This window comes from Exiguobacterium sp. s11 (genome assembly GCF_018619015.1).
GTDB lineage: Bacteria > Bacillota > Bacilli > Exiguobacteriales > Exiguobacteriaceae > Exiguobacterium_A > Exiguobacterium_A indicum.
Map to the genome: position 1 here is coordinate 496,812 of NZ_JACSNF010000001.1, position 57,671 is coordinate 554,482.

The following is a 57,671-nucleotide window of genomic DNA, read 5'->3' on the forward strand; positions in this document are numbered from 1 at the left end:
ACACCTGTTACCCGACCAAGCTCTAATCCATGTGAAGAGACTTCCATGATGACATCTTGGACATCTTCTTCATGCATCTGATGCAGAAAGGCTTGTAACTCGGAGCTTTGTGGTGTCGTATTGCGACTTGGCACGACGCGGTCACCAATCTTGACTTCGACCGTACCGATGATCCCCGTCTTCCGACCGAGGTGCGCTAATATATCACGAACGATCGTCGTCGTCGTCGTTTTCCCATTCGTTCCCGTAATACCAATCATCCGCATCTTTTCAGAAGGATAATCATAGAATTTGCCAGCCAACTCGGCAATGGCACGTGATGTACTACGAACAAGAATGACAGGAATCGACACGTCGACCGGTTGTTCCGCGACGATTGCGACCGCTCCTTGTGCTTCCGCCTGTTTAGCATAGTCGTGTCCATCAACAGTATATCCTTTGATGGCGACGAACAATGTTCCCGGTTTAACATCCCGTGAATCGGTCGTGATGGACGTAACGTCCACCTCTACCATTCGTTCGATTTTTTGCGTCTGTATGACTTGAATCAATTCAGCTAAATTCAACGGTATTCCTTCTTTCTCGACATCGTCATTTCATATGTTTCATCTATTCCGTTCTGCTATCATGCTTCCTCTTCTTCGTCTGCCGGAAGAATATAGGCCTTTGCCGGTTCCTCCGAAAAGATGTGCTCAATCAGTCCTTCGATATCCGATGGACGAATCCGTTCGACATCCGCTAACACTTCTTCAAGTGATGGGTGACGATGCAGATGCAACTCATTTCGGGCGTTTCGATTCATGTGACTCGATGTGCCTTCGTTCCCTAGAATTAGAGAACCTTTCAGCTGTTCAATCCCATCTTCGAGTTCCTTCGTCGATAATCCATCTCGCTTCAAGCGATTGATTTCAGCAGCGAGGACCTGTTCGACCTCTTCGACTGATTCCGGAGACGTGCCGACATAGATCGTGAACGTTCCATGATCGTCAAACGTCGTGTAATAGGAAAAGACTGAATAGGCAAGACCGCGTTCCTCTCGGATGGATTGGAACAAGCGACTCGACATCGTCGCACCGAATGCATTATTGAGTAAGGCGAGGGCAGGCAAACGTGGGTCAGCAGAAGGAATCGCACGGAAATTATAACAAATATGAGCCTGCTCCGTATCCTTTTCCTTACGAATCACACCATTTTGTAACCTTGGCTCTGTCGTCTCGCGTGTCTTCGATCGTGATTCGAGAATCGACATCCGCTCTTGAATCTGCGCAATCAGCTCGTCTGAGACGTTTCCGGCAACGGAAATGACGATTTGATCCGGAGCGTACGCTTCTTCGAGATACCGCCCGATCATCGTTCGATCAATCCGAAGCACACTCTCTTCCGTTCCAAGAATCGGTCGAGCCATGACATCTTCTCCGTAAGCCGCAACAGCTAATAACTCATGGACGAGATCATCCGGTGTATCATCATACATTTTAATCTCTTCAATGACGACTTTTTTCTCTTTTTCCAGTTCATCCGCGTCAAACGTCGATTCGAGGAACATGTCCGCCAATACGTGAAAGGCTTCGCCTGCATGTTCATCTAGTGTCTTGACGTAATAACACGTTTGATCCTTACTCGTGAACGCATTAATATTTCCACCAAGTCGGTCAAAGTAAACCGCAATCTCTTTTGCCGTATGGCGTTTTGTTCCTTTAAACATCATATGCTCGATGAGATGACTGATCCCATGCTCCTCGATCTGTTCCGTCCGGCTTCCTGCTTGAATGAAGATTCCGGTCGCGACGCTGCGTGCTTCTGGCATTCGTTCAACGATCAGTCGAACTCCGTTTTCTAATTGTATCCGTTCGATCATAGTAATTCCTCCAAATATAGGAAACAAGGTGGCTCTCGTTGCATTCTCTGCACCGTCGAGCCACCTTGGATTCATTAGTTACGACGTGGTGGACGTTGTCCGTCACGTGGTGGGCGTGAACCCTGATCCCGGCGTGGCGGGCGGTTCTCACGCTCTGTCTTTTTCTTTTCTTCGTATGCAGCACGATCTTCTTCACTTAAGCCTTCGACGAGCAGGACTTTGTGTGAAGCGTTGACGCGTCCCTTGTCATCGATTTCCGTGACACGGACTTTTAGCTTATCTCCAAGTTTGACGACATCTTCCGTTTGACCGACACGGTTAAGTGCGAGTTCCGAAATGTGGACGAGTGCGTCTTTTCCTTTGAACAATTCGACGAATGCACCGAATTTCTCAACACGACGAACTGTTCCATCGAACTCTTCCCCGACGACGACTTCACGGACGATATCTTCGACCAATTGACGGGCACGATCGATGCCAGCTTGATCCGTCGATGCGATGAAGACGGTTCCGTCTTGATCGATATCGATCTTGACGCCTGTCTCATCGATGATACCGTTGATGACTTTACCACCAGGTCCGATGACATCACGGATTTTATCTGGATTGATTTTGAGTGTGACGATTTTTGGTGCGTATTGTGACAATTCGACACGTGGTTCAGCGATGACCGTTTGCATATGCTCAAGAATGTGCAGACGACCAAGACGTGCTTGTTCGAGTGCTTCTTCGAGGATTTGACGCGTGATCCCGCCAATTTTCATATCCATTTGCAGAGCTGTAACACCTTCGTGAGTTCCAGCGACTTTGAAGTCCATATCTCCGAGATGATCTTCCATCCCTTGGATATCTGTCAAGATCGAGTAATTGTCGCCTTCCATGATCAAGCCCATCGCAATACCAGCGACAGGTGCTTTGAGTGGAACACCCGCATCCATCATGGCAAGGATCGAACCACAGATTGAAGCCTGTGATGAAGAACCGTTCGATTCAAGGACTTCCGACACGAGACGAATCGTGTACGGGAAATCGACTTCATTCGGAAGAACTGGTAAGAGTGCGCGTTCTCCAAGTGCCCCGTGACCGATTTCACGACGACCTGGTGCACGCATCGGACGTGCTTCCCCGACTGAGAATGGCGGGAAGTTATAGTGGTGCATGAAACGTTTCTCTTCCTTCAGACCAAGACCATCGATGATTTGAGCGTCAGCTGCAACACCGAGTGTCGCAACAGACAAGACTTGTGTCTGACCGCGAGTGAACAAACCTGAACCGTGTGCACGTGGTAAGAGACCGACTTCTGAATCAAGTGGACGGATCTCAGCAAGGCCACGACCATCTGGACGGACTTTGTCTTCCGTGATGAGACGACGGACTTCGTCTTTGACGAACTTGTTGAGAACGCCTGATACTTCTGCCAATTGTTCTGCTGTGACTGACTCGTCAGCTGCATACAACTCGATGTATTTTGCGATGACTTCGTTGATGGCAACGTCACGCGCTTGTTTTTCTTCGACTTGAACCGCTTGTGTGACTTCTGCCAATGCTTCTGCTTTCAGGCGATTGACGATTGTCTCATCGAAGCTTGATACCGTATATTCGAACTTCTCTTTACCGACTTGTGCGACGATTTCTTCTTGGAACGCGATCATTTCCTTGATGACATCGTGTCCAAGCAAGATCGCTTCAAGCATTGCTTGTTCCGATACTTCCTTCGCACCTGCTTCAACCATGTTGACGGCATGTTTTGTTCCGGCAACTTGAAGGTCGATGTCGCTGACTTCCATTTGCGCTGAAGTCGGGTTCACGACGAATTCTCCGTCGACGCGACCGATCGTCACGCCTGCGATTGGACCGTCGAATGGAATATCCGAGATCGAAAGCGCAATCGAAGCCCCGATCATCGCAGCGACTTCTGGTGAATTGTCAGTATCTGACGAAAGGACCGTCGTCGCCACTTGAACGTCGTGACGGAAACCATCCGGGAATAATGGACGGATCGGACGGTCGATCAGACGCGAAGTCAAGATCGCGCTCTCTCCAGGGCGTCCTTCACGTTTGAGGAATCCACCTGGGATTTTCCCTGCTGCATATAATTTTTCTTCATAGTTCACTGTTAATGGGAAGAAATCTAAGTCCTTCGGTTGTTTTGATGCAACGACCGTAGCAAGAACGGCTGTATCGCCGTAGCGAATCAATGCTGCTCCGTTCGCTTGTTTTGCTAATTGACCGATTTCAATCGTTAATGGACGTCCACCGAGTTCGGTCGAAAACGTCTGTTTTGTTTGTGACATGCACAAATCTCCTCTCACTGCTATCCGTTTTTTCATTCAAATCTAATTATGTAGGTTCTTGCGCAAAAAGTCCATGAATCGGCAAAAAAAAGAAACAGGAGACGATGCTCCTGCTTCCCTACCTCGTTCTCGTCGGGATTAGCGACGGAGACCAAGACGCTCGATCAACGAACGGTAACGTGCAACATCCTTGTTACGAAGGTATGTGAGCAAGTTACGGCGACGACCGACCATTTTCAAGAGACCACGACGTGAGTGGTGATCCTTTTTGTGTGTACGTAAGTGATCGTTCAAAGTTGTGATCTGTTCAGTTAAAACAGCAACTTGTACTTCCGGCGAACCAGTATCGCCTTGTTTCGTAGCATATGCTTCGATGATTTCGTTTTTACGTTCTTTTGTGAGTGCCATTGTCACTCCACCTCCATCTTATGAATGACCGTATTCCCGAGCATCGGATGGTGAGACCAGATGCCAAGTGAATCGGCTGTACGTGATCGTACTGACCTATCATAACGAACCCTGTCCGTACTGTCAAACGCTTAATCGTGTATTTGCCTCTTCGCGGTCACGCGCCAATTGTTCTTTCAATTGATCGATACCGTTGAAGGCTTTTTCATCGCGTAGATAAGCGATCCATTCAAGCGTCAATTCTTGACCATAAAGATCTTCATCAAAGTCAAGAAGATGTGTCTCGATACTGACCTCTCCCGTCTCATAGAACGTCGGGCGTCTTCCAACGTTCGTCATCGCTTTGAATCGACGACCGTCCGCTAAGCGAACGAATGTCGCATACACACCAAGTTTCGGTATGACGTAAGCGAATTCTGGACGCATGTTAGCTGTCGGGAAGCCAATTTGTCGACCGCGTGCGTCACCGTGAATGATCGTGCCTTTGATTTGGTAAGGTTCTCCAAGCAAACGTGCAGCCGGTTCGACTTCTCCTGCAGCAAGTAAACGACGAATCCGGGTTGAGCTGATTTTTTCTGCTTCTTCCTGAAATTCTGCTACAACGGTGTGCGTGAACGTGCTCCGACTATGAAAATCAAGCGTCGTCATTTTTCCGGCTCCGAAGCGACCGTAGGAATAATCAAATCCAGCGACGACGTGCTCTGCTCCAGACGCAATCAGATATTCATCGACGAAAGCTTGCGGTGACAATTCCGAAAAAGGAATCGTGAACTCAATGACGTAAACACGATCGACACCAAGGCGTTCGATTTTCTCTAATTTGCGTTCCAGCGGCGTGATGTAGCGGACCGGTTCATCCCCTTTACCAAGTACTTGTTTCGGATGTGGATCAAAGGTCATTACAGCCAAAGGCAGGCGACGAGCCTCCGCTTCTTTCCGTGCTGCTGCGATGACTTGCTGATGTCCGAGATGTACACCGTCAAAAAAGCCGAGCGCGATGACAGCAGGGTCTTTTTGAGGCTGTTCCGGATATGTCAAATGTATGATGTCCATGATGCTCTCTCCGATCTTAATCGATTTGTAGCATGACCTCGACGCGTGCTACCTGTTCTTCTGGAAGACGTCGATATAGTGCTAAAGGTACGTCTTCTTCATTATAGACAGTAAACAGCTCGAATTCGACTGGAATGCTTGTCAGCTTAGCTCCATTTAAGACACGCTGCGCTGTTGCTGCATCAACCGTCAATCGTGGCCATTTTTGAATGACGTGTTCGATCGGTAGGACGTGCTGCATTCGCTCTTCGACCGTCTCATACGATTCGAGTGTCTCAAGTGTGACGGTGTCCGTCTCAGCAATCGCACCAGAACCTGTCCGGCGTAAGTCGCTCATATGTGCGGCATAGCCGAGTCGTTCTCCGATTTCGACTGCTAGTGTCCGGATATACGTCCCTTTTCCACATGCGATATCGAGGCGGAAGCGACAAAGACCATCTTCGAACACAAGTTCCGATGTCCGTTCCAATCGATCGATACGGACGATCCGTGTCGGTCGCTCGACTTCAATCCCTTTTCGTGCATATTCGTATAATTTTTTCCCGTTCACTTTAACTGCTGAGTAGTAGGGTGGCGTCTGCTCGATCTCTCCTGTCAAGGCGCTCAGGATATCAGCGATTGCCGCTTCGGTAATACTTCCGGGTTCGACCGGCGTTTCACGAACCGTCTCTCCGTGTGCATCTTCCGTCGTCGTCGCGAAGCCGATCGTCACCTCCGCCGCGTAACGTTTTCCTTCATCCGTGATGAACCGAGCAAGCTTCGTCGCTCGACCGAGACAGATCGGTAAGACACCTGTTACTTCTGGGTCAAGCGTCCCTGTATGTCCGACCTTTTTCGTCTGAAACAAACGACGTAGACGAAAGACACAATCATGACTCGTCATGCCGGCTGGTTTATCTAGTGGTAATACTCCAATGGGTTCCACGTGATGTCCTCCTTGAAAAAAGGCAACCACACGCGTGGTTGCCTTAAGTGTTAATCTTTGTTCAAATTCCGAAGCAACTCATCAATGCGTGATCCGTATTCGACAGAAGAATCGACCTCGAACAATAGTTCCGGTGTTTTCCGTAGACGAATCCGCGATCCGATTTCCTTACGCATGAAGCCTTTTGATTTTTCAAGACCGATGCGCGCATCCTCACGTGCTTTTTCGTCACCGAGGACCGAATAGAAGATCGTCGCTTGTTGCAAGTCTCCTGTCACTTCGACACCTGTGACGGTAATCGGCTTGACGCGTGGATCCTTGACATCTTTGATGAGCAGTTGCGTAATTTCCTTACGCACCTGTTCGGCGACACGATTCGAGCGTAAACTCATGTTTGTTCCCTCCAGTTCGGAAGAATGGATTCCGTTCTGTTACTTCCGTTTGACTTCTTCCATGATGAACGCTTCGATGACATCATCAACTTTTACGTCATCATATTTTTCAATCTTAATACCACACTCGTAACCAGCAGCGACTTCTTTGACGTCATCTTTGAAGCGGCGAAGTGTATCGAGTTTTCCTTCGTAGATGACGATGCTATCACGAACGACACGGACACCTGCATCACGCGTCAACTTACCTTCCGTGACATATCCACCTGCGATCGTACCGACTTTCGATACTTTGATGACATCGCGGACTTCAGCTTGACCGATGATTTTCTCGACGAATTCAGGATCAAGGAGACCTTTCATCGCTTGCTCGATTTCTTCAATCGCATTGTAGATGATCCGGTGAAGACGAATTTCGACTTTCTCCTGATCTGCCATTGATTTTGCGTTACCATCCGGACGAACGTTGAATCCGATGATGATCGCATTTGCTGCCGAGGCGAGGATGACGTCACCTTCTGTGATCGCACCAACACCTGAGTGTACGATGTTAATTTTAACACCTTCGACATCAATTTTCTTCAATGAACCGGCTAAGGCTTCAACTGAACCTTGAACGTCACCTTTGATGATGATGTTGAGGTCCTTGACTTCGCCTTCTTTGATGCGGTCGAAGAGATCTTCTAAGCTAACTTTCGCTGAATCGCGACGTTGTGCTTCGATTTCACGTTGGTAACGTGCTTCACCGATTTGGCGTGCTTTTTTCTCATCTTCGAATGCGAAGAATTGATCGCCCGCTTTCGGGACATCGTTTAAACCTGTGATTTCGATTGGCGTCGATGGTCCGACTTCTTTGACACGACGACCGATATCGTTGACCATTGCCCGGATACGACCGAACGTGTGACCGACGACGATCGGGTCACCAACGCGAAGTGTTCCGTGTTGAACGAGAAGTGTAGCGACGGGACCGCGTCCTTTATCGAGTTTCGCCTCGATAACTGTTCCGCGACCGTTCATGTCTGGTGTTGATTTGTATTCTTGAACTTCTGAGACGAGAAGGATCATCTCGAGCAATTCGTCGATGCCGTCTCCTTTAAGAGCTGAAACCGGTACGAAGATTGTATCGCCGCCCCAGTCCTCTGCAACGAGTTCGAACTCTGTCAATTCTTGTTTGACACGGTCAGGGTTTGCGCCCTCTTTATCCATCTTGTTGACCGCGACGATGATTGGGACGCCAGCTGCTTTCGCGTGGCTGATTGCTTCTTCCGTCTGCGGCATGACACCGTCATCGGCTGCAACGACGATGATCGCGATATCCGTGACATCTGCTCCACGTGCACGCATCGTCGTGAACGCCGCGTGACCTGGTGTATCGAGGAACGTGATCTTCTTGCCGTCGATCTCAACTTGGTAAGCACCGATGTGCTGCGTGATCCCGCCGGCTTCGCCTGCAGTGACCTTCGTGTTACGGATCGAGTCGAGCAATGTCGTTTTACCGTGGTCGACGTGTCCCATGATCGTAACGACCGGTGGACGCTCAGACAATTCGTACTGGTCAAGGTTCAATTCGTATTGATCAAAGTCCGTCTCATCGACTTGGACTGTCTTTTCGACTTCAAAACCAAACTCTGTCGCGAGCAGTTCGACTGTCTCGTCATCAAGATCTTGGTTGATTGTCGCCATGACACCGAGACCCATCAATTTCATGATCAGTTCATTCGGCTTTTTCGCCATTTTTTCAGCGAGTTCACCGACTGTCAAGTTATCAGAGTATTGAACGACGTTTGCCATCGCCTCTTCTTGCGCCCGGCGAGCTGCTTTCCGTTGACTCGACTTCGAGTTCGGATCCGCTACTTCGAGTTTACGCGGTTCTGCTTTCTTTTGGTTCGGACGACGTTTGCCGCCACGGTTGTTACGGTTGCCGAATTCTGGGCGTCCGCCTTTGCTGTTACGTGATTGGTTACCTGCTGGTTTGTTTGTACTTCCTGGTCGGTTCGGTTTATTATCTGATTTCACTTGTTTTGGAGCCTCCGTCTTTTGAGCCCGATATTTTTCGGGATTAAATACTTGATCGAGTTGCTGTACTGTCTGTTCATCTAATACTGCCATATGATTCTTGACTGGTTTCTCCAGCTTTTCGAGCTGGGTGATGACCTGCTTACTTGTTACGTTTTGTTCCTTGGCGAATTCGTATACACGTTTACCCAAAGGATCCACCTCCAATTAGTCGTTCGAGAGGAGTTCAGTTAGCTTTTTCGCAAATCCGGCTTCATTGACTGACACGACAACACGCGCATCCTTTCCTAATGCTTGACCGAGAATCGTCCGGTCGGCGACTTCTAGGTAAGGAACCTGATAACTCGTACATTTATCTGTGACTTTCTTACGCGTGGCAGCCCCCGCATCTGCTGCTAAAAGAACAAGCTTCGCTTGTCCTCCTCGTACTTCTTTCAGTACGAGTTCTTCTCCCGTCGTCACTTTTCTAGCTCGATTCGCGAGACCGAGAAGGGATTCCCATTTACTCATTTGTACCTCCCGCGATTTCAAGCAATTCATCGTATAAGGCATCTGTCGTCTTGACCTTCAAATGATGATCAAGCGTCCGTTTTTTCTTCGCCGTCGCAATGACTGCCGCATCTTTTGATAAATAGGCACCCCGCCCATTCATCTTACCATTTAAATCGATGACGACCTCTTGTTCAGGTGTCCGGACGACACGAATTAATTCTTTTTTCGGTTTCATTTCTTGTGTGATGACACACTTACGTAATGGTACCTTTTTTTGCACGAATTATTCCTCGCCTTCGACTTGGACCGCTTCTACTGCCGGCTCTTCCGTTGCGAAGACATCTTCGAGATCCATCGCTTCCGCTTCAGACTCGCTCTTGATGTCGATTTTCCATCCTGTCAGTTTCGCTGCGAGACGCGCGTTTTGACCACGTTTCCCGATGGCAAGCGACAATTGGAAATCCGGAACGACGACGATTGTCGCTTTCGCTGGTTCATTGACATAGACCGCAACGACTTGAGCTGGGCTGAGTGCGTTCGCGACATATTCTTTCGGATCATCCGAGTAACGGACGATATCGATTTTTTCCCCGTTTAAATCATTGACGATGCGTTGAACACGCGCCCCTTTTTGTCCGACACATGCACCGACTGGATCGATGTCGTCCGCCGCGACTGCGATTTTTGAACGGTCGCCCGCTTCACGCGCAACAGACTTGACTTCGACTTCGCCACTTGAAATCTCTGGTACTTCGATTTCGAAGAGACGTTTTAAGAGACCTGGATGTGTCCGTGATACGAGAATCGACGCCCCTGATCCTTTGACCATTGGATCAACTTTCGTGACGTACACCTTGATGCGATCACGAATCCCGAAACGCTCATTCGGCATTTGTTCGTGTGTCGTCAAGACAGCTTCGATCCCTTCTAGGTTGACGTACAAGTTGCGTGCATCTTGACGCTCGACGATACCTGTCATGATCTCGTCTTCACGATCCGCGAAGTGATTGTAGATGCGTTCGCGTTCTGCTTCACGCATTTTTTGTGTGACGATCTGTTTCGCCGTTTGTGCTGCAACACGACCGAAGTCGCCTGGCGTCACTTCGACTTTATGGAAATCGCCGAGTTCATATGTCGGATCGATCTCGTGCGCTTCTTCAAGCGAAAGTTGCTCTTCTGGTTGTGTCAATCGTTCGACGACTTCCTTAAGCGCGAAGACACGGATGTCTCCTGTCTGCTGGTCGAATTCGACTTTTACAGCCTCCGATTCTTTTCCGAAGTTGCGTCGGTACGCTGAAATCAATGCCTGTTCGAGCGCATCGATGATGATGTTCTTGTCAATTTCCTTCTCTTTCGCGATTTGATTGATCGCCTCGAGTAACTGTGGTCCCATCGTTCTCTTCCTTTCCGTCAGAACATTACCGCAAGTCGCGCAAGTGAAATCTTGTCGACCGGTATCTCAATTTTCAATTTTCTTGTTTTGACACGCACTTCGATTTCAAGCATCTCAGGTGTGTACGCGAGCAACGTTCCTTCGAATTCAACTGCATTCTTTACTGGATCGTGCGTTTTAATGTACACATGTTTCCCAATCGCCTTTTCGAAATCCTCGTCTTTCTTCAGTGGACGTTCCGCTCCTGGACTAGCGACGTCGAGGTAATACGGCTCGTCAATCGGATCATTGTCATTCAATGCTTCCGATAGCTGTTCATTGATTTTGACGCAGTCTTCAAGATCCACGCCACCCTCTTTGTCGATGGAGACACGTAGGAACCAATCCGCCCCTTCTTTGACGAATTCAACGTCGACTAGCTCCATCCCCTCTCGTTCGACGATTGGTTTTGCGAGCGCTTCGACCTTTTCCGTTACGTTCGTCATCTTCATCCTCCTTCAAAAAACAAACAAGAAAGGAGCAGGTCCCCCTACTCCTTCCAAGTCGTAGTATAAAAAACATTTCCTCACTCAATATAGCATAGGAAAGCGCTCAAAGCAAGTGTTCCTAAGGGCTTACAAGTCGAACAAGGAGAGCTGATTCTCGTCTGGTAACCCTTCGAGACAGCCTAGGTTATCGAGCGTCTCGATGATCGATTTCGACAATTTGGCGCGTTTTTGGAGGTCTTCCTTCGAGAGGAATTCGCCGCCTTTACGTGCTTCGACGATTTGCTTCGCAGCATTCGTCCCGAGACCTGTCACGGCATTAAACGGTGGTAACAACGTATCCCCATCAATGAGGAATTCCGTTGCACTTGAGCGATAGAGATCGACTTTTTGGAACGTAAAGCCGCGTTCGATCATCTCAAGCGCGATTTCAAGAACCGTGTACAATCCCTTATCCTTCGCTGTCGCTTCGAAACCTTTGTCCTTGATGTCTTGCAAGACTTTCCGAACGGCAGCAGATCCCTTATTCATCGCGCCGATATCAAAGTCACCCGCACGTACCGTAAAGTACGAAGCGTAGTAATACATCGGATGATGGACTTTATAATAGGCAATCCGAACAGCCATCAAGACGTAGGCAGCAGCATGGGCTTTTGGGAACATGTACTTGATTTTTTTACAAGAATCGATATACCAAAGCGGTACATCGTTCTCGATCATCGCCTCTTCCATGTCAATCGAGAGTCCTTTCCCTTTTCGGACCGACTCCATGATTTTAAAGGCAAGCGACGGTTCAAGACCGGCGTAGATCAAGTAGACCATGATGTCATCTCGACAACCGATGACGTCTTTTAGTTCACATGTTCCGTTGTAAATCAATTCGCTGGCGTTTCCGAGCCAGACATCCGTTCCGTGCGAGAGTCCTGAAATCTGGACGAGTTCCGAGAACGTCGTCGGTTTCGTCTCTTCTAACATTTGGCGGACGAACTTCGTTCCAAACTCCGGAATACCGAGCGTTCCTGTTTTCGAATCAATCTGTTCCGGCGTCACACCGATCGATTCCGTCGAACTGAAGATTTTCATGACTTCTGGGTCATCGACAGGAATCGTCTTTGGATCTCGTCCTGATAAATCCTGTAGCATCCGGATCATCGTCGGATCATCGTGACCGAGGATATCGAGTTTGAGTAAGTTATCGTGAATCGAGTGGAAGTCGAAGTGTGTCGTCTTCCATTCAGAACCCATATCGTCTGCCGGATACTGAATCGGACTAATATCGTAAATATCCATATAGTCCGGTACGACGATGATCCCACCCGGGTGTTGTCCGGTCGTCCGTTTGACACCGGTGACACCACTGACGAGACGATCGACTTCCGCATTCCGATACGTCAACTCATTCTCCGACTGATACCCTTTGACGTAGCCATACGCTGTCTTCTCAGCGATCGTACCAATCGTTCCGGCACGGTAGACGTAATCGTCACCGAACAGGACTTTCGTATAGGCGTGTGCTTGTGGCTGGTATTCTCCACTGAAGTTCAAATCGATATCCGGTACTTTATCCCCTTTAAATCCGAGGAACGTCTCGAACGGAATATCATGACCATCCTTAAACAATGGGACATCACATTTCGAACAAGACTTATCCGGTAAATCGAATCCCGAACCGACAGACCCGTCATCGAAGAACTCCGATTCCTTACAATTCGGACAGACGTAATGCGGTGGCAATGGATTGACTTCCGTGATTTCGGTCATCGTCGCAACGAGACTTGATCCGACCGATCCTCGTGAACCGACCAAATAGCCGTCGTCAAGCGACTTTTTAACGAGTTTATGGGAAATCAGATAGATGACGGCGAATCCGTGACCAATGATCGACTTCAACTCTTTTTCGAGTCGGGCTTCGACGATTTCCGGTAACGTGTCGCCATAAATCCGGTGCGCCATATCGTACGACAAGTTCCGAACTTCTTCATCCGCTCCTTCGATCTTCGGTGTATAGAGATCTTTTGGAATGATATCGATGTTCTCGAATTGTTCCGCGACGGCTTGACTGTTCGTGATGACGAGACGTTCCGACACATCCGGTCCGAGAAACTTGAAGTCGTCCATCATTTCCTTCGTCGTCCGGAAGTGTGCCGGTGGCAGTTGCTTTCGCATGTTCAGCATGTTCGCTCCACCTTGCGTCCGAATCAAAATTTCTCGGTACGTGGCGTCATGTTGATCGAGGTAATGCACATTCCCTGTCGCGACTGGTAAGATATCATGTTCTTCCGCGACACGGATGATCTTTTTAATCAGTTCGCGCAGTTCGAGTTCATTCTGAACGATTTCCCGTTCGATCAAATGACCATACATCGCGGGTGGCTGAATTTCGATGAAATCATAGAACTGCATCACTTTTGCTAAATCTTCGTCCGACTTGTTCAAGGCAGCATCAAACACTTCGCCATTATCACATGCTGATCCGATGATCAATCCATCCCGATGCGCGACGAGTTGCGAGCGTGGTGTGCGGACGACACGGTGCACGTGTTTCGTATGAGCAATCGAAATCAATTGATATAGGTTCTTCAGGCCCGTCCGGTTCTTCGCATAGACCGTCGCATGGTATGGTCGTGCCCGCGAGATATCTTTCCCCATCTCCCGGTTGAGCGAGGCGTGTGTCTTCATGTCGAACATCTCATCCGCCATTTGCAGCAATTTGACCATCAAGTAGCCTGTCGCTTCCGCGTCATAGATGGCGCGGTGATGCTGCGTCAATTCGATGTCAAATCGTTTCGCGAGTGTGTTCAATCGGTGGTTTTTTAGCGTCGGCATCAAAACACGGGCTAGCTCAAGCGTATCAATGACCGGCAAGACCGATTCATCGTGTCCACCGGAACGGAGTGTCGCATTCAAGAATCCGATATCGAATGAGGCATTATGGGCAACGAGAATCGAGTCGCCGACCCAGTCCATGAATTCCTTGACGACTTGTTCCGGGTCTGGTTTTCCGCGGACCATATCATCGGTGATCCCTGTCAAATCAATCGTCGTCGCCGACAACAGATGCTTCGGATCCGCGAATGCTTCGAACTTATCGATGATATCACCGTCGTGGATCTTGACGGCTGCAAGTTCGATGATTTTATTGTACATCGCGGATAAACCAGTCGTCTCGACGTCAAAGACAACGAATGTCGCGTCATCTAAGTTACGCTCCACCGGATGATAGGCGACTTGTACCCCGTCATCGACGACGTTCGCTTCGATTCCGTAGAGTACTTTTATATCGTTTTTCTTTCCGGCATAGTAGGCATCCGGGAAACTTTGGGCACCTGCGTGATCCGTGATCGCAACAGCAGGATGTCCCCATTTTGCCGCCCGTTCAACGTATTTCGTCACGTTCATGACAGCGTCCATCTGGCTCATTTGCGAGTGCGCATGTAGCTCAACACGTTTCTCGCCTGCCCAAGGGTCAGCCGGTGCTTCCATCTTCACTTCTGACAGTTGGGCAATCATCATACAAAGATCGCGCAGGAACGTATCGAACTCAACGCGACCTGCCGCTTGAATCCACATCCCTTTTTTGATGGCAGAGAGAATCTTGACGTCTGTTTCGTCACGCGCAAACATCTTGACGACAAGGGAGTCCGTATAATCCGTCATCTTGAACGTAAAGATTGTCTTTCCGCTTCGTAATTCACGACTTTCAGCTGAGAAGACGAGACCTCGGATCGCAATCCGTCGTTCCTCATCTTGGATCGTCTTGATTGGGACAATCTCATCTTGAATCGGTTTCCCGATTCGGATCTCGACTGGTCCTTCATCGTCATCCCGCGATTGTTCCCGTTTGAATTGCAACTCGAGCATCCGCTTTGCTTCTTCCATGTCTTCCTGTTTCACCTGATTGCGCAACGCTTCTTGTTTCGATTCGTTGATTTGAACAATCGGCTCACAGTTGAATTTCGGGAATCCGTAAGCACTGTAGAGTAACTGCAATTCCCCACATAAGCTACTTTTTAAGAATCCTGCTTCCGGTTCACTCCGGACCGGAATGAATAATTTCTGTTCTTTGAACTCCGGTAAGACACGTCCCAGTTGTGTCCGCATCGCCGATGAGACGTCTGCGAGATCTTGCACGACATATGGCCAGTAATCATGATACAGGCGTTCGTCTGGTCGACCATCCGCATATAGGATGACTTTGACTTCGGCGAATTGCTGGTACCGACTTATCAAACGACTCGTAAAGAGTTGATAGACGTTTTGGGGCAAAACGTGTGGCAATCGGATTTCAAATGTCCAGGTTGCTTTTGCTTTATTGACGCGAAGCTTCTCAAGAACTGCTTCGTTAAAGTATTCTTCAATGATACCGTTCGGTAGTTCCAAGTCACTCAGCAACAGTGACATGCGTTGTTGTGTATCCACTCGCAATTGTGCTGTCTGATCGCTTCACACCGTGACAGCAGCTCCTCCTCCTCTTGCGGATTGCCCAAGGGGCGAATGGGTGTGAGACAAGAAAACAGTCACTTTATGAAAAGTGACCGTCTCCATTCTTTATTCTAAACCTTCATAGAGTGAACGAACAGCCTCAACGACTTGTTCTTGTCCAATTTCTTCTGCATCGCCACCACGACGGGCTTTTAATTCGACGATTCCTTCTGTCGCTTTTTTGCCGACGTTCAAACGAACCGGTAGACCGATCAAATCCGCATCGGCGAATTTGACGCCTGCTCGTTCTTTTCGGTCGTCAAGCAAGACACTGAAACCTGCAGCTGTCAACTCCCGGTATAGTGTTTCTCCGAGTTCGAGTTGTTCTGCATTTTTACCATTGACGACGATCAAATGGACATCGTATGGTGCGATCGCTTTTGGCCAAATGATTCCGCGCTCATCATAATGTTGTTCGACGACTGCCGACAATGTCCGCGAGACACCGATGCCGTAACATCCCATGATGAGTGGTTGTGCTTTACCGCCTTCATCGAGGAACGTCGCTCCCATTCCTTCAGAGTAACGTGTTCCGAGTTTAAAGACTTGACCGACTTCGATGCCACGTGCGAATTTAACGTTTCCGTTGCCGTCTGGTGACGCGTCACCTTCTTCGACGAAACGTAAATCCGTGTATTCCGCTTCGAAATCACGGCTTGGGTCAACATGGATGTAGTGCGTTTCTGCTTTGTTTGCACCACAGATAGCGTTCGTCAAGGCACGTACCGCGTAATCGGCGACGATCTTCATGTCTGCCCCGATCGGTCCGAGTGTTCCAGGCGTTGAATGAAGCGCTGCTTCAATCTCTTCGTCGCTCGCCATCGTGATGTCGAGTGCTCCCAGATAGTTTTTCAATTTGATATCGTTGACTTCGTGATCGCCCCGGACGAGAGCCATGACAAGTCCTTGTTCCGTTTTGAAGATGACAGTTTTGATCGATTCGTTTGCTGGTAAATTCAAATGTGCGCTGACCGCTTCGATTGTCTTCGCATCTGCCGTATGCACTTCTTCCAGTGCTTCTGGTGCTTTGTCTTGCTTCGGATAGGCATCGATCGACTCTGCCATTTCTAAGTTCGCTGCATAATCCGATTGGTCCGAGTAGACGATCGTATCTTCACCGATTGCTGCTAACGCATGGAACTCATGTGTTCCACTACCACCGATCGCACCGGAGTCAGCGACGACTGGACGGAACTCAAGACCCACACGTGTGAAGATCCGCGAATACGTATCAAACATGTTTTGATACTCTTCGTCTAAGCTCTCTTGTGAAGAATGGAACGAATAAGCGTCCTTCATGATGAACTCACGACCACGTAATAAACCGAAACGTGGACGACGTTCGTCACGGTACTTCATTTGAATCTGGAAGAGATTGACCGGTAACTTTTTGTACGAGTTCAATTCATCACGAACGATTGAAGTGATCAGTTCCTCGTGCGTCGCTCCGAGCGCGAATCGGCGATCATGACGATCCGTCAAGCGCATTAATTCAGGTCCATAGATATCCCAGCGTCCTGTTTCTTCCCATAGTTCAGCTGGTTGAATTGCTGGCATCAGTAATTCTTGCGCACCCGCTGCCTCTAATTCCTCGCGAATGATTGTCTCGATGTTTGCGAGAACCCGTTTTGCGAGTGGGAGATACGAATAGATCCCAGCGGCATTTTGACGCATGAATCCTGCACGAAGCAAGAGTTGGTGACTGATGGCTTCTGCATCAGATGGTACTTCACGCAACGTTGGCATGAATAGTTTTGATTGTTTCATAATGAGTCACGAACTCCTTTGACTGAGTGATTAATTAAAAGAATTTTTGAATGTCGTTCCAAGTAACGACGAGCATGAGTAGCATCAAAAGCGCAAAACCGACGAAGTGAACCAATCCTTCTTTTTGAGGATCAACTGGTTTTCCGCGTAAGGCTTCAAGGAAGAGGAATAACAAGCGTCCTCCGTCAAGTGCTGGAAGTGGCAATAAGTTGAAGACGGCTAAGTTAACGGACAACAATGCCGTCCATGTCAAGAGCATCGAGAACCCACTATCTGCGACCTGATCCGTCATCTTGACGATCCCGACTGGTCCTGATAACTGATCGACGCCAACGACACCGGTCACGAGATCTCCAACCGCTCCGACGATGAGCGTCGACATGCGCCATGTTTCTGAAACGCCCGTTTGTAGTGCTGTTCCGAATGATTTTTCTGTCTCATTCGTAACACCGATGATGCCGACCTTCTGTTCTCCTTGCTGTTGCACTTTTGGCGTGATCTCAGTTGTCGTCTCTTTCCCATCACGCTCATATTTTACTTCTGTCGCTTTACCAGCACGATCTTGGAATCCAGCACGTAAATCCGTCCATTTGGCTGTATCCTGTCCGTTGACTGAGATAATCCGGTCACCTTCAACAAGTCCTGCTTGATCGGCAGGTGAACCTTTTTGTACTGTTCCGATGACGCTTTCCCCTGTCGGAGAACCATTATATAAGGCAAGACCGAATAAAATGACGAACGCGAGGACAAAGTTCATGAACGGTCCTGCAGCAATCGCAAGGACGCGTTTCCAAACGGATTTCGAACCAAATGTGCGATCATACGGCGCAATTTGTGTCCGTGTCTGACCTTCGACAAGAAATGCTGTCGGGGAGACAGGGTATCGGACCGAGGTCTCATCCTGTAACCCAACGAGTTCGAGTTGACGCAACAAGTCAATCCGCTCGACAGTAACGACTTGGTCGACTTGTGGCTGATCTGCATCGAAATAAATCGTCTCGATGACACCGTCTTTTAACTGTAATCCGACGGTTTGACCTGATTTGATCTCAACGAGTTCAGGTTCTTCACCCGCCATCTTGACATAACCGCCAATCGGCAACAGGCGCACCGTATACAACGTCTCATTTTTAAACACTGAAAAGATCTTCGGTCCAAATCCAATCGCGAATTCCCGACAGAGAATACCTGCCCTCTTCGCCATTACGAGATGACCCCATTCATGGACGGCGACGAGTACACCGAACATCAGTACGATTGAAATAAAGGTCGTCATTACTTATCCCATCCTTAGTTAGCGAATGTAAGAGACGATACGAACTCACGCGCCCATCGATCGGCTTCAAGGATTTGATCCAAGGAAGGCTCGTCGATAAGGGTGTGAGCTTGAAGCGCCGCCTCAACGCTCGCTTCGATTTCTAAAAAGCGAATGTCCCCTTTTAAAAAACGGTCCACTGCTTGTTCGTTCGCAGCATTGAGTACTGATGGCATCGATCCACCGGCTTGACCCGCTTCAAAAGCAAGTCGTAACAACGGATAACGATCAAATGATGCATCAGCAAAGTGTAAGCGTCCGATTTCCTTTAAGTTTAACCGTTCTCCCCCTTGGATTTCAAGGCGGGACGGATATGTAAGAGCGTACTGAATCGGCTCCCGCATGTCGGGCATACCAAGCTGCGCCATGACGGCACCATCGTTGAACTCAACCATCGAGTGGATGATCGATTCACGATGAATGACGACATCGATATCCGCATAGTCGACATCAAATAACCAGTGCGCTTCAATAACTTCGAACCCTTTGTTCATCATCGTCGCCGAATCAATCGTGATTTTTGCTCCCATCGACCAGTTCGGATGCGCCAGTGCTTGTTCGACCGTCACGTCTGCCAGTTCTTCCCGTGATTGATCACGGAAGCTTCCGCCTGATGCCGTTAAGATGATTTGACGCACATCCTCTCGCCGCTCCCCGTTCAAGCATTGGAAAATCGCCGCATGTTCACTATCAACGGGTAAAATCGTCACGTTTTTTTCGCGCGCGAGCTTCATGACAAGGTGCCCTGCCGTGACGAGTGTTTCTTTGTTCGCAAGACCAATCGTTTTACCCGCCTCGATCGCGGCAAGCGTCGGACGTAAGCCGACAGCTCCTACGACCGCTGTAATGACTGTATCGACTTCAGGATTCGTCACGACATCAAGCAATCCTTCTTCACCGATGACGATCGTCGGCTGATAACTCAACTGCTGCTCGAGTTCTTGACGTGTTGTCTCATCTTGAACTCCGACAAGCATCGGTTGCAAACGATTCAACCACGGTACGGCGACCGTCGTGTTGCGACCAAATGCAAAACTCGTCAATTCAAAAAGATCTGGATTAGCCGCAATGACATCAAGCGTCTGCGTACCAATCGATCCCGTTCCACCGATGATACTGATTTTCTTCATAATGAAGCGCCTCCTCAAGCAAAGATATCGAGTACGACGAGGACCGTAAAGACGATCATCATGCTGTCGAACCGATCTAGAATACCACCATGGCCCGGTAGTAACGTTCCAGAATCCTTCACACCATAATGGCGTTTGTAAGCGGACTGGACCAAGTCACCAAGTTGCCCAACGACGGCAACGATGATGGCAAGGACAATGACTTTCCCAAAACCGACTGTCGGTTCGATACTTTCAAACACGACACCGAGTAAGATGGCAAGTAGCACGCCACCGACTGCCCCTTCAATCGTTTTGTTCGGGCTGATTGACGGCCACAGTTTATTCTTACCAAATCGTTTCCCGACGAAGTACGCCCCTGAATCCGTAAACCAGATTAAGAGAATGATCAAGAGCGACCACGTTAATCCATGTTCGAGTAAGCGGATGTAGGCGAACGATGCAAAACCGACACCAACATAAACCGCAGTCAGCAGTAAAAAGGCGACATCATCGAACGTAAAGACATTTTTCGAAAACACGTTCCAAAAGAGACCGATCAATAAAATGATCATTGCCCAAGCGATTGGTGAAAGTCCGATTGGGAGTGTCCGTTCGACTGCCTCTTCATAGATACCGACGAATGGTAATAACGTACCGATCCCGAATAAAATCCGTGGAATGCGCGAGCCGCTCCATTGTCGCATCCGGACGAGCTCGGTATAACCGAGAATCGTTAGTACTGCCATAAACGCTAAAAAGGGAAGTCCACCGATGTACAAAAGCGCCAAAAAGATGGCGCCTGCCCATATCCCTGTGATAATCCGAGTTTTCATAAGCTAGTTCCTCATTTAATCAGACGCCGCCAAATCGGCGTGTCCGTTGATTGTAATCTTCAATTGCTGCCAAGAAAGCATCCCGACGAAACTCTGGCCACAAGACATCTGTAAAATAAAACTCTGCGTACGCCGCTTGCCAAAGTAAGAAGTTCGATAACCGTTGTTCGCCACTCGTTCGAATCACGAAATCGACATCGGTTACGGATCCTGTCATTAGCTCGCGCTCGATCGTCTCCGGTGTAATCGCATCCGGTGACAATGTTCCTGCCTGAACCTGTGCGCCCAGTTTTTGCATGACTTGCACGAGTTCATCGCGTCCTCCATAATTCAGAGCGAAAATCAGACGAAGTCCTGTATTGTGTTGCGTATCCAGTTTCGCTTGTTCGACCGCCTCACGCGTGAAATGAGGGAGGCGAGATACTTCACCTGCTACCTCGACCTTAACATTTTGGGCATCGAGTTCTTTCAAATCTGATTCTAAAAACTGAGCTGGGAGCTTCATCAAAAAATTAACTTCTTCTTCTGGACGCGTCCAGTTTTCAGTTGAAAAGGCATATAGTGTCAAGCTTCTGATACCAAGCTCATTTGCAACTCGAACGACTTCTCGAATCGATTTCATCCCTTCACGATGTCCCATAATTCGCGGAAGCCCACGTTTTTTTGCCCATCGTCCATTTCCATCCATGATGATCGCAACATGTTCTGGCACCCGTTCATAGGTTTCGGTTTCTTTCGTCTGATTCAACCATTGAAACATTCGCACTTCCTCCTCTCTCAATTATGAAGAAAGGGACTCTTCGTGTGACAAAGAGTCCCCCACATGACGATCCGTCGCGTCATACTTCCATGATTTCTTGTTCTTTTTCCGTTGCCGTTTGATCAAGTTGTTTGACGAACTTGTCTGTCAACGTCTGAACATCTTCTGTATAACCACGTAGATCATCTTCTGTCAATGCACCATCTTTTTCTTGTTTCTTCAACTGTTCGTTCGTGTCACGACGAATGTTACGGAGGGCAACCTTGCCTTCTTCCGTATACTTCTTGACGAGTTTAACCAGTTCCTTCCGACGCTCTTCCGTTAATGGTGGAATCGCAAGACGGATGACCGTACCATCAGATGATGGTGCAAGACCAAGATCAGCACGTTGAATCGCTTTTTCAATCTCACTCACCATTGACTTATCCCAAGGAGTGATCAAGATTAGGCGTGCCTCTGGTGTGTTGACATTCGCTACTTGATTCAGCGGTGTTGGTGAACCATAGTATTCGACTTGAACGGGATCCAAAATCGCAACGTTCGCACGACCTGCACGGAGTGTCGCAAGTTCCTTCTTAAGTGAAAGATGTGCTTTTTCCATCCGTTCTTCGGCTTGTTTTAAGATTTCTTTTGACATATTAGTTCCCCCTTACGATTGTCCCGATTTCGTCACCGATGACGACACGTTTGATGTTACCTTCTTCCATCAACGAGAAGACGATGAGCGGGATGTCATTGTCCATACAAAGTGATGTAGCTGTAGAATCCATGACTTGGAGTCCATCTTTTAAGACATCCAAGTAAGAGAGCGTCTCGAATTTTTTCGCTTCTGGATCAACGTTCGGATCCGCTGAGTACACACCATCGACATTGTTTTTCGCCATCAAGATGACTTCTGCTTCGATTTCTGCTGCACGAAGAGCAGCCGTTGTGTCAGTTGAGAAATAAGGATTTCCGGTACCTGCTGCAAAAATAACAACTCGTCCTTTTTCAAGATGACGCATTGCACGGCGACGAATATATGGTTCTGCTACTTGGCGCATCTCGATCGATGTTTGAACACGTGTTTCAACACCTACATCTTCTAAACTGTCTTGAAGCGCAAGCGAGTTCATGACTGTCGCTAGCATCCCCATATAATCGGCATTGGCCCGGTCCATCCCAAGTTCTGCACCTGTTTTACCACGCCAAATATTTCCAGCTCCGACAACGACCGCTACTTCAACATTTAATTCAATCAATTCGCGAATCTGTTCCGAGATGGATTTGACGATGACAGGATTAATCCCAAACCCTTGATCTCCTGCGAGCGCTTCTCCGCTCAATTTTAACACAATCCGGTTATATTTCGGTTGCATGACTATGTCCCCCTTGCTAAATTCCGTAAAAAAGGAACACGAACCACTTCCACACGAAAGTGGATTGAAGCATACGTGTTCCTTCTCTTGTCATCAGGATGATCCCGATTCTTATTTTTTAAGTTGGTTCATAACTTCTTCAGCGAAGTTCTCTTCGCGTTTTTCCATACCTTCTCCAACTTCGAAGCGTACGAATGACACGACTTTACCGCCTTTAGATTCTACATATTTACCAACTTTGAAGTCTGGATCCTTAACGAACGTTTGATCGACGAGGCAGATTTCCTCGAAGAACTTGTTCATACGACCAACGATCATTTTTTCAACGATGTTAGCTGGTTTTCCTTCGTTCAATGCTTGCTCAGTGAGGACTTTTTCTTCACGTGCTTTTTCTTCTTCTGTGACAGAAGTACGGTCAACGTAAAGTGGACGTGCTGCTGCGATGTGCATTGCAACGTCTTTTGCAACTGTTTCGTCTGTTGTACCTTCGATAACGACGACTGAACCGATGCGGCCACCCATGTGGAGGTAAGAACCGAAGACTGCATCATCTGCTTTTGTGAAGAGCGCTACGCGACGGAGTGAGATTTTCTCTCCGATTGTTGAAGCTTCTTCTGAGATGTATGTGTCGATTGTTTTGCCTGCTTCGTATTCAGAAGCAAGAGCAGCTTCTGCTGTCTCAGAACCGTTACGGAGAACAGCGTCTGCGATGTTTTGAACGAGTGTTTGGAAACGTTCGTTTTTCGCAACGAAGTCTGTTTCTGAGTTGATTTCAACGAGTGCCGCTTTGTTGCCGTCAACTGCAACTGCAGTCAACCCTTCAGCTGCGATACGATCGCCTTTTGCTGCTGCTTTAGCGATCCCTTTTTCACGCAAGAAATCTACTGCTGCGTTCATGTCACCGTCAGTTTCAACGAGTGCTTTTTTGCAGTCGAGCATACCTGCACCTGTTTTTTCACGAAGTTCTTTAACCATTGCTGCTGTAATAGCCATTCGATATTCCTCCTTATAACATCCTTAGTTTCAAAAAAAAGGTGATAAAAGGTCGATTCCCTTTATCACCTGGCATCACGAATTACTCAGCGTCTGCTACTACTTCTTCAGTAGTTTCAGGTGCTACGTTATCTTCGCCTTGTTTAACTTCGAGGATTGCGTCAGCCATTTTACCAGTGAGCAATTTGACTGCACGGATCGCATCGTCGTTCGCTGGGATGACGTAGTCGATTTCGTCTGGATCACAGTTCGTATCAACAATCGCAACGATTGGGATGTTGAGTTTGTGTGCTTCTGCAATCGCGATACGCTCTTTGCGTGGGTCAACGATGAAGAGTGCATCCGGAACGCCTGGCATATCTTTGATACCGCCGAGGAATTTCTCAAGACGAGTCATTTCTTTTTTAAGAATGATGACTTCTTTTTTAGGAAGAACTTCGAATGTACCGTTCTCTTCCATTTTTTCGAGTTGTTTCAAACGGTTGATACGTTTTTTGATTGTAGAGAAGTTCGTGAGAGTTCCACCCAACCAACGTTCGTTGATGAAGTATTGACCTGCACGGATCGCTTCTTCTTTCACAGTGTCTTGAGCTTGTTTTTTCGTACCAACGAAAAGAACGTTTCCGCCTTCAGACGCTACTTCACGGATGAAGTTGTATGCTTCGTCTACTTTTTTGACCGTTTTTTGAAGGTCGATGATGTAGATTCCGTTCCGTTCTGTGAAGATGTATTTCGCCATTTTTGGGTTCCAACGGCGTGTTTGGTGACCGAAGTGTACACCAGCTTCTAACAATTGTTTCATCGAGATTACTGCCATGATGAATTCCTCCTTTTGGGTTTTGGATGTCCTCCGCGATGATCGTCTGTCCAGCTAACCTATTAAAGGCACCGCAGCTGGCGATACATGCGTGCGTAATTAACACCGTAGACTAATATAGCATAAAGATTAACGAGGAGCAACCTTCGTTTGACGAGAAAGTTTAGCAATTAAAGCGACCTCACCCGTTCCCCGGTTCAAAGAACGAGCGAGTGTCTCAAGATCTGTTCCTTCGCGTAAAGCCTGCTCCACATCTGTTAAGACCTGTTCTTCGTTCTGTACTTCAGAAGGAACTGGTGTTTCAATATATGATTCAGCTCGTTCATTTTGTACAACATTTTCCTCAGGTAAAACTGATTCTATTGATGGATTCTGATATGTTTCATTTATAGGATTAGATGATACCTCAGATTTTACGTTCTGCTCGGTCATTTCATTTACTTGCTCCATAAAGCTTAATAAAACTTGCTCTGTTTCGCTTTTTTCAAGCTCTAAACGGGATATACGATCTTTTAAATCCGCTTGCTGACGAAACAGCACAAGTAGTGCGTAGCATATAAGAGCTGCTAAGAGTATATACACGACTGTCATGATTGATTTCCTTTCACATTGCGACACGATCTGCTAAGTAGGCACTTCCCAATGCATTTTTTAATTTACGGAGAGCCTTAGAGTGGATTTGAGAAATTCGAGATGTTGACAATTCAAGGATTTCGCCAATCTCAGTCAATGTTAATTCTTCATAGTAGAACAAGGAAACGACGAGTTGTTCTTTTTCTGACAGCTCTTTCACTTCCTCTGCTAATTTAGCAATCAACTCACGCATTAATAACATGTCTTCCGGAGTCGCAGTATCAGGGTCTAGATAGGAAACGGTCATTGCTTTCCCTTCATCTTGTAAAGTGACGGCTTCGTCAATCGATAATACATTTGCAAAATAACTTTCAGCTAACGCACTCTTCACTTCATCTGTAGACATTTCTACAATCGAAGATACTTCTTCAATCGTCGGAGTTCTTTGAAGAGATTGCTCTAGTATTTCAACAGCTGCTTCGACCCGCTTTGCTTTTTCTCGTAAAGAACGTGGTAACCAATCGATTTTTCGCAATCCATCTAAAATTGCTCCTCGAATCCGAAAGGCGGCATACGTGTCGAATTTATTATTATGATTTTGATCGAATTTTTGAAGAGCATCGTACAATCCCATCATCCCTAAACTTTTCAATTCATCCCGATCGACACTTTTAGGTAATGTTGCACTTAGTCGTTGAACATGATACTGAACGAGAGGCTCGTAATTCAAAAGTAATTCATCTGCTACCGTGATATCACGTGTCGATAGCCATCGATCCCAAAGTTGTTGTAATTCCTCACGCATGACCATTCCTCCTCTATATTTCCAACGTCCCGACATTTACTGTCCGGATAACGAGACGTCCTGACTTTGAGTGGAACTCGATCGTCCGCCCATTCGTGCCACCTACATCTTCTGCAACGAGTGGGATTCCTGTCTTTTGTAACATATCTTTGACGGACGCAATGTTTCGTTCTCCAATCCGCATCGATTCATGTTCGTATTTGAATTGGAACATCTGTGCACCACCAGCAATCTTAGCACGTAAGCGTAATGCACCATTTGCTCGTAAGCGTTTTACGATTTCTAAAATAGCAGTATCTGCAAACTTACCGATTTCTGCCTCGCGATTACGACTAATGGCCGAATCTGGCAACATCACATGTGCCATGCTTGATAACCCTCGCTCTTGATCATAGATGACGACCCCAACGCAAGAACCAAGACCAGCAGTGCGAAGAATGACAGGCTGTTTGCTGATTGCGTATTCTGCAATTCCAATACGTATGAGTTCATCCATCAATGTCCACACCCAATCGCTGAAAAACTGTCTGAAACGCATTTGCTTCTGGAAGGAGAAGCAAGTGTCCAGTCAATTCATTCCCGGCACTAGAAAGATGAGTGTCGATATACAAAGCCATATTTCCCGGTGTTGAAGATTCAAGCAATGCCACCTCGAGAAGTGCGCCAACCATATCAAATGCAGAAGCAGGAACACTGACTTGGAGGGACAAATCCAACCAATCTGAAATCGATCGTGCATATGCCCCAATTAGTATATTCCCGATTTCCTCCCAGGCAGAAACCCCCATTTCATGAGAATCAGAGAAGAATTGGAATTCAGATTTCATTAGCTGTCCAATTAATTTTTCTGCATCATGGAGTGGCATCAAAAAAAGCAAGGTCGCTCGAACATCACCTGAGAACCGTAACAATGCGCCAGCCGTGTAAGCTTCTGCACCGCCCACACGATCTATGATCGTTGTAAACGATTCTAATTCGGCAGAAGGCACTTCGATTTCAATTGGTTTCCCTAAAAGTGTAGACAATGCTGTAGCAGCATGACCTGCTCCGATATTTCCAATTTCTCTGAAAATATCTTTTTGATCTGAATTAAGCATGAACGATATCCTCAAATAATCGATTTGGTTCGATTAAAGAAAACAGTTGGTCTTCTCCTTTTGCGACTGCCGTTAGGTAAGATGCATCTTCCTGTTTTTGTTCGCCCAAAGGCTCGATTCTAACTTCAGAAGATTCTACGACTTCATTCGCTCGATCAACGATGAATCCAGCGTCTCCGTGCTCAAGTGTTGCAATGATGATCCGTGTTTCTTCTGTTTCTTCGATTACGTCAAAACCTAAACGTGAACGTAAATCAATCACAGGTGTTACGACTCCACGCAAATTAATTACACCTTTAACGTAAGAAGCAGCATTTGGAATTCGTGTGATGGGAATGAGACGTTCAATTGAACGAACAGATTGTACGTCAATCCCATATGAATTCTCTTCTAGTTGAAAAACAACCCACTTTTGTTCCATCTTCAATTCCCTCACTTTCGTAATAGAGCGTTACTGTCAATGATTAATGCCACTTGCCCATCGCCAAGTATAGTTGCTCCGGAAATAGCCCGAATACCTTCGAGATAACTACCTAGCGGCTTCATGACAATTTCTTGTTGTCCAATCAATTCAGAAACGATTAAACCTGCCAGCTTTTCACCACTACGAACAACAACAACGGAGTAAGCCTCCGCCTCATGTTGCGGCAATCCATAGACTTCATTTAACGAAATCAATGGAACCAATTGTCCACGGAAATCGAATACTTTCTCGCGATGCGCCTGTAAGATCGAAGAGCTTCTTAATGATGTTGTCTCGATGATTGCCGTCAACGGAATAGCATACGTTTCTTTACCAAGTTCAACCAACATTGCTGAAATGATAGATAACGTAAGTGGTAGACTAATTCGGAAAATAGTACCTTCACCACGACGTGTTTCTACAAATACTTCCCCACCAAGAGATTCAATCTTGGATTTCACAACATCGAGTCCTACACCTCGCCCGGACAAATCTGTCACCGTTTCTGCTGTCGAAAAACCTGGAGCGAATAATAACATCGATGCTTCTTCAATTGTTAATAGTGCCGCCTCTTCTTCCGTAATTAGCCCCTTTTCAATCGCGATTCGTGTGACGCGCTCGTGGTTAATTCCAGCACCATCATCTTCGATTTCAATGAAGACTCGATTTCCCGAATGATAGGCGCGTAATGATAAATTCCCTTCAACAGGTTTTCCAGCAAGAATTCGGTCCGCTTTGTTTTCGATTCCATGATCGATTGCATTACGAATCAAGTGAACTAATGGATCTCCGATCTCATCGATGACTGTTCGATCCAACTCTGTCTCAGCACCAGTGATATGAAGTTTTATGTGTTTTCCGACATCTTTCGATACAGAACGTACCATTCGTGGGAAACGATTAAATACTTGTTCAATTGGCATCATACGTAAAGTCAATACGAGAGACTGTAATTCGTTCGTCCCACGCTTAATTCGCTCAACAGTATCCGTCAATTCAGGAGAACCTACTTCTGCCGCAATTCGTTCTAAGCGACCTCGATCGATGATGAACTCCTCAAATAAGTTCATGAGGCGGTCAATCCGTTCAAGATTGACACGGATCGTTTTTGAAGCGACTGGTGCAGTGACATCCATTGGTTCACTCGTCGTAGAAGTCGCCTCTTTTTGAATCTCTTCAGTAACAGGTTCTTGTTGCAACGTAGAAGTGGCAACTTCTGCTTCTGACGTCGTCTCAAAAGGGACGATGGAAACATTCGCCACTTCTGATACGGCTTCAACTGCTTCTCGAATCGTCTCTTTTTCACTTTGTGTTACGAATAAAATCTCAAATGATGTATCAAAATGTTCTTGCTCTAAGTCATCTGAAGTCGGATTTGATAAAATGACGTCCCCCAGTGATTGAAGACGATCAAACACCATATAAACGCGAGCAGCTTTTAAGATGACATCAGCTGATAGTTCGACTGATAACACGTATGCTTGATAGCCTGCTGCAATCGATTGTTGGACAACCGCTTTTGAATAGACATCACATTCAAAATTCTGTTGCGTAGTAGGTAGAACATTCGTTTCAACTTGTACATCATTCGGTTGAATGAATCGCTTCAATCGATTAACCGTCTCCGTTACATCTAACTTTCCTTTTCCGCCTCGACTAATATCTTCAACCATCGTTTCAAGTTGTTCTGCCGCGACGAATAATACATCAATCAGTTCGGAAGTAGCTGGTTGTTTTTTAGAGCGAACTAAATCGAGAGCACTCTCCATTTCATGCGTTAAGTCAGCGATAGCATCATACCCCATCGTTCCTGCCATTCCTTTGAGTGTGTGAGCTGACCGGAAAATTTGATCAATGACAGCTTCGTCATCCATACGTTGTTCGAAATCCAATAAGCTTGTATTGATTGCTTGAAGGTGCTCCATTGATTCATCAAGGAACAATCCTACATATTCATTTAAGTCCATGAATGATTTCCTCCTTTATTTCCAACTTAATGGACATGATCTTTCCCATGCTTTAGCCGACTTAATAATCGATCTAAAAACTTTCGTTCTTTTACGCGAACACCCGTCAATGAAGTAGTAATGTGATCCATTCGCCAACTGACATGACTTTTTCGATCCATGATATAAAATGGCATTTGGGCTTTGACCGCTTTCACTACTGTTTGATCTTCAGGTAGAAAACCAATGAAACGTAGTGATTTTCTTAAAAATTGAGAGCTGACTAATTCGAGCCGATCAAATGTTTCAAGAGCTTCTTCACCATTCGTAGCTCGATTAACAATCACGGAAACAGGCAATTCATTCGCATGATGATGGGCTAATTTTACAAACGCGTACCCATCCATGATGGAAGTAGGTTCTGGTGTAACAACTAGCCATGCTTCATCTGCACTACCAATGAAATCAAACGTTTGATGATTAGCACCGGCACCTAGATCAAGTAATACATAATCATATTCATAGAAGAATCGAAATTCACGTAATAAAAAGGTAATGTCATCACTCGTGAAATTCGTCAATTCAGCAAATCCACTTCCCCCATGAATGAACTGAAGGGTTGGTGAATATTCTACAATTGACTGTTGTAGTGATTCTCTTTTCTTCACACATTCCATCAGTGATAACTTAGAAGATTTACCGAGTAAAATACCAATGTTAGCCATACCGATATCTAAATCGATAATAAGTACCTTCTTGTTTTGAAGAGATAGAGCAACACCTAAGTTGACAGCGACGTTCGTTTTCCCAACGCCACCTTTACCACTAACAATAGCAATCGTTTTAGTTTCATTTACGGATAACTTAGAGCGTAGGACTCGAGCTTGATCTTCTTGCATCATCCCATTCCTCTCTCGACGATCATCTGGGATATCTCTTCTACAGAACTAAACAAGATATCTTCAGGTACTTCTTGACCAGTGGTTATACAATAGATGGGTACATCACTTTCTTCCGCGAGACCAACGATTGACCATAATTCACTTGTCTCGTCCGCTTTTGAGAAAATAATTCCAGATACAGGTACGGATTGAAAGCGATCATACATACGAAGTAGATCTTGATATTTCGCAGTCAGACTGAGTACGAGAAATACATCCGTCTCTTCAAAAGTATGCCGACTTTTTAATTGTTCAACATACCCGACATCAAGGAAATTCCTACCCGCTGTGTCAATCAGAACGATATCGCATGATTGTAATGCTTCTTTCGCTTGTTCAAAGTCATTCAGATCGTATGCAACATGAATCGGGATACCTAGTATATCTGCATATGTGTTTAATTGTTCAATGGCAGATATCCGATATGTATCCGTCGTAATAAGACCGACTCGTTTTTTTTCTGTTAACGTAAAATGTGCTGCTAGTTTTGCAATCGTAGTCGTCTTTCCGACACCTGTAGGACCTGTTAACATAATGAATTTCGAATGCGTCGTTTTCGTCCGAATCTTCGCTTGAACCTCTTCGAGTAATACCGTGTTCAATTCAGCTTGCTGCGTTTGATAATAAGTTGACACAAGTTTCTCGTGTAGGTGTTCTGCCAACTGATTCAACGCTGGCTCCGCAAGTAACTTAGCGTACTGTCTTAGTTCTCTTGGTAATGGTCTTTCCCCTGTCGTAATAATTGTAGGGCGTTCTACGATTGATCGCTGTTCTATTTGGTTTACATGAGGGTTCACTCTATTCGGCTGTTCTACTTTAACAGTCCTTTTATCCTCTACATGTTCATCCACCGAACCGACCAATTCTACTTTTCGTTTTGCAAAAACCCCGAAAATACCACCGACTTTTATATGCCGTGTATTCAAGATGATAGCTTCTTCGCCTAACTCCTGTTTAACTCGCTCCATTGCTTCAGCCACCGTATCTGCTACGATTTTTTTCACTATCATTGCTTATATCACCCCAATACTCTTCACTTCGATCGTCGGCATCAATTCGTTATACGATAAGACCGGAATATCCGGGAAGTATCGTTCCGTCAACTGACGAACGAACATTCGAATACTTGGAGAAGTCAGAATGATTGGATGTGCGCCATAGCGTTCAAACTCCATCGTCCGTTCTTGCAGCGTTTCGATGAAGCGACTCGCTTTTTCGGGATCAAGCGCTAAATAATTACCAAACTCTGTCTTCTGGATCGCCGACTGGATATCGAGTTCCATCTCACTTGAGACTGTTACGACGTGTAACACCTCTCCTTGCATGACTTGTTCAGTGATTTGACGTGATAAGGATTGGCGAACATACTCTGCTAGTAATTCACTATCCTTGGTTACTGCGGCATAATCAGCAAGCGTTTCAAAAATTAAAGGTAAATTTCGAATCGATATTTTCTCTTTTAGTAATTGAACGAACACTTTTTGCAAATCCCCAATCGAAAGTAGTTGCGGCGTAACTTCTTCCACTAAAATCGGATGAGATTCTTTTAAATGATCGACCAATTGTTTCGTTTCTTCTCGACCAAGTAATTCAGCAGCATGTTTCTTTAAGAGTTCTGTTAAGTGCGTAGCAACGACAGATGGTGGATCAACGACCGTATATCCTGACATTTCTGCTCGGCTCCGTGTCTGTTCATCAATCCAGAGTGCCGGCATACCAAAAGCCGGTTCTACAGTCTCGATACCACGGATTTCTGGATCGTCGACACCCGGGCTCATCGCTAAGTAATGATCAAGTAACAGTTCGCCGGTTGCCATCTCACTTCCGCGAATCTTAATCCGGTACTGATTCGGTGATAACTGTAAGTGATCCCGAATTCGAACGGTCGGAAGAACGAATCCGAGTTCAAGAGCTAGTTGCCTACGAATCATGACGACACGATCGAGTAAATCGCCACCTTGCGCTTCATCAGCAAGCGGAATCAAACCATAACCGAACTCGAATTCAATCGTATCAACATTTAGTAAGGAAATAACTGATTCGCTTGATCGTAAATTTTCGCTTGGTGCTTCTTCGACAGCAACTTCTTCTTGCATCGTCTTCGTCGCCTGCTTCATTCGCCAAGCAAAGAATCCAAACAGTGCAGCGATCGGCATCGTGACGTAATCCGGAATCGCCGTGAACAGTCCAAGTAAGAAGATCGCTCCTGCTGCAATTCCAACGAGGAGTGGTGTCCGTGTCAATTGACCGATGACATCCTCTCCAAGATTTCCATCAGACGTTGAACGTGTGACGATAATACCGGTCGCAACCGATATCAAAAGGGCTGGAATCTGACTGACAAGACCGTCACCAACTGTTAGCAACGTATACAAATTGACGGATTCCATCATCGGTAAACCCTGCTGGACAACACCGATGATCATCCCAAAAATCAAGTTGATGATGACGATGATGATGCCTGCGATTGCATCTCCTTTAACGAACTTCGACGCCCCATCCATCGCACCATAAAAATCCGCTTCCGACTGAATTTTTTGGCGACGAGTCCGGGCTTGCAATTCGTCAATCATGCCGGAGTTCAAATCAGCATCGATCGCCATTTGTTTCCCTGGCATCGCATCGAGCGTAAAACGTGCCGAGACTTCCGAGACTCGTTCTGAACCCTTTGTGATGACAAGAAACTGGATTAAGACGAGAATCAAGAAGACGACGAAGCCGACAAGCGCGTTACCTCCGACAACAAAACTACCGAAAGCCTCGATGACTTCGCCACCGTTTCCGTTTGATAAAATCGCCCGTGTCGTTGAGACATTGAGCGCAAGACGAAACAGCGTAACGATCAGTAACAATGTCGGAAATACAGAAAACTCAAGTGCCTCTTTGGCATTCATCGCAACGAGTAGCACCATCAAGGCAATTAAAATATTGATGATGATTAAAAAATCGAGCATGATAGCGGGCAGTGGAATGACGAGCATGAAGACGATCATGATGACGCCTAGCAGAACCGTTAAATCTCGTGTTGATATACTCATGATGCTTCATCCTTTCATTTTGCTTGTTTCAGTTGATAGACAAAGGCGAGTGTTTCAGCGAGCGCCTGATAGAACGTTTCATCCACTGCCATACCAATTTCTGATTGAGCGAACAACGCCCGCGCCAGCGGACGATTTTCAACAATCGGGACATCAGCTGCTGTCGCCTTCTCCCGAATCCGGAACGCGACAGCATCTACGCCTTTAGCAACGACAATCGGTGCCATATGTTTTCCGTCATCGTATTGAATCGCTACCGCATAATGGGTTGGGTTCGTGATGACGACGTCGGCATTTGGTATTTCTTGCATCATCCGTCGCATCGCCATCTCCCGTTGTTGTTGTTTGATTTTCCCTTTGATTTGAGGGTCACCCTCTGTGTTTTTATGCTCATCTTTTAAATCCTGTTTACTCATTCGGATCGACTTCTCGAAATCAAATTTTTGATAAGCGAAGTCCAAAATGGCTAATGCAATCAAAGCGATACTAACAGATAAACCGAGTAAAAATGTTAAATGACCAATGATAGCTAATGCATCACCGATTGGTTCCGAAGTCAACCGTGAAATTTCGACCTTGTTATTCCATAAGACCGTGCCGCTCGTCACACCGATGACAAGCAGTTTAAAGACCGATTTTAAAAATTCGACGAGCGCTTTGACACTAACAATTCGTTTGACGCCTTGTAGTGGATTAATCCGATCTAGTTTCGGTTGGATCGCCTCGCCACTCAAAAGTACACCAATTTGAACAAAATTCCCGAGAACACCGATGACGACCGCTGTTAAAAAGAACGGTGCGACGAGAATTCCCATTTGAATCAGCATCTCGACTAATATCTGTTCAATTCGTCCCTCCTCAACAGCCTGCAACACTTGACTTGCACTTAGACCATCTTGTAGAACGAGGACGAATCGTCGTCCTAGAAATGGACCAAAAAAATAGAGGACGAGGAACATCGCGAATAACATAAAACTACTTGTCAGATCCGCTGATTTTGCGACTTGTCCCTTCTTGCGGGAATCATCCCGCTTTCGAGGTGTCGCCTTCTCCGTCTTCTCACCAGCGAAGTACTGAAGGTCAAGGCGTAATCGATATGAATGCATGTCCTCAACCTCCTAGTAATCGAATGGCATCTGCAAGTACATCTTGTAGTAATGGAACGAATCGACCGATTCCTGTGATCGTCGCTCCTGCTAATAAAAACAGAATCGCGTATCCCATCAATAGTTTGACGGAAAAACCAATCGCAAAAATGTTGAATTGGGGAGCCGTTTTCGCTAGGAAACCGAGCGCGAGATCCACTAAAAAGAGTGAGACGACAAGTGGCATCGCCATTTGTAAGGCAGTCAACATCGCAAGCCCAACGACACGGATGACAAGGCTCATTCCTGCGTCGCCCGATACCGCAATCAGGCTACCTGGTGGAAAGATTTGGAAACTCGTGTAAATGCCGTCAAGTAAAATCAGGTGCATATCAGAAGCGAGCAAGACGAGTAATGTCAGCATGTAATAAAAACGACCAACGATGGGAGACTGTCCACCAAACATCGGGTCATAAGCGGAAGCCATTGCAAGCCCCATTTGCAAATCAATGATGGAACCGGCAATTTGTGGCGCATACAATAAAAAACTGGCAAGTAAACCAAGTGCTATACCGACTAAAACTTCCGTTCCCATTCGAAAGAAAAAATCGAAATCTTCTACGCGGACATCTGTTTTGACGGCATAACTTGCAAAGTAAGCTAGGCCTGCCGCCAATGCTAATTTATGTTGTGCTGGTAGTTGCTTTGAAGAAAACAACGGAGCTGCAACGAGAAATCCGATGATCCGACCAAAGATGAGTAAAAAAACACTCAAGAAAGAAAGTAACGTCATTTGCGGGAAACCTCAGCGATTTGTTTGAATAGATCAATCGTAAATGTCTGTAGCTCCTGCATGATCCAAGGACCAAAAAAGACGAGTGCTAAAAATACGGCAACGATCTTTGGAACGAACGATAACGTCTGTTCCTGAATTTGCGTCGTCGCCTGCAAAATACTAACGAGCAGACCTACGACGAGCGAGACGAGTAGCAAGGGAGCCGATACCTTGAGTAATGTCCAGACGGCAGAACTTGCAAGCTGTATGATCATTTCTTGAGTCATTCGGATCCCTCCCTAACGCATACTGACGAGCAACGATTCAACGATCAGGTGCCAGCCGTCAACTAAAATAAATAACAATAATTTAAACGGTAACGCAATCATGACCGGCGGCAACATCATCATTCCCATCGACATCAGGACACTTGAGACGACCATATCGATGACAAGAAAAGGTATGAAGATCATGAACCCGATTTGAAAGGCCGTTTTTAATTCACTGATCGCATAAGCTGGAACAAGTGCGACAAGTGGAATATCTTCAATTTTTTCTGGTTTTTCATAATTACCGTACTTTAAAAACAACTCTAAATCGTTTGTTCGCGTGTGTTTCGACATGAACCGTTTCATCGTATCTCCCGCTTTATCAAACGCTTCATCTTGACTGATTTTATCTGCCATATATGGTTTTAAGGCCGTCGTGTTTAATTCAGATAAGACAGGCGACATAACGAATAATGTAATGAACAAAGCGAGTCCAACGAGGAGCTGGTTTGGTGGCGTCTGTTGTGTTCCAAGAGCAGAACGGACAAAAGACAACACAACGACAACACGCGTAAAGCAGGTCATCAAAATGAGCAGTGACGGCGCAAGTGATAACAACGTCAGTAACACAAGTAGCTTAATCGATGTCGCTGTTCCTGACGGAGTATCAAGTGATATCAGATTCTCAATCGTATTCATGAGCGACCTCGATTCTTTTGCAGTTGTTCGAGTTGTTGTTTAAACGTCTCAAGAAACGGCGAAGGTGAGGATTTCGGGGAAGACTCTTCAAAATCCGTTGGTTCATATCCTTCCAGATCATCCAATGTATCTAATAATTGTACATTTTCACCGACACCGACGACGTAAATCTTATCTTGTATCTTGACTAACTGAACCGATCGATCTTTCCCGAGTGGTACTCCACCTAAATGGGTCAATCGTCCGGAATGTCTGACACCTCGCGTTCGTTCGTGAATGAATCGTGTCACAAGGATGAATCCGCCGATCAAGACGATAAGAACGACGACTCCTTTAAAAATAGTCAACGCCATGGAAGGACTCTCATCGACTTGCTGAGTCGCCGGTGCATCGTTCTGAGTTGGATTTAATTTTTCTTCGACTGTTTCTGCACTTACGGGAACCGAAAGCAAAAACAGCAGACAAATCAGCAAAGTCACTTTTTTCATGACGAGACAGTTTTCGAAACTGCTTCAAGTACACGATCTGCTTGGAACGGTTTAACGATGAAATCTTTAGCACCTGCTTGAATGGCATCGATAACCATTGACTGTTGTCCCATTGCTGAACACATGATGACTTTGGCAGCCGGATTAATTGCTTTAATTTCCTTTAAAGCAGAGATTCCGTCCATTTCTGGCATCGTGATATCGAGTGTGACGAGATCTGGTGTTAATTCCTTATACTTTGAAACAGCCTCTAATCCATTCTCCGCTTCGCCAACGACATCGTAGCCATTCTTCGATAAAATTTCCTTGATCATCATTCGCATGAAAGCAGCGTCATCTACGATTAATACTTTTGCACTCATTTTATAGTTCCTCCTTAGAACATCCGAAGACGTTCTTTTGTATTTACGATTTCTGTAATGCGTACTCCGAAGTTTTCTTCAATGACTACAACTTCTCCGGTTGCAATCAACGTGTTGTTTACAAATACATCTACTGGTTCACCTGCTAATTTATCAAGTTCAATGATGGAACCTTGCGTCAGTTCTAGGATATCTCTAACCGATCGTCGCGTACGTCCTAGTTCAACCGTGACGTTCAACGGTACGTCATACAACATCCCAATATTAGCCGGCGTACCGTCTACTTGTGCATCACTTAATTGACCGAATTGGACAGGACTGACGGCAACACTTTCTTTCACTACTTGCTCCTGAACTGGAGCAGGTTTTGCTGGTGGTGGAGAAGTTTCAACGGCTGGTGACGGTTTAAGTTGAGTTTGTGCTGCAGGTTGAGCCGGTGAAGGCTCATTTGATACTTCAGTACTCGCTAAGAACAACTTTTGAATGAGTTGTTTAGAAAACTCGAGCGGTGCCAACTGTACGATTTTCGAATCAATCAATGTCCCGATTTTCAAATCGAACTCAATGATGACCATACTGTCCCAAAGAGAGAAACTATCTACGATACTTTTCTCTTGCGAAAAATCAAAAATTTCAACAGCTGGAGGTGAGATATCAATTCTCATGGAGAATACCGTGGACATCGATGTAGCGGCAGCTCCCATCATTTGGTTCATTGCTTCTTGTACAGCTGAAAGCGCAATCGGCTCCATCTCAGCAGTTTCATCAATGACACCATCTCCGCCCATCATTAAGTTCGCAATAACGGAGGCATCCCGTTGTGTTAAGATGAGGACATTTTCACCTTTAAAACCTTCTGTATATCCAACGCGTAAGGCAACATGCGGAATGGGATAACGACTTCTTAATTCATCCATCGTAATCATTCGAACATGTGGCGTCGTAATTTCTACTTTTTGATTCAACAATGCGGATAAAGCGGTAGCTGAATTTCCTAATGAAATATTCCCTACTTCTCCAAGCGCATCGATTTCCATCTCATCTAAAACTTCTTCATCCGATTGGGTATCGCTTGCATCATCAGAATCAGATGGTGTTCCTCTTAATAAAGCATCGATCTCATCTTGCGAAAGCATATCGCTCATGTTATTCCTCCTCAATTCGTTGTATGACTTGTAAAGCGAGATGCTTCCCATTTAGACCTGGTCGCGCCTTGAACATTTTACGATCATCGACGAACAGTTCAACCGGATCAGATGTACGTGTCTTAAGGGATAGACAGTCGCCAACTTCGAGGTGTAACAACTCACCAAACGACAGATCCGTCTGGCCAAGCACTGCTTTCAAATCGACGACAGAACTCATTAATTGAGTCTGCATATGTTCAGACGCTTGATCATTGATTGACTTACGCTTATCTTGTTGCATCCAAAAATGACTGGATAGTTTAGGTAAAATCGGTTCTAATGTGACGAAAGGTAAACATACATTTAATGTGCCACTCACTTCACCGACCGTTACATAAATGGACACAAGAATAACCGTTTCATTTGGAGAGACGAGCTGGAGAAATTGTGGATTGATCTCAAGATCATCATATTCAGCTTCTAATTCTGTAATCGATTCCCAAGCCGCTCCATATTGCACAAATGCTCGTTTAAACAGCTGCGTCAAAATACGTGTTTCAATTTCAGTTAAGTTCTCAATTTTGTTCATTCCTTCGCCCGGTCCACCAAGCAGACGATCTAACATTGCATACGCAATATTTGGGTTCACTTCAAAAATGACTTTCCCGTCTAATGGTTGAAGGTTGACCAAATTGATTAATGTCATATTTGGAATAGAATGAATGAATTCATCATAAGGCAGTTGTTCCACTGTATTCACTGTGAACTGGACATATGTTCTTAACTGAGCTGAAAAATGAGTCGTTAGCACTCGAGCAAATTGCTCATGAATGCGCGTTAAGTTTCGTAATTGGTCTTTAGAGAAACGAAGGGCACGTTTGAAATCATATACCTTAACGCGCCGCTCTTCTTCTTGACTCCTGATTTCCTCAACTTCCATATCTCCACTTGAAATAGCTGATAGCAAGGCGTCAATTTCATGTTGTGATAATACTTCGCTCATGCTGCCACCTCACTGGATGATTTTTTTCGTAGTGTAGACACGTTGGACATCACCCTCTTGGATGAGTTTTTTGAACTGGACACGTAATTTTTCTTCCAGTTTCTCCATGTCGGCTTTCGAATCCAAATCCGATTTTTTCATGGTAGATAAATCCCCAAGAATGATATTGTTAATTTGGAATTTACGTAATTCTAAATCATCCCGTGTTTTTTGGTCATCGGTTACGATTGTAAATTGTACATTCAAGAAACGTTCGTCTGAGATGTTCGTCGTCAAATCATCAGTCTGAAGACTACGTGCATCAAGCTCTTCACCAGTCGGCTGTTCTACTTTTGCTTTCGTTTCATCTGGAGCAATCAAATATTTCATTACCATGTACCCAGCTCCAACCATCATGAGAGCAACGATGACCATGATCAATGGTAATTTAAGCTTACTTTTCTTTTTCTCTTCTTCCGCCATCATCGATCCTCCTTACACTCGTCAAACCGGTCAATCCGATTTGACGATAAAATTGAATTGCTGCCTCCGTCACTTCCTCCATCGATTCTTGTACGACATACGTTTGTCCACCAATGAGGTGAATCGTCGTATCAGGAGTCGAACGAATGGATTCAATCAAGCTGGCATTAATGACTAATGGTGTTTTTCGTAACGTCGTTAACTGAATCATCGTTTCAGATTGACGAGTTCTTCTAACACTTGGTCACTCGTTGTAATGATTCGTGTGTTTGCCTGGAAACCGCGCTGTGCAATGATCATTTCTGTAAATTCTTCTGACAAATCGACGTTTGACATCTCGAGTGTTCCAGATGTCAATTGACCGAGACCGTTTGTACTAGGGGTTCCGGTTGCTGCTGCACCAGAGTTTTGAGAAGAAGCAAATAAATTTACACCAGACTTTTCAAGACCACCTGGGTTAGGGAAGTTTGCTAATGTAATATACCCTACCGTAGTTAGCGCACCCGTATTATTTACATAAGTGACTAATCCATCTTTCCCAATCGATAAGTTTCGTGCATCAGTAGGGATTTTTAATTTTTGATAACCTGGAGTCGGCGCTGCAGGTGGAACAGAACCATTCGGTAAGTTATTAGGAACAGGACCTGTTGGAACAGCAGCTGTTCCAGTACCAACAACGTAGTTTCCATCACCAGTAACGATGTTACCGTCTAAATCCGTATAAAAGTTTCCTGAACGAGAATAGCGAACACCTTCCGCTGTCATGACTTGATAGAATCCTTCTCCTGAAATCCCGACGTCAAGCGTCCGACCGGTATTTTGAAGTGCTCCTTGGTTGTAGACGTTATCGACTGTTGACATCGATGCCCCAAGACCGACTTGTTTCGGGTTTGTTCCCCCGACTCCGCCACCCGCACCAGAAGCAGATCCGACAGATTGGTTAACTAAATCCTTGAACGTAACACGCCCTTTTTTGTAACCGAATGTATTGACGTTTGCGATGTTGTTACCGACGACATCCAATTTCGTTTGGAAGTTTTTCAATCCACTGATTCCTGAATACATTGAACGTAACATTATTTTTCCTCCTTAGATTTGATTTGCGTCAGGTCATACACACTGACCCGTTTACCGTTCGATAATTCAGCGATGACATCCACACCATCTCGTTTGACACTTAGTACAGTTGCTGTCTCTTCCGTTGAAGACGTTTCATCCTCAGCGTTAGCAGACGGTGTATAACTGACATCTTTCCCAATCAGGTTACTGTACGTCATCAACGCACCCGCATGCTGATTTAGGATCATCGTTTCCATTCCTTTTCCAATCGATTGCATCTGTTCTAACGAAGAAAACTGAGCCATTTGGGCAATGAACTCCTTATCTTCCATCGGAGCTGTTGGATCTTGGTTCGATAACTGGGCGATTAAAATCTTCATGAACATATCTTTATCCATCGAATTGTTGGATACGGTTTGCTTTTTTTCAGGTAACTGAAACGAAGAACCGTCATTTTTAATCCCTTCCGTCATCTTCTTCCTCCTCTCGCTCTTCTTCTTGCTGATGTGAAGAAGATTCCTGTTTTTCCTGTTCATGTCGTTCTGAAGAGAATCCTTGTTCAAATTCTCTTGCAGCAGTCGCAATGATACCTGTTTCGATTTTCACAACCGGACTCTGTTGATGTAGTGTCGTATGTAGTTTTCCGAGTTGTTGTTCGATCAATTGCTTCGTTTGCTCATTCGCCATGAAAAGCTTAATCGTAAGTTCATTTCCTTTTCGATCTACTTGAACGACTAGTTCACCTAATTGTTCAGGATATAAACGAATAGAGATTTTTGAAGAACCATCTTTACCGTTTATAAAAGGTGCTTGCTTTAAAGCCGCTTCGATTCGATTCATAATTTGCTCATCGACCGGTAAAAATGGAACTGTGCGATTCACGCTATTGAAAAGGAGCGCATGATTCATTCGATTTACACTTACTGCCGGTGCTGCTGTATTCGCTTTAATATCTTGTTCCAGTGCTGAGGAGGGCTCTTGACTTTGTTTCTGAATAACATTCACTATTTTATTCTGACCCGTTTCCATGAACTTTTCTTTTGACGGCGTCAGTTCATTTTTGACGGGTAAAATCAACTTCTCCATGTTTTCTTCTACTGGAGCCGTTCCAATACTTTGCACGGAATTTACTTCTGACTTCAATTGCTGATTCTGTTTCTGTAATACATTTCCGATCAACGTATTAATTTGAGCGGGAGTGATGGATGATTGATCGAGTAGCTGAACAGCAGATTCGATATTTCCTTCTTGAATCGCCTTTAAAATCTGAACAATCTCTCGATGCTTCACCGAATGAATTGGAAGGCTACTGACCTCAGGTTGCTCCAGCACTTCTAAAATCATTTCTGGATGATCCATAAGCGACTGGATATTTTGAAGCAATACAGCCTTTTCAGATTTTCCATCTACATCTACACGTTCCGAATCTTTTAGTGATACATCCGGTATTCCTTGATTTACAGTCAACTCATTGTTCGTTAGAAATTGTAAAAGTGTCGCAAACTTACCTGTTGCATCTGTTGCGTTCCCCATCTCATCGGTACCTATCGCTGTTCCTTGTACCGGATTCATTTGAAGATCTGAAATATTCATGATCTCACCTCTATTCCGAAGCTAATAATTGAGTTAATGCTGCTGCTTTTTTGGCATCCATTTTGGCAATGATTGCAGCTTGCTGTTCTGCATCGATGTTTTCAATGATCGAAACCACTTCAGTTGGGCTGAGCTCATTAAAGATTAATGCTGCTTCTTTAGGTGACATTTCTGCATATACATCAGATACTGGTGTTTTCTTAGTTTTCTTCTCACTCGTAGAAGTAGTTGAAGCAGCAGGAGCTGATGCTTTTTTTAACTGATCCCGTTCTGAGATTAGTTTCGTGATTTCTTGTTCTTTCACTTGCAACGTTTGCTTTTGTTCTTCTTTTTCATTGCGTAATTTCTTAATTTCGTTGTTTGCTACTTTTAAACGTTTGACCAACTCTTGGTCATTAGAGGTAGCAGTAGATTTTGCTGTTTTTTCTGTATCGAACGGTAAAGATAATAATGGTCTTCCGTTCGCATAATTCAACACGAAGTATGCTGTCAGCAAGATGATGATAAACGGGATGATCACTAATGGTAATATCCACTGCTTTGACGTCTTTTGTTCACTCATATCGTTTGACCTCTTTTAAAATGTAGAAGAGATAGCTCATCTAGTTGATTTTGTTCTACTATTGCAAGTTCTCGTCGTACTTCAATAAAATGATTTTCTTGTAGTTTGGTGAATTTTTTTTCTTCGATCATGGCTTCTTTTAATGCCAATTGCGCTTTTTCATAAACGTTCTTAGCTTGCGTGACGAACAACTGTTGTCTCTCGATTTGTTGCTTCACTACATCCCTGGCTCTTTCACGATATTGTGAATCAACCAACTCAATCCGTCCGATTTGATCCTGTTCTTTCAAAAACGTTTCGTACCGGACCAACAGTTGATACAGCTTCTGCATTTCCTCTTCATAACGCATCTTTTTTTCAGCTGTTTCTTTTGAGACTCGATCCTTTTCCGCTTCAGCGAGCGGAATGATTCGTTCATATATCGTTCGCATGTCCGCTCCCCTTATGGAATAATCTGAAATAGTCTTTCAATTGCGGCATCTAAGTCACTCACTTCATGGACAGACTGTTTTAGAAATTCGATGAGTTGTGGATAGATTTGAATGGCCCGATCGATTTCTGGATTTGTTCCGCTTTTATACGCTCCAATGTTAATCAAATCTTCCGCATCTAAATAAGTAGAGAGAAGCTGACGAAAAACGATGGCCTTTTGTTTATGCTCTTCTGAAGTGATTTGATTCATGACACGACTGATGGAGCGTAATACATGAATCGCAGGATATTGTCCTTTGTTCGCTAAATTCCGATCCAGTACAAAGTGACCATCCAAAATTCCGCGTACAGCATCTGCAATCGGTTCATTCATATCATCCCCATCAACCAAGACGGTATAGAATGCTGTGATCGAGCCTTTTTCAGTCTTACCGCTTCGCTCCAAAAGTTGTGGGAGTAGCGCAAAGACACTTGGTGTATATCCTTTTGAAGCGGGAGGTTCACCTGTCGCTAGTCCGATTTCACGTTGTGCCATTGCAAATCGTGTAACGGAGTCCATCATCAGGACGACATTTTTCCCTTGATCCCGAAAGTACTCAGCAATCGCTGTTGCAGTGTAAGCACCTTTAAGTCGTACAAGGGGCGATTGATCACTCGTTGCTACAACGATGATCGACCGACTCATCCCTTCCTCACCTAACTCCGCTTCGATAAACTCTTTGACTTCACGTCCACGCTCTCCAATTAAAGCAATCACGTTGATATCCGCTGTTGACCGTTTCGCAATCATTCCTAAAAGTGTGGACTTTCCGACGCCTGATCCTGCAAATAACCCAACACGCTGTCCTTCACCTACTGTTAATAACGTATCAATTGCTCGTATCCCAGTTGAGAGTACTTCGCTAATACGTGGGCGACTAAGCGGACTTGGTGGCTTTCTAACAATGGATGTTGTTTTTAAATGCTCTAGGTTTTCACCGTCTAATGGTCTGCCTAGTCCATCTAACACTTGACCTATCAACTCTTCGCCTACAGGAACGTGTAACGGTTTACCTGAAGCAACAACGATGGACCCTGGAGCGATTGCTGTCGTTTCACCATAAGGCATAAGTAGAACATGCCCCTCTTTAAAGCCAACGACCTCTGCTTCAATTTCATGGTGTGCGTTCAATTGAATAAAACAGCGTTCTCCTATTGATACAGCAGTAGGTCCTCTCGATTCGATCATCAAACCAATAACTTGGACCACTTTACCTGAATGTCGCAGCAGATCATCAAATTTAATGTCTTGAATCGCTTCTTGCAAATGTTGAACTTTATACATCCGTCAACACCTCAAAAATCTTTTTCTCAAGATGTTTAAAACTGGAGTGTAACCCACCCGTAATCGCTCCATTTTCAGAATCGATTCTAAAATCACGTGGTGACAATTCTGGATCTAACCGGAGTTGGACACTGACTGTCGCTCCGAGAATAGATTGGATCTTATCTTCCATCATGACTAAGCGTTCAAAATCTTGAGGTGATGCATAGACAAATAATTTCTCGCGATCTCTAAACTGAATCAATAGTTTATGAATCATCTTATACAATGTCTCTTCATCGGAATCTAATAGATTTTCTAGAAATAAATGTGTCGTTTGAAGAGCAGCTACACATAGATCATGTTCCATCATCATAAGTTTCTCTTGAAAACGTTGCTCTAATTTCTCACTTAACGCATTTAAGTCAGACATTGCCTTATCATATGTTGCGAAGCCGCTTGATTGTCCTTCAACAAACCCTGCTTCATACCCTTGCAGCGTTGCCGCCTCGAGCGTTCTTAATTTTTCTTCTTCCAATTGCGCTAGTCTTGATTCGTGTTCTTCCATCAAACGCTTTTCTAAAAGTGTCAATTGATTCTGACGTTCTAACCATTCTTCTTCATAGGAAATCGTAACGAGATTACTGTCATGATCAACGTTTTCAGACGATGCTACTGGCTGATGAATCAAACGCTGCGATTTAGACAAGACACTCTGCCGCTTAATGACGTTAGACAACGATATCATCTCCTCCACCGCGTGCGACGACGATCTCACCCATATCTTCTAAACGACGAATGATACCGACAATTCGACTTTGTGCTTCTTCGACATCGCGTAATCGAACAGGACCCATGAACTCCATATCTTCTTTGAACGACTCGACCATCCGCTGAGACATATTTCGATACACCATGTCTTTGACATCATCAGATGATACTTTCAATGCTAAAAGAAGATCCTCATTTGAAACTTCACGAATGATACGTTGAATTGCACGTGCATCCAATGTGACAATATCCTCAAATACGAACATCCGCTTTTTAATTTCCTCAGCGAGTTCAGGATCTTGAATTTCAAGCGTATCCAAAATCGTTCGTTCTGTCGTTCGGTCAACTCCATTCAACACTTGAACCACTGCTTCAATCCCGCCTGACTGAGCATAGTCTTGCATTCCTGCTTGAGACAGGTTACGTTCTAAAATCAACTCAACTTCACTAATGATTTCCGGATTCATTCGATCCATCGTAGCAATTCGTCTCGCTACATCCGACTGTGCCTCTGCCGGAAGTTCAGAAAGGATTTGTCCTGACTTCGCTGGATCCAAATGAGCAAGGACTAGAGCAATCGTTTGCGGATGTTCATTTTGAATAAAATTCAATAATTGTTTTGAATCTGCTTTTCGTGCAAACTCGAAAGGACGTACTTGAAGTGTTGATGTGAGGCGATGAATCAATTCCATCGCCTTTTCTTCACCAACAGCTTTTTCTAATACGGATTTCGCAAAACCGATACCACCTTGCGTGATATAGTTCTGTGCCATTGCTAAATCATGAAATTCATCCAGAACACCTGCTTTATCTTCAGGGTCAATTCGTTTCATGCTTGAGATTTGTAACGTCAACCATTCCATCTCTTCTTCACTTAGATGCTTATATACGTTCGCCGCGACTTCTGGACCTAATGAAATCATTAGGACGGCAGCCTTTTCACGACTATTCATCTCTAATTTCTTCATAGGATCAATCCTCCGCTAACCAAGTTCTAAGCAGTTTTGCAAATTCGTCTGGATTTGACGCTGCTAATTTTTCTAGTTGTTTTCGTTTTTGTGCTTCATTGCTATTATCTTCAGTCGATAACTCAGGGATTTCTGTTTCGATCGGTGTCCATTCCTCTAAGCTTTCCTCTTCTTCTTTTTTACGTTTACGAACCATGAAGAAAATCATGCCTATGATGACTAAAGCTGCTGCACCTAATGCAAACCAAACCCACATCGGAATTGTTTCTGAAGTAGCGGTCTGTTTAGTTGTCGTGTTAGCAAATGGTCGAGACATGACAACTACTTTATTTGTCAGTTCCGCATCTGTTAACGTCGTTTTAGCATCTTGTTTTGTAATGGACGTACGAATGATAGAATACATCATCGTCTGTAAGTCCGTTTGTAACTGCGGATCAATTTGTGTCTGACCCTTTGGTGGTTCTACTATGATTTGAATACCTAAGTCACGAATTTCATATGGTGCCCCAGAAATCTGTTTCGTGATTCGATTTACTTCATAGTTAATAATATCGTGTGTTTTTTCACTCGTATCTCCAGCTTCACCATTTCCTGTCGGGAAATTGATTGTTTCATTTTCGCCAGTCCCAGCAGTTCCTTGATTCGCTGCACCAGTGTATGCTTCAGCTACTTTTTCAGCAGATGTGACGATTCCTTCGATTTTATCTGGATCTACTGGCTCTACTAATTTTTGTTCTTCCTGACGTTTCGTAACATCTACGTCCGCTGTGACCGATACGAGTGCTTTTTGCGGTCCAAGAACAACAGAAAGCATTTGTTGAATCTGTTTCCGTAAATCGTTCTCTGTTGCTTTTTTAAGTGCCATCGGATCTGTTCCACCTGCTGTTTGCGTCGCATTGCCCGGTTCATAGTACGTGAAGTACTGATCCATGATCGTAATGTTTTCTTCTTTAAGATTTGGAATACTTTTAGCAATCAAATGATACAGACCTTGAACCGTTTGATTATTCAAGTTACTACCTGCGCTAGAGGTCAATACGACCGATACTGTTGAAGATTCTTTCTCATCCGATAAAAAGACACTCTTTTCTGGGAGCGTAATCATGACTTTAGCTGACTCGATTCCATTGACTTGTGTAATCAAGTTTTCGAGTTCCGTCTGCATCGTGTCGCGTTCCAAGATGTTCATTTCTTTATCCGTCGTTCCGAAACCCGCGTTTTCACTAAAGAAGGAATAATCAATTTGACCAGACTTTGGAATACCAGCTGTTGCTAATTCGACTTTCAAATTCTCAACATTCGCCTCTGGAACAAGAATGGTCACGCCATTAGCTTCACTAACAACTTCAGACTGAATACCGTCCTCGTTTAGTTTTTCCGTCACTTGTCCGGCTTCTTGTGGTGATAATTTTGAATAAAGGGGTGTCATCGTTGGTTTAGATAACCAGAGAATAGCGACGATCAACGCTGCTAAAACGACGATAATACTTCCAAGAATCATCGCCTTTTTAGCGAGTGACCATGATTTCCACGTTGTATTAATGGTGTTCCATCTTGCTTTTAATCCTTCGTTCATTCAACATCTCCCACGCTTTCCTTAACATTCACAGTTGCATACGCATCATTTCTTGGTATGCTTCGATGCCCTTATTACGGACCTCAATGGCGAGTTGCATAGAGAGAGATGCTTCTTCTGTTTTAATCATAATATTATGTAAATCTGTTGACTTTCCCGTCGCCAAATCTACTCGTGCTTGAGATGAAGCGCTTTGTGTCGCATTTAATCCATTCATTGCTTGACTTAACACTTCGCTAAAGTCACTTGGTGTTGTTTTAGGAGTCATTTGATTTTGAAGAATGGGTTGTAATCCCTGAATTGCTTGAATTGCCATGGTCATTCATCATCCCTTCATTCTTACTTACCGATCTCCATCGCTTTAACAAGCATTGCTTTCGTCGCGTTAAGAGCTGTCACGTTTGCTTCATAAGATCGTGTCGCGCCCATCATATCGACCATTTCTTTTAAAATGTCGACATTCGGCATTTTGACGTATCCAAGCTCGTCTGCATCCGGATGACTTGGGTTGTATTCTAATTTAAAAGGCTCTTCATCTTTTCGAAGTTCGCTAACCGTTACACCGTTAGCCGTTTCCTTAAGCACTGCTAATTTACGAGCGTAGGGTTGCCATTGACCATCTACAAGTTCTCCCCGTGTCGTTTGAGCATTTGCAATATTTGCTGAAACCGTATCAAGCCGGAGACGTTGTGCAGTTAACCCTGATGCAGAAGTATGAAATCCACCGAACATACTCACTTTTATCTGCCTCCTCTAATTACTGATTGGATTCCTGAAAATTTCCGATTCAGCTGTTCTACTAATGCCTCATACTCGATTTGATTGCGTGATAATTCAGACATCTCAAAATCAATATCGACACCATTTCCATCGTTACGCATAGAAGTCGATTGCTCAACGATCGAACCTTGCGCATCAATTTGAGCATGACGCTTTAGACTCATTTTCATTTGAGAGTCTAGTACATCCGAAAACACTAAACGTTGTGCTTTGTATCCAGGTGTATCAACATTCGCAATATTTTTAGATATTACTTTTTGAGAATCTACAGTACGATTGACTGCTTTAGTGAGTAAAGAATAATCGGAACCTAACCAATCCATTTATCCGCCCTCCATGTATGAATAGTTTGGAATTGAAGAATATTAAAACTAGTAAGTCATTAGTAACATATCTGAAATAATTGAAACAAATAGGTCAATGTTTGAAAAGGATAAATTTTAAAAAAAGGGTAATGAGATGTTCATTTTTCACCTTTAATTAACATTTTGTTCAAAAATGATAAATATTACCTATGCATCTACGAATAGAAAAAAGTTTAATTAATAAAAATGGACTAATTTATGATTTACAGAAAATGTCTAAACTAAGATTTAAAATATTTCATTCATGAGCAACAGAATTGATTATACATCTAATACAGAATGAAAAAAACACCAAATTGTAATTTCTTTGAATAAATATAAAAATAGTTCCTTCTCTTTTAACTTTTTTATCCACCCCTTTTCTTGGTATTTTTCATTGATACTCTACGATAACCATTTAAAGAAGAATGGATCTGCATTGCTTCTTCTATCACCTGATGGATGTTTGTAAGAAATCGTCTTTAACAAAAAAAAGCGATTCTTCTCACATTGAAGAAGAATCGCTTATCTAATACAGACGTTAAAAACGATTAACGAAAAATACGCTGTATCTCATTATTTTTTTAGTTCGATTTAATACGCTCTAACTCATAAAGGAAATTGTCGTTCAAAATTTTAATGTAAGTTCCTTTCATTCCAAGTGAACGCGACTCGATGACGCCTGCACTTTCGAGTTTACGCAGTGCGTTGACAATGACAGAACGCGTGATACCGACGCGATCGGCAATCTTGGAAGCGACGAGTAGTCCTTCATTTCCTTCCAGCTCCTCGAAGATATGTTCAATCGCTTCAAGTTCTGAATAAGACAACGAATTGATCGCCATCTGAACGACCGCTTTCTTCCGTGCTTTATCTTCCGCCTCATGTGCCTTCTCACGAAGGATTTCCATCCCGACGACTGTCGCACCATACTCTGCAAGCACGAGGTCTTCTTCGTTGAAGTCTTCCACCATACGACCGAGAACCAGCGTACCAAGGCGTTCGCCACCACCGATGATCGGTACGATCGTCGTTTTCGACGTTTCGAACGTATCACGGTTGTCGACTGGGAATGCCGTATGTTCACTATCGATGGCAATGTTTGCTGTCGTTTCCGTGACGTTAAATAACTTTTTCGTGTAATCTTCCGGGAATTGACGTTCTTCTAAGAAACCACGGACCCGGTCATTTTCGATTTGTTGCTTGATTGCGATACCTAGTAACTTACCGCGCCGACTTACGATGAATGTGTTCGATTCCATGACTTCGCTGAGTCGATCAGCCATGACCTTGAAATCAACATGTGTGCTCGCTTCTTGTTGTAACATCGTATTCAGCTTCCGCGTTTTCGCCAATAAATTCATTTTTTCTTCCTCCACTTTATAAGATGAACTGACTTAAGTCTCGATCATCTGCTACTTTTCCAACTCGTTCCGTCACGTATTGTGGCGTGATCGTCACATCCGTCTCCGGCATGTCTGCTGCTTCGAAGGATAATTCTTCAAGGACGCGCTCCATGATCGTATACAAGCGTCGTGCTCCAATATTATCCGTCTCATCGTTTACCTGTGCAGCAATCCGCGCGATTTCACGAATGGCTTCTTCTGTAAAGGTGACATGAACGTGCTCTGCCCCTAATAATGCTTTATATTGTTTGAGTAATGCTTGATTCGGTTCAGTTAAAATCTTAACAAAGTCATCTTCTGTCAAACTATCGAGTTCGACACGAATTGGGAAACGACCTTGGAGTTCAGGAATCAGATCAGATGGTTTTGCCATATGGAATGCACCCGCAGCGATGAACAAGATGTGATCCGTCTTGACTGGACCATATTTCGTAACGATCGTCGATCCTTCAACGATCGGTAAGATGTCTCGTTGAACACCCTCTCGTGAAACACCAGCTGAATCATGTCCTTTTGTCGCGATCTTATCGATCTCATCGACGAAGATGATCCCCATCTGTTCTGCGCGACGAACCGCTTCGTCATGGACTTCGTTCAAGTCGAGCAACCGCTCCGCTTCTTCCGCCGTCAGGATTGGTCGTGCTTCCTTGACTGTGAGCTGACGCTTCTTCGTTTTCTTCGGCATGACTTGTCCGAGCATATCCTGAAGATTCGCGAGCCCCTCCATGCCTTGTTGCCCAGAGAATAAATCCACTTGGCGTTCTTCAACATCGACCTCAATCATGCGATCCTCAAGTTGCCCTGTCAGTAATTGCTGACGAAGTAACGAACGGTCGGCTGTCGCTTCCGATGTATCCGGCTCTTGTTGCTTCTGGTTCCCTCCAAACAACATCTCAAACGGATTCGTTCCACCACCGAGACCAGATGACGCTTTTTTACCAGATAACGCATCGACGATTCGTTCGTTCGCCACTGCTTCCGCTCGATCTTTGAGCGCTTCTTTTTTCTCATCTTTGACAAGACGTAGAGACGCTTCCACAAGATCCCGCACCATTGACTCCACATCACGACCGACGTACCCTACTTCCGTGAACTTCGTCGCTTCGATTTTGACGAACGGCGCACGGACGAGTTTCGCGAGGCGTCGCGCAATTTCAGTCTTTCCGACTCCGGTCGGTCCGATCATCAGGATATTCTTCGGTGTGACTTCATCCCGCATCGATGCATCGAGTAATTGTCGACGGTACCGATTACGTAAAGCAATCGCCACCGCACGTTTAGCATCCGCTTGTCCGATGACATGTTCATTTAACTTCTCGACGATTTGTCTTGGCGTCAATTCATGCATGGTCATTGCCTCCGATCGTTTCTAGGATGATTTGATCGTTCGTAAAGACACAGAGTTCACCAGCCGTCTCAAGCGCTGCGCGGGCGATCTCCTCTGCTGTGAGATGACTTGCATGTCGAGCTAACGCGCGACCTGCTGCAAGCGCATAATTACCACCTGAACCGATTGCGAGAATGCCGTCATCCGGTTCGATGACTTCCCCGTTTCCGGATACAAGTAAGAGATGTGTTCCATCCATGACAAGTAAGAGTGCTTCAAGTTGACGCAACATCTTATCGCCTCGCCATTCCTTCGCCAGCTCAACTGCTGCCCGTTGTAAGTTCCCGTTATACATTTCAAGCTTCGCTTCGAATTTTTCAAAGAGTGTGAACGCGTCCGCGACACTTCCAGCAAATCCGGCAATGACTTTGCCACCATAGAGGCGCCGTACTTTTTTCGCACTTTTCTTCATGATGACTTGGTTTCCGAAAGTCACCTGTCCGTCTCCGCTCATCGCGGATTGTCCGTTATGTTGAATCGCAAAAATCGTCGTTGCATGAAACATCAATGTTTCCTCCCTTAGGCACGAGGATGTGCTTGTTGATAAACATGTCGTAATCGTTCCGTCGTTACGTGTGTATACTGACCGGTCGTCGACAGCGATGCGTGTCCAAGTAACTCCTGGACCGCTCGCAAATCGGCGCCTCTTTCCAGTAAATCTGTCGCGAAACTATGACGAAGCGCATGTGGTGTCACATGTTTCCCAACGAGTTGTTCCCCTTTTTTCATGATTTTCCGAATCGCATCCGTCGTCAATCGACGCCCTGAATGAGACAAGAACAACGCTTGCTCATGACCTGCGACTGGATCTCGTGATGGTAAGTACAGTTCTAATGCATCTTTAGCAAAGGTTCCGATCGGTGCGATGCGTTCCTTCCCACCTTTTCCATACACATGGACGTAGGAGTGATCAGTCGCGAGATCACGAAGATCCAGTTGAACGACCTCGCTGACCCGCATACCCGTCGCATATAAAAGTTCTACTAACGCCACATTCCGGTTGCCAAGCGTATCACTCGATCGAAAGACATCGAGGAAACGTTCATATTCCGTTGGGACGAGGAATGTCGGAAGTCCTTGTTGTCGTTTTGGTGCTTTTAATCCATCGAAGGGATTAGGCTCATCGGTGTCACGTGTCAAAAAACGACCAAATTGTTTGAGGCAGGAAACTTTTTGTGCAATCGTCGCCCGCGCCAGCTCCTGATCGTAAAGAGCATACAAATAACGCCGTGCACTTGCCAATTCAATCGATCGTAACTGATGATCGCGGCAAAAAGCGGCGTATTGTCGAAGTGTTTGATCATAAGAGCGACCTGTATTCGGAGATAATTGACGTTCAATATGAACATACCGCATGAAATCTTCTAGCAGTCGCTCAAAAGCAGTGTCTATCCCCATGAATGCGCCCCCTTCTGACCATTTCATTCTCGAATCGCCCTTAGCATAGCACAGACCAAGTAGTCTGACAATAGACCAAAAACCGAAAAATTAACGAAATTATCACGCTTTTATGACAAATTAAGAAATGGGGAGAAAGAGCGCTAAATCACGCCTTTCTCCCCATCAAAAATCACATATCCGTGAAATCTTTGATTGCTTCAAGTGCTCGCTCTGCGTAGAGCGCATACTTCTCAGGTTTTTTCATCCGAACCGGATGACCGACGAGTGCTGGTACCAATCCGAAGTTGGCATTCATTGGCTGGAAGTTCTTCCCTTCCGTCGTCGTGATATAATGCGACATCGCACCCATCATCGTTTCCTGCGGGAACGTAACCGGTTCCGCCTCATTGACGAGACGTGCCGCATTGATTCCTGCCGTCAAACCGGACGCTGCTGACTCGACGTACCCTTCGACACCTGTCATTTGACCAGCAAAGAACAAGTCGTCACGTGTACGTGTCTGATACGTTGGTTTCAATAAATTCGGTGAGTTGACGAACGTGTTACGGTGCATGACACCATAACGGACGATTTCTGCATTCTCAAGACCAGGAATCAAGCGAATGATCCGCTTTTGTTCGCCCCATTTCAAATGTGTCTGGAAGCCGACAAGGTTGAACAATGTTCCAGCTGAGTTATCCTGACGCAATTGAACGACAGCATATGGTCGTTTGCCTGTCTTCGGATCTTCAAGTCCAACTGGCTTCATCGGTCCAAACAAGAGTGTTTTCGGTCCGCGTGAAGCGAGAACTTCAAATGGCATACAGCCCTCGAAGTAAATCTCTTTTTCAAATTCCTTCAATGGAACGACTTCCGCATTGATCAGCTCATCATAGAAGAGCTGGAATTCTTCTTCCGTCATTGGACAATTCAAGTAGGCAGCTTCGCCTTTATCATATCGTGATTTCAGGTAAACCTTCTCACGATCGATCGTGTCTCCATCGAGAATCGGTGCCGCTGCATCGAAGAAGTATAGGTAATCTTCACCTGTGAATTGTTTAAGTGATTCCGATAATGCCGCACTCGTCAACGGACCCGTCGCGACGATCGTCGGACCATCTGGAATCGCTTCGATTTCTTCATGATGGACGGTAACGTTCGGGTGGTTTTTCAACGTTTCCGTCACATATCCTGCGAAGTCGTGCCGATCGACAGCAAGTGCTCCACCTGCTGGAACGCTCGCTAAGTCTGCTGCTTTCATGATCAAGGAATCGAGCTGACGCATCTCTTCCTTTAAGACACCAACTGCGTTCGTTAACTGGTTCGCTCGAAGTGAGTTCGAACAGACGAGTTCAGCGAATTGGTCTGTATGGTGCGCGGGTGTCTGTTTGACAGGCCGCATTTCATATAAATCTACTTGAACGCCGCGTTTTGCAAGTTGCCATGCTGCTTCAGAACCTGCAAGTCCCGCGCCGATTACCGTTACACGTTTCAACGGTCATTCCTCCTCTTGCTCCTGATCGATGCGTGTTTCATGATGTCCACAAGATGTACATTCTACTTTCACACCGTTCTTGATTTTCTTTTGTACCATCATACTACTACATACCGGACATGGTTCTTCGACCGGTTTATCCCATGAGACGAACTCACACTCCGGATAGTTCGAACAACCGTAGAACAAACGTCCTTTTTTACTACGACGTTCGACGATGTCGCCCGTTCCACATGTCGGACACTTCACACCGATCTCGACTTGGATCGGTTTCGTATTACGACACTCTGGGAAGTTCGAGCACGCCATGAACTTGCCATAACGTCCCATCTTGATGACCATCGGGTGACCACAGACTTCACAATCTTCTCCAGCCGGTTCATCTTTGATTTCAATCTTCTCGATTTCTGCTTCTGCTCGTGTCAGACGCTTTGCAAAGGACTTATAGATTGGATCGACGACTTCCGTCCACTGCATGTCACCTTTTTCGATCGCATCGAGTAAAGCTTCCATGTCTGCCGTGAACTGGACAGTGATGAACTCTTGGAAATAGTCGCTGATCATATCGATGACGAGTTCACCGAGTTCCGTTGGTAAGAATTTCTTCTCTTCAAGCGTCACGTAACCCCGTTTTTGAATCGTATCGAGCGTCGGCGCATACGTCGACGGACGACCGATACCGAGCTCTTCCATCGCCCGGACAAGACGTGCTTCCGTATACCGTGGTGGTGGTTGTGTGAAGTGTTGTTTCGGTTCGATTGCTGATTGTTTCAACTCTTCCCCTTCATCGAGTGGAGGAAGTAGTCCTTCCTTGACGTCTGAAACCGCCTCATCGTCCGTATCTTCGATGTAGACCTTCATGAAGCCCGGGAATTTAACGGTCGACCCGTTCGCACGGAATGTGACATCATTTGATACGAGATCAATCTTGACGGTATCGAGAATCGCCGGTGCCATCTGGCTTGCGACGAATCGTTCCCAAATTAGTTTGTATAAGCGGAACTGATCACGCGATAAATACGATTTGACGAGTTGCGGCTCGCGCATCGTTGAAGTCGGACGAACCGCTTCGTGTGCATCTTGTGAGTTCGCTGATTTCTTTTCTTTACGTTTCTCGCTTGCGATGTATTCTTTTCCGTACGCCTGCTCAATGAACCCGTGTGCTTCGAGGTTCGCCGAATCTGACGTCCGTGTCGAATCGGTACGCATATACGTGATTAAACCGACTGTACCTTCTTTTCCAATTTCGATTCCTTCGTATAGCTGTTGTGCAATCATCATCGTCTTCTTCGCTCGGAAGTTCAGCTTACGTGCTGCTTCCTGTTGCAAAGAACTCGTCGTAAACGGTAACGCCGGATTCCGTTTCCGCTCTTTTTTCGTGACGGAATCAACTGTGAAGTCTTCTGAGAGTTGATTCAAGATTTGATCGACTTCTTCTTGCGAATGAAGTTCACGCTTCTTGCCATCGACTCCGTAGAAGTTCGCTTCGAGCTTTTCACCGTTTGCATCGAGTTCGAGTTTGATCGTCCAGTATTCTTCAGGCATGAACGCATTGATTTCTTGTTCACGATCGATGATCATCTTGACGGCAACGGATTGAACGCGTCCCGCAGATAACCCTTTTTTAATCTTCTTCCATAATAACGGACTCATGCTGTAACCGACAAGGCGGTCCAAGATACGACGGGCTTGCTGCGCATCGACAAGATCATAGTTGAGCTTGCGTGGTCGCTTGAACGAATCCTTGATGGCATCTTTCGTGATTTCATTGAAGACGACGCGGCACTCCGTTGATTCATCAACGCCTAATGCTTTAGCTAAATGCCATGCGATCGCTTCCCCTTCACGGTCGGGGTCGGCTGCGAGATAGATTTTTTGTGCTTTTTTCGCAGCTGTCTTGAGTTCTTTTAAGACCGGACCTTTACCACGGATCGTGATATATTTCGGTTCATAGTCATGTTCGACGTCGACTCCCATTTGGCTTTTCGGCAAGTCAATGACGTGCCCCATCGACGCTTTCACGGTATAGTTGGATCCGAGATAACGTTTAATGGTTTTTGCCTTAGCGGGTGACTCGACGATTACTAGATATTTTGCCATTGCAATCGCTCCCTATTAGAGGCGTACTCGTATTTTAATCTCACTTATCATAGTAGTCTCGATTCCCATTTGTCAACGTTCAGCCGAATACTTTTTGAAACTTCTTCCGGATCAAGGAGTGGAATCGCTCCTTCTGCGATCAATTGATTCGTTCCGGAAAAGAACGATTCAGTTGGACAACCCGGCAAACAATAGACATCTTTTCCTTGGTCAAGCGCGTGACTGGCAGTATTCATCGTACCGCTTCGTTTCGCCGCTTCGACGATGATCAATGATGAAGACAATCCAGCAATGATTCGATTCCGTTCTAGAAATTGAAATTTTTGAATAGGAGTTCCGAGTGGATATTCAGAGAGAAGAAGACCGTGTGAGAAGATACGTTCAAAAAGAGTAGCATGGGAAGTAGGATATAGACGATCAAGTCCTCCTGCGAGAACCGCGATCGTTGTCTGCTGATGTTTTAAGGACAAGCGATGGACGAGGGCATCGATACCATAGGCACCTCCGGAAACGGTGGCGAGATCTGGATGAAAGAAGGGTTGCAAGAAACGCATACGGGAAAGATGGTGCGGTGAGGGGGTTCGACTACCGATGATACTGACGCGTGGAAGTGTTAGGCGGGACGG

General features: G+C 45.3%; 60 protein-coding genes (2 of these 60 cut by a window edge). All 60 read right to left on the minus strand.

Annotated elements, in window-relative coordinates:
* Positions 1 to 566 carry the 5' end (the start) of a UDP-N-acetylmuramoyl-L-alanyl-D-glutamate--2,6-diaminopimelate ligase gene (locus tag KNQ12_RS02900; RefSeq protein WP_214746272.1) on the minus strand. Its footprint begins 898 nt before the window's first position, so 566 of the gene's 1,464 nt are visible here — the first part of the coding sequence; its start codon is at positions 564 to 566; its stop codon lies off the left edge, out of view.
* A gap of 59 nt (positions 567 to 625) precedes the next feature.
* Positions 626 to 1,858 (minus strand): M16 family metallopeptidase, encoded by a 1,233-nt coding sequence (locus KNQ12_RS02905; protein ID WP_214746274.1) that lies wholly within the window; start codon positions 1,856 to 1,858, stop codon positions 626 to 628.
* Between the two features lie 74 nt (positions 1,859 to 1,932).
* Positions 1,933 to 4,152, minus strand: a complete 2,220-nt coding sequence (pnp, locus tag KNQ12_RS02910; protein WP_214746277.1) for a polyribonucleotide nucleotidyltransferase — start codon at positions 4,150 to 4,152, stop codon at positions 1,933 to 1,935.
* Positions 4,153 to 4,290: 138 nt separating this feature from the next.
* The gene (gene rpsO, locus KNQ12_RS02915; RefSeq protein ID WP_023468676.1) at positions 4,291 to 4,560 is read right to left on the minus strand and encodes a 30S ribosomal protein S15; all 270 of its coding nucleotides are present in this window, start codon (positions 4,558 to 4,560) and stop codon (positions 4,291 to 4,293) included.
* Between the two features lie 123 nt (positions 4,561 to 4,683).
* Positions 4,684 to 5,613, minus strand: a complete 930-nt coding sequence (locus KNQ12_RS02920; RefSeq protein ID WP_214746280.1) for a bifunctional riboflavin kinase/FAD synthetase — start codon at positions 5,611 to 5,613, stop codon at positions 4,684 to 4,686.
* A 16-nt stretch (positions 5,614 to 5,629) separates the two neighbouring features.
* Positions 5,630 to 6,538 (minus strand): tRNA pseudouridine(55) synthase TruB, encoded by a 909-nt coding sequence (truB, locus tag KNQ12_RS02925; RefSeq protein ID WP_214746283.1) that lies wholly within the window; start codon positions 6,536 to 6,538, stop codon positions 5,630 to 5,632.
* A gap of 50 nt (positions 6,539 to 6,588) precedes the next feature.
* Positions 6,589 to 6,930 carry a 30S ribosome-binding factor RbfA gene (gene rbfA / locus KNQ12_RS02930; RefSeq protein ID WP_023468679.1) on the minus strand — a complete coding sequence of 114 codons (342 nt, stop codon included), beginning with the start codon at positions 6,928 to 6,930 and terminating at the stop codon, positions 6,589 to 6,591.
* Between the two features lie 39 nt (positions 6,931 to 6,969).
* Complete coding sequence (infB, locus tag KNQ12_RS02935; protein WP_214746286.1) at positions 6,970 to 9,141, minus strand: translation initiation factor IF-2; 2,172 nt, start codon at positions 9,139 to 9,141, stop codon at positions 6,970 to 6,972.
* Between the two features lie 15 nt (positions 9,142 to 9,156).
* Complete coding sequence (locus KNQ12_RS02940; protein WP_023468681.1) at positions 9,157 to 9,459, minus strand: YlxQ family RNA-binding protein; 303 nt, start codon at positions 9,457 to 9,459, stop codon at positions 9,157 to 9,159.
* A complete protein-coding gene (rnpM, locus tag KNQ12_RS02945; RefSeq protein ID WP_023468682.1) occupies positions 9,452 to 9,721 on the minus strand; it encodes an RNase P modulator RnpM in 270 nt (89 codons plus the stop codon). Before rnpM ends, KNQ12_RS02940 begins: the two co-directional genes overlap by 8 nt.
* Before the next feature lie 3 nt (positions 9,722 to 9,724).
* A complete protein-coding gene (gene nusA / locus KNQ12_RS02950; RefSeq protein WP_023468683.1) occupies positions 9,725 to 10,834 on the minus strand; it encodes a transcription termination factor NusA in 1,110 nt (369 codons plus the stop codon).
* A 17-nt stretch (positions 10,835 to 10,851) separates the two neighbouring features.
* On the minus strand, positions 10,852 to 11,319 hold the full coding sequence (rimP, locus tag KNQ12_RS02955; RefSeq protein WP_023468684.1) for a ribosome maturation factor RimP: 468 nt from the start codon (positions 11,317 to 11,319) through the stop codon (positions 10,852 to 10,854).
* 129 nt (positions 11,320 to 11,448) lie between these two features.
* A complete protein-coding gene (locus tag KNQ12_RS02960; RefSeq protein ID WP_483297636.1) occupies positions 11,449 to 15,738 on the minus strand; it encodes a PolC-type DNA polymerase III in 4,290 nt (1,429 codons plus the stop codon).
* 129 nt (positions 15,739 to 15,867) lie between these two features.
* Complete coding sequence (locus KNQ12_RS02965; RefSeq protein WP_214746288.1) at positions 15,868 to 17,568, minus strand: proline--tRNA ligase; 1,701 nt, start codon at positions 17,566 to 17,568, stop codon at positions 15,868 to 15,870.
* A gap of 34 nt (positions 17,569 to 17,602) precedes the next feature.
* Positions 17,603 to 18,844, minus strand: coding sequence for an RIP metalloprotease RseP (gene rseP / locus KNQ12_RS02970; protein WP_023468687.1), 1,242 nt, complete (start codon positions 18,842 to 18,844; stop codon positions 17,603 to 17,605).
* Between the two features lie 14 nt (positions 18,845 to 18,858).
* Positions 18,859 to 20,013: a 1-deoxy-D-xylulose-5-phosphate reductoisomerase gene (locus KNQ12_RS02975; protein WP_214746291.1), complete on the minus strand. Its 1,155-nt coding sequence runs from the start codon at positions 20,011 to 20,013 to the stop codon at positions 18,859 to 18,861.
* A 14-nt stretch (positions 20,014 to 20,027) separates the two neighbouring features.
* Positions 20,028 to 20,828 (minus strand): phosphatidate cytidylyltransferase, encoded by an 801-nt coding sequence (locus KNQ12_RS02980; protein WP_214746294.1) that lies wholly within the window; start codon positions 20,826 to 20,828, stop codon positions 20,028 to 20,030.
* 19 nt (positions 20,829 to 20,847) lie between these two features.
* Positions 20,848 to 21,588 carry an undecaprenyl pyrophosphate synthase gene (locus KNQ12_RS02985; RefSeq protein WP_023468690.1) on the minus strand — a complete coding sequence of 247 codons (741 nt, stop codon included), beginning with the start codon at positions 21,586 to 21,588 and terminating at the stop codon, positions 20,848 to 20,850.
* A gap of 79 nt (positions 21,589 to 21,667) precedes the next feature.
* Positions 21,668 to 22,225 (minus strand): ribosome recycling factor, encoded by a 558-nt coding sequence (frr, locus tag KNQ12_RS02990; protein WP_023468691.1) that lies wholly within the window; start codon positions 22,223 to 22,225, stop codon positions 21,668 to 21,670.
* 1 nt (position 22,226) lies between these two features.
* Complete coding sequence (pyrH, locus tag KNQ12_RS02995; RefSeq protein WP_023468692.1) at positions 22,227 to 22,946, minus strand: UMP kinase; 720 nt, start codon at positions 22,944 to 22,946, stop codon at positions 22,227 to 22,229.
* 111 nt (positions 22,947 to 23,057) lie between these two features.
* A complete protein-coding gene (gene tsf / locus KNQ12_RS03000; RefSeq protein WP_023468693.1) occupies positions 23,058 to 23,939 on the minus strand; it encodes a translation elongation factor Ts in 882 nt (293 codons plus the stop codon).
* 82 nt (positions 23,940 to 24,021) lie between these two features.
* On the minus strand, positions 24,022 to 24,756 hold the full coding sequence (rpsB, locus tag KNQ12_RS03005) for a 30S ribosomal protein S2 (RefSeq protein ID WP_012370721.1): 735 nt from the start codon (positions 24,754 to 24,756) through the stop codon (positions 24,022 to 24,024).
* A gap of 129 nt (positions 24,757 to 24,885) precedes the next feature.
* Positions 24,886 to 25,347 (minus strand): hypothetical protein, encoded by a 462-nt coding sequence (locus tag KNQ12_RS03010; protein WP_055968633.1) that lies wholly within the window; start codon positions 25,345 to 25,347, stop codon positions 24,886 to 24,888.
* Positions 25,348 to 25,360: 13 nt separating this feature from the next.
* Positions 25,361 to 26,134 (minus strand): FliA/WhiG family RNA polymerase sigma factor, encoded by a 774-nt coding sequence (locus KNQ12_RS03015; protein WP_053453774.1) that lies wholly within the window; start codon positions 26,132 to 26,134, stop codon positions 25,361 to 25,363.
* A gap of 13 nt (positions 26,135 to 26,147) precedes the next feature.
* Positions 26,148 to 26,630 carry a chemotaxis protein CheD gene (locus KNQ12_RS03020; protein WP_023468696.1) on the minus strand — a complete coding sequence of 161 codons (483 nt, stop codon included), beginning with the start codon at positions 26,628 to 26,630 and terminating at the stop codon, positions 26,148 to 26,150.
* On the minus strand, positions 26,623 to 27,231 hold the full coding sequence (locus KNQ12_RS03025) for a chemotaxis protein CheC (RefSeq protein WP_214746297.1): 609 nt from the start codon (positions 27,229 to 27,231) through the stop codon (positions 26,623 to 26,625). Before KNQ12_RS03025 ends, KNQ12_RS03020 begins: the two co-directional genes overlap by 8 nt.
* Positions 27,224 to 27,652: a chemotaxis protein CheW gene (locus tag KNQ12_RS03030; protein WP_023468698.1), complete on the minus strand. Its 429-nt coding sequence runs from the start codon at positions 27,650 to 27,652 to the stop codon at positions 27,224 to 27,226. Before KNQ12_RS03030 ends, KNQ12_RS03025 begins: the two co-directional genes overlap by 8 nt.
* An 11-nt stretch (positions 27,653 to 27,663) precedes the next feature.
* A complete protein-coding gene (locus tag KNQ12_RS03035; RefSeq protein WP_023468699.1) occupies positions 27,664 to 29,661 on the minus strand; it encodes a chemotaxis protein CheA in 1,998 nt (665 codons plus the stop codon).
* A 26-nt stretch (positions 29,662 to 29,687) separates the two neighbouring features.
* Positions 29,688 to 30,542, minus strand: coding sequence for a MinD/ParA family protein (locus KNQ12_RS03040; protein ID WP_035396779.1), 855 nt, complete (start codon positions 30,540 to 30,542; stop codon positions 29,688 to 29,690).
* Positions 30,539 to 31,591 carry a flagellar biosynthesis protein FlhF gene (locus tag KNQ12_RS03045; RefSeq protein ID WP_035396778.1) on the minus strand — a complete coding sequence of 351 codons (1,053 nt, stop codon included), beginning with the start codon at positions 31,589 to 31,591 and terminating at the stop codon, positions 30,539 to 30,541. Before KNQ12_RS03045 ends, KNQ12_RS03040 begins: the two co-directional genes overlap by 4 nt.
* A gap of 3 nt (positions 31,592 to 31,594) precedes the next feature.
* The gene (gene flhA / locus KNQ12_RS03050) at positions 31,595 to 33,619 is read right to left on the minus strand and encodes a flagellar biosynthesis protein FlhA (RefSeq protein ID WP_023468702.1); all 2,025 of its coding nucleotides are present in this window, start codon (positions 33,617 to 33,619) and stop codon (positions 31,595 to 31,597) included.
* 14 nt (positions 33,620 to 33,633) lie between these two features.
* Positions 33,634 to 34,725 (minus strand): flagellar biosynthesis protein FlhB, encoded by a 1,092-nt coding sequence (gene flhB / locus KNQ12_RS03055; RefSeq protein ID WP_023468703.1) that lies wholly within the window; start codon positions 34,723 to 34,725, stop codon positions 33,634 to 33,636.
* Between the two features lie 4 nt (positions 34,726 to 34,729).
* Complete coding sequence (gene fliR, locus KNQ12_RS03060; protein WP_214746300.1) at positions 34,730 to 35,497, minus strand: flagellar biosynthetic protein FliR; 768 nt, start codon at positions 35,495 to 35,497, stop codon at positions 34,730 to 34,732.
* Positions 35,494 to 35,766 (minus strand): flagellar biosynthesis protein FliQ, encoded by a 273-nt coding sequence (gene fliQ / locus KNQ12_RS03065; RefSeq protein WP_023468705.1) that lies wholly within the window; start codon positions 35,764 to 35,766, stop codon positions 35,494 to 35,496. The genes fliR and fliQ overlap by 4 nt, the downstream gene beginning before the upstream one ends.
* Before the next feature lie 12 nt (positions 35,767 to 35,778).
* Positions 35,779 to 36,447 carry a flagellar type III secretion system pore protein FliP gene (gene fliP / locus KNQ12_RS03070; RefSeq protein WP_023468706.1) on the minus strand — a complete coding sequence of 223 codons (669 nt, stop codon included), beginning with the start codon at positions 36,445 to 36,447 and terminating at the stop codon, positions 35,779 to 35,781.
* Entirely contained in the window at positions 36,444 to 36,935 is a 492-nt protein-coding gene (locus KNQ12_RS03075; RefSeq protein WP_023468707.1) for a flagellar biosynthetic protein FliO, read from the minus strand. Before KNQ12_RS03075 ends, fliP begins: the two co-directional genes overlap by 4 nt.
* Positions 36,932 to 37,297, minus strand: coding sequence for a response regulator (locus tag KNQ12_RS03080; protein ID WP_023468708.1), 366 nt, complete (start codon positions 37,295 to 37,297; stop codon positions 36,932 to 36,934). The genes KNQ12_RS03075 and KNQ12_RS03080 overlap by 4 nt, the downstream gene beginning before the upstream one ends.
* A gap of 14 nt (positions 37,298 to 37,311) precedes the next feature.
* Positions 37,312 to 38,442 (minus strand): flagellar motor switch phosphatase FliY, encoded by a 1,131-nt coding sequence (gene fliY, locus KNQ12_RS03085; RefSeq protein ID WP_214746303.1) that lies wholly within the window; start codon positions 38,440 to 38,442, stop codon positions 37,312 to 37,314.
* Position 38,443: 1 nt separating this feature from the next.
* Entirely contained in the window at positions 38,444 to 39,427 is a 984-nt protein-coding gene (gene fliM / locus KNQ12_RS03090; RefSeq protein WP_023468710.1) for a flagellar motor switch protein FliM, read from the minus strand.
* 9 nt (positions 39,428 to 39,436) lie between these two features.
* Positions 39,437 to 39,889 carry a flagellar basal body-associated FliL family protein gene (locus KNQ12_RS03095; RefSeq protein WP_023468711.1) on the minus strand — a complete coding sequence of 151 codons (453 nt, stop codon included), beginning with the start codon at positions 39,887 to 39,889 and terminating at the stop codon, positions 39,437 to 39,439.
* Positions 39,861 to 40,100 (minus strand): flagellar FlbD family protein, encoded by a 240-nt coding sequence (locus KNQ12_RS03100; protein WP_023468712.1) that lies wholly within the window; start codon positions 40,098 to 40,100, stop codon positions 39,861 to 39,863. The genes KNQ12_RS03095 and KNQ12_RS03100 overlap by 29 nt, the downstream gene beginning before the upstream one ends.
* Positions 40,097 to 40,966, minus strand: a complete 870-nt coding sequence (flgG, locus tag KNQ12_RS03105; protein ID WP_214746306.1) for a flagellar basal body rod protein FlgG — start codon at positions 40,964 to 40,966, stop codon at positions 40,097 to 40,099. The genes KNQ12_RS03100 and flgG overlap by 4 nt, the downstream gene beginning before the upstream one ends.
* Positions 40,966 to 41,421 carry a flagellar hook assembly protein FlgD gene (gene flgD, locus KNQ12_RS03110; RefSeq protein WP_023468714.1) on the minus strand — a complete coding sequence of 152 codons (456 nt, stop codon included), beginning with the start codon at positions 41,419 to 41,421 and terminating at the stop codon, positions 40,966 to 40,968. Before flgD ends, flgG begins: the two co-directional genes overlap by 1 nt.
* Complete coding sequence (locus KNQ12_RS03115; protein WP_214746309.1) at positions 41,405 to 42,541, minus strand: flagellar hook-length control protein FliK; 1,137 nt, start codon at positions 42,539 to 42,541, stop codon at positions 41,405 to 41,407. The genes flgD and KNQ12_RS03115 overlap by 17 nt, the downstream gene beginning before the upstream one ends.
* 10 nt (positions 42,542 to 42,551) lie before the next feature.
* Positions 42,552 to 43,103, minus strand: a complete 552-nt coding sequence (locus KNQ12_RS03120; RefSeq protein WP_214746312.1) for a MotE family protein — start codon at positions 43,101 to 43,103, stop codon at positions 42,552 to 42,554.
* Entirely contained in the window at positions 43,100 to 43,534 is a 435-nt protein-coding gene (locus tag KNQ12_RS03125; RefSeq protein WP_023468717.1) for a flagellar export protein FliJ, read from the minus strand. The genes KNQ12_RS03120 and KNQ12_RS03125 overlap by 4 nt, the downstream gene beginning before the upstream one ends.
* 11 nt (positions 43,535 to 43,545) lie before the next feature.
* Entirely contained in the window at positions 43,546 to 44,859 is a 1,314-nt protein-coding gene (gene fliI, locus KNQ12_RS03130; protein ID WP_035396772.1) for a flagellar protein export ATPase FliI, read from the minus strand.
* Positions 44,852 to 45,577, minus strand: coding sequence for a FliH/SctL family protein (locus KNQ12_RS03135; RefSeq protein WP_023468719.1), 726 nt, complete (start codon positions 45,575 to 45,577; stop codon positions 44,852 to 44,854). Before KNQ12_RS03135 ends, fliI begins: the two co-directional genes overlap by 8 nt.
* Complete coding sequence (gene fliG / locus KNQ12_RS03140) at positions 45,570 to 46,577, minus strand: flagellar motor switch protein FliG (protein WP_023468720.1); 1,008 nt, start codon at positions 46,575 to 46,577, stop codon at positions 45,570 to 45,572. The genes KNQ12_RS03135 and fliG overlap by 8 nt, the downstream gene beginning before the upstream one ends.
* A 4-nt stretch (positions 46,578 to 46,581) precedes the next feature.
* Positions 46,582 to 48,153 (minus strand): flagellar basal-body MS-ring/collar protein FliF, encoded by a 1,572-nt coding sequence (gene fliF / locus KNQ12_RS03145; RefSeq protein WP_023468721.1) that lies wholly within the window; start codon positions 48,151 to 48,153, stop codon positions 46,582 to 46,584.
* Between the two features lie 28 nt (positions 48,154 to 48,181).
* Positions 48,182 to 48,469 carry a flagellar hook-basal body complex protein FliE gene (gene fliE, locus KNQ12_RS03150; protein ID WP_035396905.1) on the minus strand — a complete coding sequence of 96 codons (288 nt, stop codon included), beginning with the start codon at positions 48,467 to 48,469 and terminating at the stop codon, positions 48,182 to 48,184.
* 23 nt (positions 48,470 to 48,492) lie between these two features.
* On the minus strand, positions 48,493 to 48,891 hold the full coding sequence (flgC, locus tag KNQ12_RS03155) for a flagellar basal body rod protein FlgC (RefSeq protein WP_023468723.1): 399 nt from the start codon (positions 48,889 to 48,891) through the stop codon (positions 48,493 to 48,495).
* A gap of 2 nt (positions 48,892 to 48,893) precedes the next feature.
* Complete coding sequence (gene flgB / locus KNQ12_RS03160; protein ID WP_023468724.1) at positions 48,894 to 49,256, minus strand: flagellar basal body rod protein FlgB; 363 nt, start codon at positions 49,254 to 49,256, stop codon at positions 48,894 to 48,896.
* 605 nt (positions 49,257 to 49,861) lie between these two features.
* Positions 49,862 to 50,641, minus strand: a complete 780-nt coding sequence (gene codY, locus KNQ12_RS03165; protein ID WP_023468725.1) for a GTP-sensing pleiotropic transcriptional regulator CodY — start codon at positions 50,639 to 50,641, stop codon at positions 49,862 to 49,864.
* Positions 50,642 to 50,657: 16 nt separating this feature from the next.
* Positions 50,658 to 52,031, minus strand: a complete 1,374-nt coding sequence (gene hslU, locus KNQ12_RS03170) for an ATP-dependent protease ATPase subunit HslU (protein ID WP_023468726.1) — start codon at positions 52,029 to 52,031, stop codon at positions 50,658 to 50,660.
* On the minus strand, positions 52,024 to 52,575 hold the full coding sequence (gene hslV / locus KNQ12_RS03175; protein WP_023468727.1) for an ATP-dependent protease subunit HslV: 552 nt from the start codon (positions 52,573 to 52,575) through the stop codon (positions 52,024 to 52,026). Before hslV ends, hslU begins: the two co-directional genes overlap by 8 nt.
* Positions 52,576 to 52,589: 14 nt before the next feature.
* A complete protein-coding gene (locus KNQ12_RS03180; protein WP_214746315.1) occupies positions 52,590 to 53,468 on the minus strand; it encodes a tyrosine recombinase XerC in 879 nt (292 codons plus the stop codon).
* Between the two features lie 172 nt (positions 53,469 to 53,640).
* A complete protein-coding gene (trmFO, locus tag KNQ12_RS03185; RefSeq protein ID WP_023468729.1) occupies positions 53,641 to 54,945 on the minus strand; it encodes an FADH(2)-oxidizing methylenetetrahydrofolate--tRNA-(uracil(54)-C(5))-methyltransferase TrmFO in 1,305 nt (434 codons plus the stop codon).
* A gap of 3 nt (positions 54,946 to 54,948) precedes the next feature.
* Complete coding sequence (topA, locus tag KNQ12_RS03190) at positions 54,949 to 57,045, minus strand: type I DNA topoisomerase (protein WP_029342082.1); 2,097 nt, start codon at positions 57,043 to 57,045, stop codon at positions 54,949 to 54,951.
* Between the two features lie 47 nt (positions 57,046 to 57,092).
* Positions 57,093 to 57,671, minus strand: the 3' portion of a protein-coding gene (dprA, locus tag KNQ12_RS03195) for a DNA-processing protein DprA (RefSeq protein WP_214746318.1). 249 nt of this gene lie beyond the right edge of the window; only the last 579 of its 828 coding nucleotides appear in the window; the start codon falls outside the window, past its right edge — the gene reads right to left on this strand; the stop codon is at positions 57,093 to 57,095.

What these genes read in the sequence shown, in the direction of transcription:
- rpsB (WP_012370721.1), bottom strand. Translation starts at nt 24,756, where the DNA reads ATGGCAGTAATCTCGATGAAACAATTGTTAGAAGCTGGTGTACACTTC.
- flgG (WP_214746306.1), bottom strand. Translation starts at nt 40,966, where the DNA reads ATGTTACGTTCAATGTATTCAGGAATCAGTGGATTGAAAAACTTCCAA.
- fliQ (WP_023468705.1), bottom strand. Translation starts at nt 35,766, where the DNA reads ATGACTCAAGAAATGATCATACAGCTTGCAAGTTCTGCCGTCTGGACA.
- fliM (WP_023468710.1), bottom strand. Translation starts at nt 39,427, where the DNA reads ATGAGCGAAGTATTATCACAACATGAAATTGACGCCTTGCTATCAGCT.
- frr (WP_023468691.1), bottom strand. Translation starts at nt 22,225, where the DNA reads ATGTCAAAAGAAATCTTAAAACAAGCCGAAGAACGGATGGAAAAAGCA.
- rimP (WP_023468684.1), bottom strand. Translation starts at nt 11,319, where the DNA reads ATGACGAACGTAACGGAAAAGGTCGAAGCGCTCGCAAAACCAATCGTC.
- flgB (WP_023468724.1), bottom strand. Translation starts at nt 49,256, where the DNA reads ATGGATTGGTTAGGTTCCGATTATTCTTTACTCACTAAAGCAGTCAAT.
- rbfA (WP_023468679.1), bottom strand. Translation starts at nt 6,930, where the DNA reads ATGAGTTTACGCTCGAATCGTGTCGCCGAACAGGTGCGTAAGGAAATT.
- fliI (WP_035396772.1), bottom strand. Translation starts at nt 44,859, where the DNA reads ATGTATAAAGTTCAACATTTGCAAGAAGCGATTCAAGACATTAAATTT.
- KNQ12_RS02975 (WP_214746291.1), bottom strand. Translation starts at nt 20,013, where the DNA reads ATGAAGAAAATCAGTATCATCGGTGGAACGGGATCGATTGGTACGCAG.
- hslU (WP_023468726.1), bottom strand. Translation starts at nt 52,031, where the DNA reads ATGCATGAATTGACGCCAAGACAAATCGTCGAGAAGTTAAATGAACAT.
- KNQ12_RS03100 (WP_023468712.1), bottom strand. Translation starts at nt 40,100, where the DNA reads ATGATTCAGTTAACGACGTTACGAAAAACACCATTAGTCATTAATGCC.
- KNQ12_RS03030 (WP_023468698.1), bottom strand. Translation starts at nt 27,652, where the DNA reads ATGGAACAAAAGTGGGTTGTTTTTCAACTAGAAGAGAATTCATATGGG.
- fliG (WP_023468720.1), bottom strand. Translation starts at nt 46,577, where the DNA reads ATGAAGAAATTAGAGATGAATAGTCGTGAAAAGGCTGCCGTCCTAATG.
- KNQ12_RS02980 (WP_214746294.1), bottom strand. Translation starts at nt 20,828, where the DNA reads ATGAAAACTCGGATTATCACAGGGATATGGGCAGGCGCCATCTTTTTG.
- flhA (WP_023468702.1), bottom strand. Translation starts at nt 33,619, where the DNA reads ATGAGTATATCAACACGAGATTTAACGGTTCTGCTAGGCGTCATCATG.
- flhB (WP_023468703.1), bottom strand. Translation starts at nt 34,725, where the DNA reads ATGCATTCATATCGATTACGCCTTGACCTTCAGTACTTCGCTGGTGAG.
- KNQ12_RS03115 (WP_214746309.1), bottom strand. Translation starts at nt 42,541, where the DNA reads ATGAATATTTCAGATCTTCAAATGAATCCGGTACAAGGAACAGCGATA.
- KNQ12_RS02985 (WP_023468690.1), bottom strand. Translation starts at nt 21,588, where the DNA reads ATGTTTCAATGGTTGAATCAGACGAAAGAAACCGAAACCTATGAACGG.
- fliY (WP_214746303.1), bottom strand. Translation starts at nt 38,442, where the DNA reads ATGAGCGATATGCTTTCGCAAGATGAGATCGATGCTTTATTAAGAGGA.
- KNQ12_RS03010 (WP_055968633.1), bottom strand. Translation starts at nt 25,347, where the DNA reads ATGACAGTCGTGTATATACTCTTAGCAGCTCTTATATGCTACGCACTA.
- KNQ12_RS03045 (WP_035396778.1), bottom strand. Translation starts at nt 31,591, where the DNA reads ATGATAGTGAAAAAAATCGTAGCAGATACGGTGGCTGAAGCAATGGAG.
- pyrH (WP_023468692.1), bottom strand. Translation starts at nt 22,946, where the DNA reads ATGCAACCGAAATATAACCGGATTGTGTTAAAATTGAGCGGAGAAGCG.
- fliP (WP_023468706.1), bottom strand. Translation starts at nt 36,447, where the DNA reads ATGAATACGATTGAGAATCTGATATCACTTGATACTCCGTCAGGAACA.
- KNQ12_RS03120 (WP_214746312.1), bottom strand. Translation starts at nt 43,103, where the DNA reads ATGAGTGAACAAAAGACGTCAAAGCAGTGGATATTACCATTAGTGATC.
- nusA (WP_023468683.1), bottom strand. Translation starts at nt 10,834, where the DNA reads ATGGGACCACAGTTACTCGAGGCGATCAATCAAATCGCGAAAGAGAAG.
- hslV (WP_023468727.1), bottom strand. Translation starts at nt 52,575, where the DNA reads ATGTTTCATGCAACGACGATTTTTGCGATTCAACATAACGGACAATCC.
- KNQ12_RS03180 (WP_214746315.1), bottom strand. Translation starts at nt 53,468, where the DNA reads ATGGGGATAGACACTGCTTTTGAGCGACTGCTAGAAGATTTCATGCGG.
- KNQ12_RS02905 (WP_214746274.1), bottom strand. Translation starts at nt 1,858, where the DNA reads ATGATCGAACGGATACAATTAGAAAACGGAGTTCGACTGATCGTTGAA.
- fliR (WP_214746300.1), bottom strand. Translation starts at nt 35,497, where the DNA reads ATGACGTTACTTTCTTTCTTGAGTGTTTTTTTACTCATCTTTGGTCGG.
- KNQ12_RS02965 (WP_214746288.1), bottom strand. Translation starts at nt 17,568, where the DNA reads ATGAAACAATCAAAACTATTCATGCCAACGTTGCGTGAAGTACCATCT.
- KNQ12_RS02920 (WP_214746280.1), bottom strand. Translation starts at nt 5,613, where the DNA reads ATGGACATCATACATTTGACATATCCGGAACAGCCTCAAAAAGACCCT.
- KNQ12_RS03015 (WP_053453774.1), bottom strand. Translation starts at nt 26,134, where the DNA reads ATGCGTGAGGAATTACAACAACTTTGGGATCGATGGCTATCGACACGT.
- codY (WP_023468725.1), bottom strand. Translation starts at nt 50,641, where the DNA reads ATGAATTTATTGGCGAAAACGCGGAAGCTGAATACGATGTTACAACAA.
- KNQ12_RS03035 (WP_023468699.1), bottom strand. Translation starts at nt 29,661, where the DNA reads ATGGACTTAAATGAATATGTAGGATTGTTCCTTGATGAATCAATGGAG.
- KNQ12_RS03025 (WP_214746297.1), bottom strand. Translation starts at nt 27,231, where the DNA reads ATGCTTAATTCAGATCAAAAAGATATTTTCAGAGAAATTGGAAATATC.
- pnp (WP_214746277.1), bottom strand. Translation starts at nt 4,152, where the DNA reads ATGTCACAAACAAAACAGACGTTTTCGACCGAACTCGGTGGACGTCCA.
- KNQ12_RS03080 (WP_023468708.1), bottom strand. Translation starts at nt 37,297, where the DNA reads ATGAGTGCAAAAGTATTAATCGTAGATGACGCTGCTTTCATGCGAATG.
- KNQ12_RS02940 (WP_023468681.1), bottom strand. Translation starts at nt 9,459, where the DNA reads ATGAGTAAATGGGAATCCCTTCTCGGTCTCGCGAATCGAGCTAGAAAA.
- KNQ12_RS03095 (WP_023468711.1), bottom strand. Translation starts at nt 39,889, where the DNA reads ATGGCGGAAGAAGAGAAAAAGAAAAGTAAGCTTAAATTACCATTGATC.
- fliE (WP_035396905.1), bottom strand. Translation starts at nt 48,469, where the DNA reads ATGGCAATTCAAGCAATTCAGGGATTACAACCCATTCTTCAAAATCAA.
- KNQ12_RS03075 (WP_023468707.1), bottom strand. Translation starts at nt 36,935, where the DNA reads ATGAAAAAAGTGACTTTGCTGATTTGTCTGCTGTTTTTGCTTTCGGTT.
- topA (WP_029342082.1), bottom strand. Translation starts at nt 57,045, where the DNA reads ATGGCAAAATATCTAGTAATCGTCGAGTCACCCGCTAAGGCAAAAACC.
- rpsO (WP_023468676.1), bottom strand. Translation starts at nt 4,560, where the DNA reads ATGGCACTCACAAAAGAACGTAAAAACGAAATCATCGAAGCATATGCT.
- KNQ12_RS03125 (WP_023468717.1), bottom strand. Translation starts at nt 43,534, where the DNA reads ATGCGAACGATATATGAACGAATCATTCCGCTCGCTGAAGCGGAAAAG.
- rseP (WP_023468687.1), bottom strand. Translation starts at nt 18,844, where the DNA reads ATGACGACCTTTATTTCAATCGTACTGATGTTCGGTGTACTCGTCGCC.
- tsf (WP_023468693.1), bottom strand. Translation starts at nt 23,939, where the DNA reads ATGGCTATTACAGCAGCAATGGTTAAAGAACTTCGTGAAAAAACAGGT.
- flgD (WP_023468714.1), bottom strand. Translation starts at nt 41,421, where the DNA reads ATGACGGAAGGGATTAAAAATGACGGTTCTTCGTTTCAGTTACCTGAA.
- fliF (WP_023468721.1), bottom strand. Translation starts at nt 48,153, where the DNA reads ATGAACGAAGGATTAAAAGCAAGATGGAACACCATTAATACAACGTGG.
- KNQ12_RS03020 (WP_023468696.1), bottom strand. Translation starts at nt 26,630, where the DNA reads ATGGATGAACTCATACGTATTGGAATTGCAGAATACGCAATCAGCAAA.
- KNQ12_RS03040 (WP_035396779.1), bottom strand. Translation starts at nt 30,542, where the DNA reads ATGATGCAAGAAGATCAAGCTCGAGTCCTACGCTCTAAGTTATCCGTA.